Below are 57,671 nucleotides of genomic sequence, written 5' to 3' on the forward strand. Positions count from 1 at the left end.
GCCCGCGCATGATGATAGCCGAACTCGATATGGTCGTGCGTGAACTGCACGATCGCCTGCACGCGCGCCCAGCCTGAGGGCACATGCCCGAACAGCGACCAGGCAGTTTCGGACAGCCGGTCCGTCTCGCAATAGCGGCTGCCCAGCAGGAAGACGAGGATCTCGTCCGGCAGATCCTCGACGGCATGCTGAACGGCATCGGGATCGACTGGGTCGGGCTGCCCGTCATCCTCGATCGTGAAGTCGCACGACAGCGTCAGGCCGCCGGCGGGGACGGTCATGCGCGTGCAGACATTCCCGAACGCGTCGAGATAATCGTAGATCGGGACGTCGGGGCTCGCGACGATCCGGTGCGGGGTGACCAGATCGCGGTTGCGCGACGGATGAAGGCTCAGCATCGCCATCAGCGGCGTCGGAACATCGGCTTCGAAGCGAATATCATAGCCGGCGCGGATCAGCATGCGGTCGTCTTTCTCATGCCCGGACCGGCTGTGGCGCGAGCGGGGTTGTGGCTGTAGGGGCGGCGCTCGGCTCGTCGACCGCGATGTCGACCGAGACAGTCATGTCGAGGAAGCTGCCGGGGAACCCCGCCCAGCTTCCCGAGATCGGGACTGCCTGGTAGATGTCGCGGGCGATCGCGACGCGGATCAGGCCGCGACTGCCGATGATGCCGTTGGTCGGATCGAACTCGACCCAACCCGATCCCGGCAGATAGATGCGGACCCAGGCATGTGTATTGCCGCCTCCCGTCCGCTGCTCGCGGCTCGACGGATTATAGACATAGCCCGACACGAACCGCGCCGCGAAGCCGAGCGCGCGCGCCGCTTCGATCATCAGCATCGCATAATCGCGGCAGGTACCCTTGCGGCGGGCAAGCGTCTCGATCGGCGACTGCGTCCCCTTTTCGGGGCGCGGCACATAGGTGAAGTCGCGCCGGATCGCCGCGGTCATGTCGGACAGCATCGCCAGCGTATCGGTCCGCCCCGAGGGATCGAGGAACCGCCGCGCCCATCGATCGATCTCGCGGTGCGGATCGTGATGCTGGCGCTCGATCGACCGCAACAGGTCGGGCATGTCCTCGGACGAATAGGTGAACGGATAGGAGCGTGCGTATTGCTCGATATCGACCGTCGCGAGTTCGGCGGGGCTGTGATCAAGCCGAACCCGGCTGTCGAACACGAGTTCGCGCGCACGGCGATCGAAGGTCGCGATCGCCACCGAGTTGCCGAACACGTCGTGCAGCCAGCGCACCTCCGACGGTTCGGGGGTTATGGTCAGCTCGGCCGAAATCAGCTGCTGATCGTGGCTTTCGCGCGGACGGACCATGATACGGTGCTCGCCAAATGCTACCGGTTGTCGGTAAGTGTATCTCGTCACGTGAGAAAGTGTGAGAAATGGCATTCAGGATCCGTATCGCATGACCAATCGGACCGAGGGACCGCTGATCGCGGCAGGAGACAGGCCTCCAACCGTCATCGTCAACCCGAAAGGCGCATCATCGTTCCTCCTGATCGGCGATCATGCTGGAAATTCAGTGCCCGTGTCGCTCGGGTCGCTCGGTCTCGACGATGCCGAGCTGGGGCGGCACATCGGCTGGGACATCGGCGTCGGCGAGGTCGGGCGCCTGCTCGCAAACCGGCTCGACGCAGTCTTCATCCATCAGACCTATTCTCGGCTGGTCGTCGACTGCAACCGGAGTGAGACGCAGCCCGATGCGATCGCCGAGACCAGCGACGGCACGCCGATCCCCGGCAATCGCGACCTGAGCGAGGCGGATCGCGCCGCGCGATATGCGGTGATCCATGCGCCCTATCATGCGGCTATCGCGGCGGAGATCGCACGCCGGGATGCCGCCGGACAACCAACGATCCTGGTTGCGCTGCACAGCTTCACTCCGGCGATGCGCGGCGCGGACGGGGCGGGATTGCGGCCCTGGCATATCGGCATCCTGCACGATGGCGGCGACACGCGCTTCGCCCTCGCGATGCTCGAGGTACTGGCGGATGAGCCCGACCTCGTGGTGGGCGACAACGAGCCCTATCGGATGGATCTGATCGATTATACGATCCCGCGGCACGCCTATCCGGCACGGCGTCTCTATGCGGAGATCGAGATCCGGCAGGACCTGATCGGCGCACCCGACGGCTGTGCCGCCTGGGCCGAACGGGTCGCGTCCGCCCTGACATCCGCCAGCGCGCGCGTCCGTTCCGCATGACACCAAACTTCCCGGGGATCGACCACAGCCTGTCTCGCGTTTGACGATCCGGGTCCGGTGACCCCGGCCGCATGGCCGGTCGTGTGCCGGACCCGAGTTGGTGTTCCTGCGAGTAGAAAATTCGATGCCCTCGAGTCCGAACAATGTCCCCGGGAACGACCGTCAGCGCGTATCGGGACATCCCGGCGAAGGCGACTATCGCGAAGTGTTTACCGCGATCGATATCGGCTTCGGGCTGGTCGATCTGATCTTCGACGGTGATCGCGTGGTCGATTGTCGGTTCCTCGAGGCGAACGCGCAATTTCTCCGGCAGACGGGCTTGCGCGACCCGGTCGGGCAGACCTGGCACGCGCTGCAACCCGCACTGGATGGCGACTGGATCGGGACGTTCGGCGAGATCGCCCGGACCGGGCACGCAACCCGGTTCGAGACGCGCGTGGCGCAGGGCGATCGGCGCTATGATGCACAGGTCGCGCGGATCGGCGAGCCGGGCTCGGTCAGGATTGCCGTGCTGCTCAGCGACGTGACCGAGCGGCGCAGGACCGAGACGCTCGCCCGCGAAGCCGAGGAACGGTTGCAGCTGGCGCTTTCGGCCGGGGGCGGGATCGGTACCTGGGACTGGGACATCGCCCGGGATCGCGTCACCGCCGATGCACGTTTCGCCTTGCTGTACGGGGTGGATCCGGCAGCCGCGGCGGCGGGCGCACCGATCACGACGTTCTTTCAAGGTATTCATCCGGACGACCGCGCGCGCACCGAGCAGGCCATCGAGGCGGCCGTCCGATCGGGCGGACCCTTCGAAGCCGAATATCGCCTGCTCGAGCGTGACGGGACGATCCGCTGGGTGATCGCGCAGGGCCGCTGCGAGCGCGCGGCCGACGGGACTGCGCTACGTTTTCCCGGGGTCAGCTTTGAAATCACCGCCCGCAAGCTCGCCGACGTGCGGCAGACCGCGTTGCTGGCACTCGGCGACGCGATACGCGATCTGACAGACCCGGCGGCGATCGCCTATGCAGCGGCCGAAATTCTCGGCCACGCCCTGCAGGTCAGTCGGGTCGGCTACGGCGTGATCGATACCCTTGCGGAGACGATCACCGTCGAGCGGGACTGGAATGCGCCGGGGACTCGCACCCTGGCGGGCATGCTGCAGTTCCGCGACTATGGGTCCTATATCGAGGATCTGCAGGCAGGGCGCACGGTCGTGATTGCCGATGTCGAGCGCGACCCGCGAACCGCTGCGGGTGCTGCCGGCCTGAAAGCGATCAGCGCGTGGTCGTTCGTCAACATGCCGTTGCTCGAACAGGATGCCTTCGTCGCGCTGCTCTATGCCAATCACGATCAGCCGCGAGTCTGGGCGGACGAGGAACTCCAGCTTATGCGCGAGGTCGCGGACCGGGTTCGTGCGGCGACCGAGCGGCTGCGTGCGGAAGCAGCACTCCGCGAGAGTGAAGAGCAGTTCCGCGTCTTCGCGCAAGCGGTGCCCAGCCTGATCTGGGCGGCGCGTCCCGATGGCGAGATCTACTGGGTCAACCAGCAGGTCTATGATTATGCCGGTATTTCGCCCGGCGCTCTAACTGGATCCGGCACCTGGCTGTCACTGGTTCACGCCGACGACCGCGAGGCCACGGCGACGACGTGGCAGGCCGCACGCGATACGGGCACTACCTATGCCGCCGAGTTCCGGTTGCGTAGTGCTGATGGTGGCTACCGATGGTTTCTTGTTCGCGCCGAACCGGTACGGACCAGCGGCGGCCAGATCACGCGCTGGGTCGGCACCAATACGGACATCGACGATGGCCGCCGGCATGCCGCCGAACTGCTCGCCTGGACCGAAACGCTCGAGGATCAGGTCGCCGCGCGCACCCGCGAGTTGATGGATGTCGAGGCCGCGCTGCGCCAGAGCCAGAAGATGGAAGCCGTGGGCCAGCTGACCGGCGGGCTGGCACACGACTTCAACAATCTTCTGACGGGGATCATGGGCAGCCTCGAACTGCTCGGCATCCGCATCGCGCAGGGACGGCTGGGCGATGTCGAGCGCTATTCGCTCGCTGCCCAGGGTGCCGCCAAACGTGCCGCCGCGCTGACGCACCGCCTGCTGGCCTTTTCGCGGCGGCAGACGCTCGACCCCCGGCCGACCGACGTCAACCGGTTGATCGGCGGACTGGAGGAGCTCGTGCGCCGGACAGTCGGGCCCGACGTCGCCGTCGAGGTGGTCGCCTCCGCCGGGCTGTGGTCGACGCTCGTCGATCCCAACCAGCTCGAAAACGCGATCCTCAACCTGTGCATCAACGCGCGCGATGCGATGCCCACGGGCGGACGGCTGACGATCGAGACGGCCAATCGCTGGATCGACGCGCGGATGGGTCGCGACCGCGATCTCGATCCCGGTCAATATGTCTCGCTCTGCGTGTCCGACAACGGCACCGGCATGCCGCCCGAGGTCGTCGCTAAGGCCTTTGATCCGTTCTTCACGACCAAGCCCCTGGGTCTGGGCACCGGACTTGGCCTGTCGATGATCTACGGCTTTGCGCGCCAGTCGGGCGGACAGGTCCGGATCTATTCGGAGGTCGGCGAAGGCAGCAATATCTGCATCTATCTGCCGCGGCATTTTGGTCCGTCGGACGAGGACGAACCGCAGCCCGACTTTGCCGAGGCCCCGCGCGCGGTCCGTGGCGAGACGGTGCTGATCGTCGACGACGAGCCCACCGTTCGCATGCTGGTCGTCGAGGTGCTCGAGGAACTGGGCTATGCCGCGATCGAGGCTGCGGACGGGCCTGCCGGCCTGAAGATCCTCCAGTCCGACACGCGCATCGACCTGCTGGTCACGGATGTCGGATTGCCGGGCGGGATGAACGGGCGGCAGATGGCGGATGCCGCGCGCGTGGGCCGTCCGGACGTCAAGATCCTCTTCATCACCGGCTATGCCGAGAATGCCGTGGTCGGCAATGGCCATCTCGATCCGGGCATGCACGTGATGACGAAACCCTTCGCGATCGACGCGCTGGCCGGTCGTATCCGCGATCTCATCCGCCAGCCCTAGTCCACATGCCAGCCACCCCTGCCCGGGTTGTGCCAGTCCATGACGGAAAGTTCATTTAAGGGGTTTAACGCCGTTTCGGCCACAGCTAGAGGATCTGCTCAAAGGGGAAGCTAAGGCGATGATGCGGAAGGCAAGTTTACTTTCCGTCTGGGCGTGCCTGCCGGCGCTTGGCGCCTGCAACCGGCACCAGTCGACGCTGGCTCCGTTCGGCGAACAGGCCGATCAGGTGCTGTCGATCACCATCGTGCTGGTCGTCGGCGCGGTCGTCCTGGCGCTTGGCCTTGCGCTGCTGATGCGGCACGCGATCCGCGCGCCCGAGGGGCGGTTGACCCACAAGGGCGGGATGAAGATGGTCCTGTGGCTCGGCGGGATCGGCCCGTCGATCCTGTTGCTCGCGCTGCTGCTCTACGCGTTGCCCGCAATGCGCCCCCGACCGGTCGCCGATGCCGACCTGCGGATCGGCGTCGATGGCGAGCAGTTCTGGTGGCGCGTACGTTACGCCCCGCCCGGCGGCGCGGTCGTCGAGGCAGCGAACGAACTCCGCCTCCCCGTCGGCCGCACCGTCGAGCTGTCGCTGCGCAGCCCCGACGTGATCCACAGCTTCTGGGTGCCAGGGCTTGCGGGCAAGATGGACATGATCCCCGGCCGCACCAATCGCCTCGTCGTCCGCGCGACCAAGGCCGGAACATATCGCGGCGTCTGCGCCGAATTCTGCGGGCTGGGACATGCGCTGATGGCATTCGACGTCGTCGCGATGGAGCCTGCCGCGTTCGAGCGCTGGCTCACCGCGCAGGCGCGTCCCGCGACGGTCACCGCATCGCCCGGCGCGAGGTTGTTCGCCAGCTATGGCTGCAGCGGCTGCCACAGCGTGCGCGGGGTGGGCCCGGCGGCAAAGATCGGCCCCGACCTGACGCATTTCGGATCACGTCCGACGCTTGCTGCGGGGATTTTGCCGATGACCCACGCCAATATCGCGCGGTTCGTGCGTGAGCCCGGCAAGACCAAGCCCGGCGTCCGAATGCCCGCCTTCCCGCAGATGTCGGCCGCCGAAGCCGACCAGATCGCCAGCTATCTTCAGGGGCTGAAATGACGACCGACAGTCCGGCCTATGTCGCCCCCGACCAGAACGATCCCGCCGTCCGCAAGGGCCAGGAGGATCGCCTGCGCGAGGTCTGGAAACCGCCGAGCGGCTGGTTCTTCCGCTGGACCGACGTCAACAACAACCGGATCGGCGTCTGGTACACGCTGACCGCGTTCGGCTTCATGCTGTTCGCGGGCGTGCTCGCGCTGATCATGCGAACGCAGCTGGCGGTGCCGAACAACGATCTCGTCACTGCGAACACGTTCAACCAGCTGTTCACGCTGCACGGCTCGATGATGATGTTCCTGTTCGCGGTGCCGATGTTCGAGGCGGTCTCGATCATTCTGCTGCCACAGCTGCTCGGCGCGCGTGATCTTCCGTTTCCGCGACTGTCGGGCTTTGGCTATTGGAGCTTCCTGATCGGCGGCGTGTTCGTCTCCGGATCAATCTTCTTCGACGCCGCCCCCGATGGCGGCTGGTTCATGTATCCGCCGCTGACGACGCGGACCGATCTGAGTGGGCTCGGCGCGGACATCTGGATGCTCGGCCTCAGCTTCATCGAGGTGTCGTCGGTCGCGGCAGCCGTCGAACTGATCGTCGGCGTGCTCAAATGCCGCCCGCCCGGCATGCGGCTCAATCTCATGCCGCTCTACGCCTGGTACATCCTGGTCGTCGCGGTGATGATCCTGTTCGCCTTCCCGCCGCTGATCGCAGGCGACGTGCTGTTCGAGATGGAGCGCCTACTCAACTGGCCGTTCTTCAACGCGGAAAAGGGTGGCGATCCGCTGCTGTGGCAGCACCTGTTCTGGATCTTCGGCCACCCCGAAGTCTATATCGTCTTCCTGCCCTCGATCGCGCTGTTCGCGATGCTCATCCCGACCTTTGCGCAGCGACACCTGCTCGGCTATCCTTGGATCGTACTGGCCGCGGTCGGCACCGCGTTCCTCAGCTTCGGGCTGTGGGTCCACCACATGTTCACGACCGGGCTGCCCAAGATCAGCCTCGCCTTCTTCGCGGCAGCGTCCGAGGCGGTTGCGATCCCGACCGGTGTCCAGATCTTCGTGTTCATCGCGACCCTCTGGGCGGGCAACGTCAAGAAGTCGACGCCCTTGCTCTATGCATCGGGCAGCCTCGCGGTGTTCGTGATCGGCGGTCTGACCGGCGTGATGGTCGCGGTCGCGCCGTTCGACTGGCAGGCGCACGACACCTATTTCATCGTCGCGCATCTCCATTACGTGCTGATCGGCGGGACGCTGCTGCCGCTGTTCGCCGGGCTCTATTATTACTGGCCGCTGGTTACCGGCAAGAAGCTGTCGGATCGGCTGGGGCGGATCGCGTTCTGGATCATGTTCGTCGGCATGAACCTGACCTTCTTCCCGATGCATCTGTCCGGCCTGCTCGGCATGCCGCGCCGCGTCTTTACCTACCCCGAGGAACTCGGCATCGGCGGGCTCAACCTTGCCTCGACCGCCGGCTCCTACATGTTCGCGCTCGGCGTGCTGATCGTGTGCATCGACCTCGCGCTGTCGCCGCGCCGCCCGAAGGCGCCGCGCAATCCGTGGAACGCAGGGACGCTCGAATGGCTGGCGCTGCCCGATGACGAGGACTGGGGCATCCGCTCGGTCCCGCTGATCGAGAGCCGCTATCCGATCTGGGACCAGAAGAACTTCGTCCAGAAGGTCGACGAGGGCCGCTTCTTCCTGCCCGACGCGGAGGAGATGCGGCGCGAGTCGATCATCACCACCGTGCTCGATGCGCGCCCGTTGCAGGTCATCCGCCTTGGCACGCCCAGCGTGAAGCCGATGATGACCGCGGTCGCACTGGCAGGCGTCTTCATCCTGACGACCTACCACCTCTATCTCCTGTCCGCGCTCAGTGGCGTGGCGACGCTCGCCTGCGTGCTGTGGTGGCTGTGGACCGGCACCGCCGAGATCCCCGAAAAGCCGACCAAGCATATCGGCCACGGGATCGAGGTACCGCTCTATACCTCGGGGCCATCGGCGCCGGGCTGGTGGGCGATGTTCATCACGATGATGGCGGATGCGACCGCGTTTTCGGGGCTCGTCTTCGGCTATTTCTTCTTCTGGACGATCCATAGCAATTTCCCGCCCACCGGCGCGGGGCTGGACGGACCGGGCGTATTCTGGCCGATGGTCGCGCTCGCGCTGACTTTGACCGGCTGGGCGGCGACCGTCGGCGCCCGCGAGGTGCACCGTCGCGGCAACGTCGCCGCGGGCCGTCTGCTGCTGGTCCTCGGCATCGTCGCAACGCTGTCGAGCCTGTTCGCCGGGCTCGCCGGGCCATGGTATTCGGGGATGGACCCCGAACTGCACGTCTATCCGGCGATCGTGTGGACGCTCGCGATCTGGACGGCGGTGCATGCCGCGATCGGCGTGATCATGCAGGCCTATACGCTCGCGCGCAGCCTCGCGGGCAAGATGACGCCGGTCTATGACGCCGACCTGCGCAACATCACCGTCTACCACCATTTCCTCGCACTGACGGGCATCGTGACGTTCTGCACGATCGGCCTGTTCCCGGGGGTCGCATGACAACGCCGAAAGCCAACCGGAAGCACTGGGCGCGCGACCTGAAGGTCACGTTGTGGACGCTGATCGTCCCGCCGACGATCTGGGCCGTGCATTTCCTGTTCTGCTATCTGTGGGTCGCGGTGACGTGCGCCAAGTCGCCCACTCCGGCTACGGCGCTGACGGGCTTTCCGCTGGCGACCCTGATCGCGACGATCGTTGCACTGCTCGGTATTCTCGCCGCGGGCTATATCGCGCGCGTCCAGTCACAGACGCCGGGCGATGCCCCGCCGCATGACGAGGGGACCGCGATCGACCGGCTGCGCTTCCTCGCGCTGTCGACCCGGCTGCTCGCAGGGCTGAGCTTCGTCGCGGTGATCTTCACCGCGCTGCCCGTGATCGTCTTCGGCGATTGCCGATGAGGCGCGCGAGCCTCGCGCTCGGCGTCGCGCTGGTGCCGATCGGCTGGGCGTTCGCCGCCGCGCCGCTCGGCATGGTCGGCCACATGACCGGCCACATGATCGCCGTCGCGGTTGCTGCGCCGTTCCTCGCCTATGGTATCGCGGGCAGCCGGTTCGATCCCGCCGAGCGCTGGCCGACGATCGTTGCCCCGCTCGCCATGTCGCTGGTCGAGCTGGTCGTCGTGTGGCTCTGGCACCTCCCCGCGCTCCGGCTGCGCGTCGACATGCAGCCGGTTGCGCTGCTGCTCGAACAGGCGAGCTTCCTCGCCGCCGGTCTGCTGTTGTGGAGTGCGGTGCTCGGCACGCGCACCGGCGGCGCGACCGACCGGCGCGTATCGGGCGTCGCCGCGATGCTACTGACCTCGATGCACATGACCCTTCTTGGCGCACTCGTCGGCCTCGCCCCGCGGCCGCTCTATACGATGATGGCGATGCACCCGGCCGCGCACGGCCTCGACGCGCTCGAGGATCAGCAGCTCGGCGGCGTCGTCATGCTGATGGTCGGCGCGGCAAGCTATTTCCTCGGCGGGCTCGCGATGCTCGGCGGGGTATTGAAGACACGGAGCGCGACGGCATGACGATCCGCATTACCTGGGCGCGCGCGATCGCCGCGATCGTCGTGCTGGCGCTTGCCGGGCTGTTGTTCGCCTGGTCGGGCGTGTTCAACATCGCCGCCTCGTCGGGTCATTGGAAGATAACCGACTGGTTCCTTCACTGGACGATGCGCAATTCGGTGCGCACGCACGCCGCCTTTACCGCGCCCGACGATCCCAAGGCGAATGAAGGCCTCGTCAGCGCCGCGGGCCTGTTCCGGGCAAGCTGCGCCTCGTGCCATGGCGCGCCCGGCGTGCGTCCGCTGCCGGTGATGCAGGCGGCGACGCCCCCTGCCCCCGACCTCGCCGTCAACGCGCGCGAATGGACCGACAAGCAGATCTTCTGGATCCTCAAGCACGGCGTCAAATACACCGGCATGCCCGGCTGGGCGGCCAAGGATCGCGACGATGAGGTCCGCCGCATGGTCGCCTTCGTCCGCCTGTTGCCGGAGATGTCGCCCGCGACCTACCGCGCACTGACCGAAGTCCCCGGCAGCGGCACCGCCGGTCCTGACGCAGCACGCATCGCCGTCTGCGCCGGCTGTCATGGTACGGACGGCCGCGGCCGTGGCCAGCCCGACATGCCCGTGCTCGGCGGTCAGAGCCCCGCCTATCTGCGTGCCGCGCTCCAGGCCTATGCGACGGGCAAGCGCCAGAGCGCGGTCATGGCCAACGCCGCCGCGACACTGACGCCCGGAGAGATGACGCGGCTTGCGCGGCATTTCGCCGCCATGCCGGGTCTTGGCACGACCACAGCCTCGGGCAGCGTGAATGCCGCGCGGATCGTCCGCGAGGGCCTGCCTGCCAAGCAGCTTCCCGCCTGCGCGAGCTGCCACGCGCCGGGCAAGCCCTATCCGGTGCTTGCCGGGCAGAAAGCCAGCTACATCGCACAGCGCCTGCGCAACTGGCGGGGCGACGAGACGGTGGTCGACGCGCGCAAGTCGCAGGCGACGATGCCGGTCATCGCGCGTCGCATCCCCGAGGACATGATCGACCCGATAGCCGCGTATCTCGCCGGCAAATAAGCTGCGTCCCGCCGTACGCGGGACGCAGCCCGGGTCAATCGCTCACCGCGACGAAGACCGGTCCGTCCACGAAAAGATCGGCTGCGCGCTCGCCGGTCGCGAGCCGCGTTTCACCCCACCATGCCGCAGGAACCGCCGCCCCCGACTGATCGAGCAATTCCGTCGCGCAGCGTAGCGCGACCGCAACCCGCAACGTCTGCCCATTCGCGCGGCGCTCGAAGGCGAGGACATGCGCGGCGCGCGATCCGGTCACGTCGAGAGGGGCGTAGTCACCCTGGGCGAAGATCTGGGGTGCGTCCGCACGGGTCGCGAGCAGTCGGGCAAGCAGCGCGAGCTTTGCAGGCGCATCGTGCTCGAGGAGACGCGCGCGGCGGGCATAATCCACCGGCCGGCGGTTATCCGGATCGACCAGGCTGAGATCCGCCAACTCGGTGCCCTGATACAGATCGGGAACCCCCGGCACGGTGTACCGCAGCGCCGTCTGAACGAGCGCATTCGCCTGCGCCGCCGCCGCGGTCGCTTCGATCAGCTCGTGCAGCTCGCGCAGAAACTGCGCGGAACGGTCCGGGTCGAGCAAGGCGCGTGCAAGTGAGTGACAGCGGTCCTCATAGGCCTCGTCCGGCGCCTCCCAGGACGACCGCAGCTTGGCCTCGCGCAACGACTTTTCCTGCCACCCGACGATGCGCTCGGCAAAAGCGGCAAGCCCTGCGCGGTCATCGATCTGGAGCCCCTCGGGCCACGCGCCGAACAGCGTCTGCAGCAGCATATAGGCATCGCCTGCATCCACCGCGTCTTCGATAGCGGCCGCCGCGGCGACCAAGCTCGTCACGGTCTCACGCCAGCGCACCGGGATCTCGCTTAATACGGCAAGCCGGGCACGCACGTCCTCGCCACGCTTGTGATCATGCGTCGCCGAGGCCAGCATCGCACGCGGCCAACAGGCGGCACGCTCCGCCATCGCGGCATGAAATGCCTCGATGGGCAGCGCGAAGGCCGCGGGGTCGAACCCGACGTCGTTGCGCGACAGCAACCGGCCATAGCGGTAGAAGGCGGTGTCCTCGACGGCCTTCGCCACGATCGGTGCCGAGAGTTGCTGGAACCGCCGCACCGCCGCCGCGGCGAGGTCCGGGTCGCCCGGACCTTCGCCAGCGAGCCAGTCGAGGATCAGGTCGACGACCGGTCCTTCCCCGGGTGCCAGATGCTTCGCGACCCGCTTGCGCACGGTCGCCCGGATCGCGGCATCGGCGGCGGGTGCCGCGATGCCGGTGCCATAGGTGCGATAGACCGGGAAGACCCAGAGCATGCGCTCGACCGCCCGCCGGATCATCCCCGCCGTTACCCCGTCGCCCGTTGGCGTTGACCGCGCCAGCGCGACGAACGCCGCGACGCATCGGCCAAGCTGCCCCTCGAATTGCCAGGACAGCATGTCCTGACGCGCGCGTAGATCCTCGGGCGCGAACGCGGCCGACCGCCCGCTGATATCCGCCCAGAGCTCGGCGAGCGGTGCGGCGCCGTCCTCGTCATGCAACAGCGCGGTAACCTGCGCCATGAAGTCATAGCCACTGGTACCGTCGATCCCCCAGTCGGTGGCGAGCGGTTCGCCCTCCGCGAGGATCTTCTCGACGACGATATAGGCCGGATCCGCGCCAGCCGGCGTGATCGCGTCGAAGTGCGCGCGCAGCGTTCGGCAATAGCCGGCGGGGTCGGTCAGTCCGTCGACATGATCGACCCGGACACCGTCGATCAGCCCCTCGGCATAGAGGTCGAGATACAGGCGATGGCTCGCCTCGAAAACCACGGGGTCCTCCGCGCGCAGTCCGGCGAGATCGTTGATCGTGAAAAACCGCCGCCAGTTGAGATCGTCGTTCGCGGTGCGCCACGATGCCAGCCGGTAATGCTGCCGATCGAGCAACGCGGTCAGGTCGCCGCTCGTGGCGGTCGCGTGATCCTCGGGACGAAGCGGCAGACGGTGCTCGCCATAGGCGACGAGCATCGGCACATCATCGACCGGTTCAACGCTGAGCGCGCCCTGTGCGATCGCCACCGACACCGGATCGCCCAGGATCGGGAGCAGGACGGGTTCGCGCCAGTCGATATCGAAGAACTGCGAATAATGGCTGGACGCACCGTTAGCCAGGACGTCGTTCCACCAGCCATTCTCGCCGCCCGCCACACCCATGTGATTGGGAACGATGTCGACGATCATGCCCATCCCGTGCGCCTTCAACCGGTCGACGAGCCGGCGAAACCCCGCCTCGCCTCCCAATTCGGGATTGATCCGGGTCGGATCGACACCGTCATAGCCGTGCGTCGAGCCTGACCGTGCCGTCGCGATCGGCGAGGCGTAGAGATGGCTGATCCCGAGCGCGGCGAGATAAGGCACCTGCGCCTCGGCGTCGGCGAAGGTGAAGCCCTTGTGGAACTGCATCCGATAAGTTGCGCGCGGCGTCATGACGCGCGCGCCGTTTCGATCAGGGCGATTCGTGCGGCAATCTCGGGGCGCGCGAGCAGCGCGTCGGTGGTGTCTGGCATGCGTCTCCGCCAATTGGGGTGTTCATCGGTCGTGCCGGGAAGATTGGGCTGCTCGACGAGCCCAACGAGATCCTCGAGCGGGAAGATCGCCAGCCCGCATGGCGTCCGTGCGACATGCGCCAGCGCGGCGTCGACGACCGGCGCGGTGTCGCTCGGGTCGGGCTGTGGCCCCGGCGCACCGAGCGCGGTCCACAAACGGGACCGATCCGCGGCGCGCGCATCGTGGTCGGCCGCCTCGTCGGCGGCCTCGCTGGTCCGGCCAAGGGCCCAATTCCAGGCAATATCGCGCCCCTGCCACCAGCCCGCAATCGTCGCGAGATCATGCGTCCCACTCATCGCGACCGCATCGACCGACCAAGACTCGGGGGGAATGAAATCACTGTCGCCGTCGCGCTCGAACCAGAGCACGCGCATCCCCAGCATCGCCCGTGCGTCCATCGCCTCGCGAAACCCGTCGGGCACGGTCCCCAGATCCTCGCCGATGACGATCGCGCGCGCGCGGTGCGATTCGATCGCGATGATCCGCATCATGTCGGCAAACGGCATGTCGAGATACGCCCCATCCGCCGCCGACGCGCCGTCCGGCACCACCCATAGCCGCCGCAAGCCAAAGGCGTGATCGATGCGAAGCCCGCCGGCATGCGCCAAGCCCGCGCGGATCGTCGCGATGAACGGGGCGAAGCCATTTGCCACAAGCGCCCGTGGGTCGAAGCCGGTGATGCCCCAGGCCTGCCCGTCGGGCCCCAGCGGGTCGGGTGGCGCACCGATCGACAGCCCGTTCAGCAAATCACCCCGCCGCCGCCACGCATGACTGCCGCCCGGATCCATGCCGACCGCGAGATCCGCGACCAGACCGACCGCCATGCCGCCATCGCGCGCCGTGCGCTGCGCCCGTTCGAGCCCGGCATCCGCCAGCCACTGAAGGAACACGTAGAAGTCGCACGTATCGCGCTGTTCGGTCATGAACGCGGCGACCGCGGCGCCATCGGGATGCTGATAGGCGGCAGGCCAGTCCTGCCATCCCCGGGCGCCCGACTGCGCAAGAAAATGTGCGTGAAGCGCATCGAACGCGGCGTGGAAACGCAGGTCACTGCCGCCCCTTGCGCCGAACGCCTCGACCTTGGCCCGTACGGTGTCCGGCAACGTGTCGAACTGTCGACGCAGCGCGGCGAGGCGATCTGGGATCGCGCCCGCCCAGTCGATCAGCGCGGGCGGCGACCCTGCGTCCGCTGGCGCATCGCCGGCTATCATGGACGGATCGGCGAGCATGACGTTGAGGAACTGGCGGCTCGACGGGGCATAGGGGCTGAAGCGGGTCGCATCCGCCGGGAACAGCGCATGTGTCGGGCTGATCGCCACCGCATCGGCACCGCGCGTCGCGAAAGCGCGCACCGTGTCCGCAAGCGTGCCGAAGTCGCCGGACTCGGTGCTCCGGCCGCCGCGTAGGGCGGGGATCTGCACCGCCGGGCCCCAGAGCCGCCCACCTGCCTCGACTTCCGCGATCGTGACGCAGCGCGGTGGCGCAATCGCGAGCCGGATGTCCCGGCCGCCAACCTTGAGCGTGTGGTATCCTGGCTCCGTGATGCCCGGCAGTTGCCCGTCGACGATCGTCACGGCACGCGACGACCCGTCCTCCAAAGCCAAGACCGCAGGTCCGTCGCCCGACCCGATCGACACCGGCGCACCGATATCCGCCGAAACGAATGACGGAGGTTCGGCACGCTCCGTGCGCGCAGTGGTCAGGCTCGTGCGTATCGCCGCGTCGCTGTCGGCGGGAAGTCCGAGCGCGTTCAGGATCGCTTGCAACGCCTCGTCGGTCACGGTCTGTGCACGCCCGCCAGCGTCCTGCCACCGGGGCTGCAGGCCAGCAGCGGCGGCGAGGTCGTGGAGCGGGCTCATGCCGCCAGCCACACGGCGACGCTAGCCCGCTGCCCCGCATCGCCCTGCGCGAACAGCATCTCGCCGGAGGCCTCCGGAAACGCAACCGGATCCTCGCCGATATTGAGCGCGATCGTGAGCACCGCGCCGTCGCCCAGCGTCCAGCGCGCGACGACCGCCGCCGGCCCGATCGCCTCGGCGCCCATCGCGCGCGTGCCGGACAGGCGCGGTATGATCGCGCGCTGCCGGACTGCGATCAGCGTGCGATAGAGATCGCGCCACGCATGGGCCTCGGGACCGGGTGCAGCAACCGACGCCTCGAAGGTCGCGCGGGCATTCGGATCGGGGATCGCCGCGCGGGCGGATTCGTCGGCGAACGCGGCAAACTTCGCGAATTCCCGGCGCCGCCCATCGCGCACCGCATCGGCCAGCTCGTCATGGAAGTCGGTGAAGAACAGGAACGGCGTCTCGCTCCCCGTCTCGTCGCCCATGAACAGCAGCGGGATCTGCGGGCAGAGCAGCAGCAATGCGGTCGCAGCACGCAGCCGCGCGTGATCAGTGAGCAACGTCAGCCGCTCGCCAAGCGCCCGGTTGCCGATCTGGTCGTGGTTCTGCAGAAACGACACGAATGCGGTCGGTGAGAGGTGCGCGCTCGACGTGCCGCGTGGCTTGCCGTCATGATTGGCCGACCCCTCCCCCTGATAAATGAACCCTTCGCCCAGGCACCGCGCGAGACGCTCTGCCGGCCGGTCGGCGAAGTCGGCGTAATAGGCGCTGGTCTCGCCCGTCAGCAGCACGTGAAGGACATTGTGGAAGTCGTCGTTCCACTGCGCGTCATAGCCGCCCGGCCGCAGCCGATCGGCGTCGTTGCGCTCGTTTTCGAGGACGAGGTGGACCGGCCGGTCGGTCACCGTCGCGCGGATCTCCGCCGCCATCGCATCGAGAAACCGGTCATTGTCGATCGCGTGGACGGCATCGAACCGAAGACCGTCGATCCGGTAGTCGGTCAGCCACATCAGGGCGTTGTCGATGAAGTAGCGCGCAACAGGCTCGACGTCGACCGCCACCGCCCCGCCCCAAGGCGTATCGACGTCCTTGTGAAAGAACGATTCGGCATAGGCGCCGAGATAATTCCCGTCGGGTCCGAAGTGATTATAGACGACATCGAGCAACACGGCGACGCCCAGCGCGTGTGCGGCGTCGACCATCGCCCGCAGATCGTCGGGCGTGCCGTAGCTCTCGGCGACGGCATAGGGCAGGACGCCGTCATAGCCCCAGTTGCGCGTGCCGCCGAACGCCGCGACCGGCATCAGCTCGATCGCGGTCACGCCGAGCGCGGCGATCTCGGGCAGGCGTGCGGTGATCCCGGCGAAACCACCCATGGTGCCGGCATGGACCTCCATGATCACCAGCTCCTCCCAGCGCCGCCCGCGCCAGTCGGTCGATTGCCAGCGATACGCATCGGGATCGACGGTGACGCTCCAGCCATGCACACCCCCCGACTGCTGGCGCGACGCGGGGTCGGGAACGACCAGGTCTTCGCCGATCCGGAAGCGATAGCGTACCCCTGCCCCGACATCGGCGGTCGCGGTGAACCATCCGTCGGTCTGTCCGCCCATCGACGTCGGCGCAGCCCCGTCGATCTCCAGCGTCACCCGGTCGGCATCGGGCGCCCAGAGCCGAAACGTCGTGCCGTCGTTCGCCGGCGTCGGGCCCCACGCGCTCATGCCGGATCCATCGTCCAGGACAGCAGCGCCGCACCCTGTGGTGCGAGGTCATAGCTGTCGGTGATCGGCATCGGCGGCTGCTCGGGCTTTGCGCTGTCGATCAGGACCATACGCTCTACCTCTGAGGGCGGTGGCATGGTGAAGGTCAGCGGCCCCTCCGACGCGTTCAGCAGCAACGACACGACCTGGATCCTGCCATCCTCGCACAGCGCCGCACGACGCATCGTCAGCGCACGGCCATTGGTGTTTTCCCAGTCCTCGGGCGACAGCTGGACGCCGCGCTCGTCCCACCATTCGATGTCCTTCAGACCCTCCGCCGGAGTGTCGTCACCGTAGAGGAAATTGCCCGCGCGCAGCATCGGATAGTCGCGTCGCAGCGCGGCCAGCCGCGCGGTGAAGTCGATCAATGCTTCGCCCTCGGGGGTCTTCGCCTGCGTCCAGTCGAGCCAGCTGATCTCGTTATCCTGGCAATAGGCGTTGTTGTTGCCGCCCTGCGTCCGCCCGAACTCGTCGCCCGCCACGAGCATCGGCGTGCCGAGCGAGGCGAACAGCGTCGTCAGCATCGACCGCGCGACCCGCTTGCGAGTCTCTGTGATCGCGGGATCGTCGGTCGGCCCCTCGACACCCCAGTTGCGTGAGCAGTTGTTCGAATGGCCGTCGCGATTGTCCTCGCCATTCGCCTCGTTGTGCCGTTCTTCATAGGCCGTCGTGTCGGCCAGCGTGTAGCCGTCATGCGCGCCGAGCAGATTGACGCTGGCCCAGGGGCGCCGGGCACGGCGATCGAACAGATCCGCCGACCCGGTCAGCCGCGCCGCCAGATCCGCGCGCTGCGCATGGTCACCGCGCCAGAACTTGCGGACGGTATCGCGGTACTTGTCGTTCCATTCGGCAAAGCCCGGGGGGAAATTGCCGAGCTGATACCCGCCCGGGCCGATATCCCAGGGCTCGGTGATCAGCTTCAGCCGGCCGAGCACCGGATCCTGCCGCAGCACGTCGAAGAAGCCGGCGCCCGGATCGAAGCCGGTATCCGTCCGCCCCAGCGTCAGCCCGAGGTCGAAACGGAACCCGTCGATCCCGAAGCTCGTCGCCCAGTAGCGCAGCGAATCCGCCACCATCTGGATCACCCGCGCCTTGGTCAGGTTCAGCGTGTTCCCGGTCCCCGTGTCGTTGATCGAGAAGCGTGGCTGATCCTTGACCAGCCGGTAATAGCTCGCATTGTCGAGCCCGCGCCACGACAGCGTCGGCCCCTGCTCGGACCCCTCGCACGTGTGATTGTAGACGACGTCGAGGATCACCTCGATCCCCGCCGCATGGAGACGGCGGATCGACCGGCGCAGTTCGTTGTGACTGTCGGTCGCGAAGAAGGAGCGTTCGGGCGTAAAGAAGTTGAGGGTGTTGTACCCCCAGTAATTCCGGAGCCCCTTCTCCTGCAGGAACCGATCCTGCGTATAGCTCTGGATCGGCAGCAGCTCGAGCGCGGTCACGCCGAGCCGCTTCAGATGATCGATGACCTTGGGATTGCCGAGCGCGGCGAAGGTCCCGCGTTCGGAGGGCTGCACCTCGTCGAACAACTTGGTCAGGCCCTTGACGTGCGCCTCGTAGATCACCGTCTCGGACCAGGGCGTGTTCGGGCGGACGTCGCGCGACCAGTCGAAATGGCTGTCGGTCACGACACCCTTGGGCATGGTCAACGCATTGTCGCGCCGATCGAAGCTCAGATCCTCGCGCGCCGACTTGACCTGATAGCCATACATCGCGTCGGTCCAGCGCAACTCGCCCGTCATCGCCTTGGCATAGGGATCGAGCAGCAGCTTGTTAGGATTGAACCGGTGGCCCTCTTCGGGTGCATACCGGCCATAGGCGCGATAGCCATAGGACAGCCCCGGCTGCGCATCGGGGAGATAGCCGTGCCACACCTCGTCGGTCCATTCGGGCAGGACGTAGCGCTTCAGTTCACGGCGGCCGCTGTCGTCATAGACGCAAAGCTCGATCTTCTCGGCATTGGCCGAATAGACCGCGAAATTGACCCCGAGCCCGTCGAACGTGGCGCCGAGCGGATAGGCCGAACCGGCCTCGAGCGTATCAGGCAGAAGATGCAAAGCGAGCCCCCAGATTGACGCCAACCTCCACCATTCTAGCAGCGCGGCGGCGTGTCAGGGCGAAAACCCGCCTGCTCTCGGCAATGTTCCCGGTTCGGTTTCTTTTCCCTGTCGACGAGAAATTTCCGGCGGTCTGGTGCAAAGCGGGTGACGCCGATCGGCGTCACCCGGTGCGTCGCCGCCGCTATCCGAGCTGCTCGAGTTTCGCTTCCGGGGCTGCGGCCGAGGCGCGGAACCGCGCGACGCTCGCCTCCTCGAACGACTTGGCAACAACGGTCGATACCGTCTTGAAGTCTGCGGTGGCATGGTCCGGCGTCAGCGTCAGGACGATGAACCCCTTGCGATCCTGGTCGCAGAAGCGGACCTCGTCATTGGCGTCGGCGATCAGCGTCCCGATCCCCGGGATCAGCGAGCCATAGGACGGGCTGGTAATTGCGGTCGCACCGAATTCGACTGCGACGAGCTTCCCCGATGCATCGTGCAGATCGTTCGCCCAGCCGGCATGGCTATCGCCCGACAGCACGACCGGTCGCGACCCCGACCGCTTGAACGCGGCATAAAGCCGTTCGCGTGCTGCGGGATAGCCGTCCCAGCTGTCGAAGTTGAACGGCAGGCCCGCGCGATAGGATGCCATGCTCGCCATCAGCGCGGTGCGCCATTTGTCCGGGAGCCGCGCCATCATCGCGGCGAAGCGATCGGGGCCAAGCTGCTTCTCGAGATCCGGGCCGGCGACGCGCGCCATCACCACCTGGTTGCCGAGCACCTGCCACGGCTTGCCCGCCGTGACCGACGCCGCCATCGTCCGCTCGATCCAGGCGAGCTGCGGTGCGCCCAGCATTTCGCGACCCGGCTGCGCGCGCTCCGCCATCATCGGGGCATATTCTGCAGGCGCAATCGCCTCGCCCTTCGCCGCGACCTGCCTGCTCCGCGCGAGCAGCCGCGTCTCGACCATCACCAGCGTCGCGAGATCGCCGAACTCGAAGCTGCGGTTGATCGCTTCCCACGGCTCGCCGGGCTTCGGGTCGCGGATCGGCATCCATTCGAAATAGGCCTGCATCGACGCGGCCTTGCGCGCCTTCCAGTCGCCCTCGGTCGCCGGGTCATGGTTCTCGGCGCCACCGATCCAGTCGTCATTGGCGACCTCGTGATCGTCCCACACGCAGATGAACGCCGCCCGGGCATGCGCCGCCTGCATGTCGGCGTCGCGCTTCACCTGCGCGTGACGCATCCGATAGTCGGCGAGCGTCACGATCTCATGCGTGGGCTCGACCAGACGGCCGATCTTTTTGCCGATGTCGCCGCCATAACCGTCGATGGCATATTCATAGATGTAGTCGCCGAGATGCAGCACCGCGTCGAGCCGGTCGAGTTTCGCGATCGAAGCATAGGCGTTGAAGAACCCGCCGGGGTAGAGCTGGCACGACACCACGCCCATGACGACATCCGCCACCGCGCCGCGGGGCAGCGTGCGGACCCGTCCGATGGGCGAGCGCGTGCCCGCCGCGGTTTCGAACCAGTAGCGATACTCGGTTCCGGGCTTCAGCCCCGTCACCGCAACCTTGGCGGTGAAGTCGCGCGCGGCACGCGCCGCGATACGGCCCGAACGGAGGGGCGTATCGCCCTCGCGCAGTGCGACATGCCAGGTCAGCGCGATATCGCCCGCCTGTTGCGCATCCTGTGGCGTCGCGCGCGTCCACAGGATCGCGCCGTCCGCCGAGGGATCGCCGCTCGCCACGCCGTGGTCGAAGCGCGCTGCCCCCGCGCTGCCGTTCGTGCGCGCCGCGGTGGCAAGGCCAGGAAGCGCGAGCGCGGAGCCTGAGCCGAAGAGCGTGAGGGCGTCGCGGCGGTTGATCGTCATAACAGTGCCTTTTGCGGTGATGCCGCCTGCTAGGGGCCCTCGGCGTCAGTCACGTTGCGGCAGCGTTACGCCGCGATGACAGGCCGTCACGCGCGGGTCATGTATCCGACGCGGAACCGTAACGACCCCGCCCTAGGTGCTCGCTCACTGACAATCGGGGGACTTCATGACGACCATCTTTACGCGCCTGGCTCTGGCCGCGCTTGCCGCATCCTGTTCGACGGGTGCGCTTGCCCAGGCGATCGTCGCACCCGATCCGGCGACCGGCCCGGCCGCCCGCGCCGACGTGACGGGCGGCGACGACATCGTCGTGACCGCGCAGAAGCGCGAACAGCGGATCGAGGACGTGCCGTTGACCGTCACCGCGCTGACCGGCGCGAAGATGGCGGATATCGGCGTCAACTCGCTGTCTGAAGTCGCCGCCTATATTCCCGGCCTGCAGATCCAGGAGCAGAGCGCGAACAACCCCGGCTTCGTGATTCGCGGCATCACCTCGGACAATGGCTCATCGCAGCAGGGTGCGCGCGTGACGCTCTATTATAACGGCGTCGACATCAGCCGCTCGCGCGGCGCCTATCAGGACCTCTATGATCTCGAGCGGATCGAGGTCGTGAAGGGCCCGCAGGCGACGCTGTTCGGCACCGCCGCCGCGGTTGGCGCCATCAACCTCATCTCCGCCAAGCCGCAGCCCGGCACCTCGGGTGCGATCACCGGCTCCTATGGTAATTACAACAGGACGCAGGTGTCGGGCTTTATCAACGCCGGCAACGACGTGCTGTCGGGGCGCCTCGCCTTCGCCTATAAATATCGCGACGGCTATGTCCGCAACATCGTCGGTGATGCGAACATCCCCAACCAGAACCAGGGCAAGGTCGATCAGGACGATCTGAACGGTCAGGACCAGCGCGGCATCCGCGGCTCGCTGCGCTTCCGGCCGAACGATGCGGTCACCGCCGACCTCGTCCTGACCTATGACGGTCAGCGCAATCCCGGCACCGCGTTCAAGAGCCGCGCGCATGCCCCGACCGGCGGCCAGACCGGCGATTACGGCAATGCCGAGCTCTCGGGTTCGCCGTTCAGCGCGACGGCGCTCGGTGCGCGCAAGCTCGGGCTCGACCGCAACGTCTACGACGCCAACCTGACGGTGTCGGTCGATCTTTCGCCCGGCATCACCTTCACCACCGTCAACGGCTATCGCCGCTTCGACGCGCTCGAAATCTTCGACGCGGATGGCGGCCCGGCCTGGTATCTCGAATTCGCCGAGGATGCGAAGGGCGACCAGTGGAGCCATGAGAGCCGCTTCGCGTTCGACGGCCCGAAATATCGCGCTTCGTTCGGCTGGAACGCCTTCTTCGAGAACGGGTCGCAGCGCGTCCCCTTCTCGACCGAGGAGGGCACCTATATCGCTTGCTCGATCGCCACGGCCTATCAGCCGTTCCGTACCGCGCTGAACGGTGCCGGCATCCCGACCGGCCCGGGCTGTGTCGCCGCCAACGGCACGATCCCGGCAGCGACCCGCGCCACCGCGATCCTCACCGGCGGCCGCTCGACGCAGATCCCGTACTCATCCGAGTTCACCAATTACGGCAATAACGACACCTATTCGGTATTCGCCGACGCGACCTATATCCCCATCCCGGCGCTCGAGCTGACCGCCGGCGCACGCATCCTGATCGAGGATCGGCAGTCGGGCTATTCCTCGATCCAGCCCAATTCGCAGATTCTCGCCGCGCTGGGCGTCCGCACCAGCCTGCTTGGCACCGCGAACACCAACGGCGTGAAGTTCGAGGCGGACCAGAGCTTCGCCGCGATCCTCCCGCGGTTCAACGCGCTGTTGAAGCTCGACGACGATGTCAGCCTCTACGGCACGATCAGCAAGGGCCGGCGCTCGCCGGTCGTCCAGCTGGCGGCGCTCAACGCGGTCAATGGCGTACGCCCCAATCTTCAGATCGTGCCTGAGGAGAATGTCTGGAACTACGAAGGCGGTATCAAGGGGCGCGTCGGTCCGTTCACCGGCGCGGCATCGGTCTTCTATCAGACCTATGACGGGTTCCAGGTCTCGGTGAACGAGGTCAATCCCGCCAATGGTGCGGTCGTCGCGGTCACGCGCAGCGCGGGCTCGGCGAAGAATGTCGGCGTCGAGCTCGAGGGCAATCTTGCGCTTGGCCAGTATCTGTCGGTGTTCGGGACCTTCGCCTATCTCGACGGCGGGATCGCGGACCAGCCTGCGGGCACCTTTGCCGGCAACCGCTTCCGCCTCCAGCCGAGCACCACGGCCTCGGGCGGCGCGACGCTCCGGCTGCCCGTCGGCGGCGCGGTCTTCTATGCGACGCCGAGCGCCAACTACCGGTCAAAGGTGTTCTTCGAACTGCCCAACAGCGCCGCGATCAGCCAGCGCGGCTATACGCTGGTCAACCTGCGTGCGGGTATCGAGCTCGCGGACGGGCGCTACCGCGTCGGCGGCTTTGCGCGCAACCTGACGAACAAGCGGTACCTGATCGACGCCGGCAACACGGGCGGCGGGTTCGGCATCCCGACCTATATCGCCGGCGAACCGCGCTTCTACGGCGTCGAGCTCGGCGCCAAGTTCTAAACAGCCCTGTCCCACCCTGTCGTTCCGGCACGCGCCGGGACGGCGGGGACCATCCGCAAAGACCAGTCGGGCGGCTGCAAGTTGGCGCGCCCGGCACTCGTCCGCCGGCTCCTATCCCGGCCCGGTGCGTTGACGCGCGTTCCCCATCGCACGAGGTTCTCACGATGCGCGCCATCCCCATCGCTACGGCCGTTTCCGCATGAGCGGTCCGCAGCTCTTCACGCCGTTCAAGGTCGGCAAGCTCGATCTCGCCAACCGGATCGTCATCGCGCCGATGTGCCAATATTCGGCGGTCGACGGCTGCATGACCGACTGGCACCTGATCCATCTCGGGCATCTCGCGCTGTCGGGGGCGGCCCTGATGATGCTCGAAGCCGCCGCGGTGACGCCCGAGGGGCGGATCACCTACGGCGATGTCGGGCTGTATGACGATGCGAGCGAAGCGGCGATCGCGCGGACACTCGAGAGCGTGCGGCGCTGGTCGGACATGCCGATCGGCATCCAGCTGTCGCATGCCGGACGCAAGGCGTCGTGCGAGGTGCCCTGGAAGGGCGGCGGGCAGATCGCGCCGGGCGCCGACAAGGGATGGCAGACCGAAGCCCCCTCCCCGGCCGCTTTCCTGCCCGACGATACGCTGCCGACGGCGCTCGATCGCGAGGGGCTGGCTCGACTGCGCGACGCGTTTGCCGCCGCGGCGACGCGCGCGGGACGGCTCGGGATCGATGCGATCCAGCTGCACGCCGCGCACGGCTATCTGCTCCACCAGTTCCTCTCGCCCTTGGCCAACCATCGCGACGACGATTATGGCGGCAGCCTCGAGAACCGGATGCGCTTCCCGCTCGAAGTGTACGACGCGGTCCGCGCCGCCTTCCCGGCGGATCGCCCGGTGACGATGCGCGTATCTGGCACCGACTGGGTCGAGGGTGGCTGGGACGGTGAACAGACCGTCGCCTTCGCAAAGGCGCTCGAGGCTCGCGGGTGCGATGCGATCCACGTCTCGAGCGGTGGCCTCAGCCCGGACCAGCAGATCCCCGTCGGGCCGAGCTATCAGGTCCCGCTGGCGCGTCAGGTCAAGCAGGCGGTCGGCATCCCCGTCGTCGCGGTCGGGCTGATCACCGACTATGAACAGGCCGAGGCGATCATCGGTACCGGTGACGCCGATCTCGTCGCGCTAGCCCGGACCCTTCTCTACGATCCACGCTGGCCGTGGCATGCCGCCGCACATCTCGGCGGCCATGTGAAGGCGCCCAACCAGTATCTCCGCTCACAGCCACGCCAATACAAAGACCTGTTCCAGGCCTGATACGAGCCGCGACCCTCGAGGGTCGCGGCAGGGCTCCGTCCGCGGTCAGCCGTTGTCGCGAAAACCCGGATACAGGCTCATCCCGCCGTCGACGGTCAGCGTCGATCCGATGATATAGTCCGCAGCATCGGACACCAGGAACAGCGCCGCACGCGCGACATCGTCGGGCTCGCCGATCCGTCCATAGGGGATCAGTTCGAGCAGTGCGTCGGCGGCATCGCCCTTGGTCGCATCGGCGTTGATGTCGGTCGCGATCGCGCCGGGCGCCAGCGCATTGACCCGGATCCGCTCCTGCGCCACCTCCTGTGCCAGCGTGCGCATCAGCATCCCGCTGCCGCCCTTCGACGCGGCATAGTTTGCATGCCCCGCCCAGGGGATCGTCTCGTGCACCGAACTCATGAACAGGATCTTGCCGATCGCCCGGCCAAAGCCGCGATCACCCTGCGCGCGGAAGCGGCGTACCGCTTCGCGCGACACGAGGAACTGGCCCGTCAGGTTGACGTCGATGACGCGGCTCCAGTCCGCTAGCGTCATGTCCGCATAGCCCGCATCCTTCTGCATGCCGGCATTGGCGAACACGACGTCGACGCCGCCGAACCGCGACACGGTCTCGTCGAACAGCCGGAGGACGGCATCCTCGTCCGCGGTATCGGCCTGACAGGCAAACGCCTTGCCCCCGCCCGCCACGATCCGCGCGACCACGTCGTCCGCCGCCTCGCGATTGCTGTTGTAATTGACCGCGACGCGCGCGCCGGCCTGCGCGAAGAGCAGCGCGGCGGCGCGTCCGAGGCCGGAGCTTGCACCGGTGACGATAGCGGTCTGTCCGGAGAGATCGATGTGCATGGGGCTCGCTTTCGCTAGACTGTCGGGAGTTGCGTCCCCAACGCCCGCCTTGCCAAAGCTATCCGTCTGCCCCCACGGGGGGCTAGTCGTCCAGCGTGTCCGCCGTCCGCAGCGCGCGCACATAGGCCTGCGCAGCCTGTTGCTCGGTCGCGGTCTTGAACGCGTCACGAGGGTCGGGCGCATCGCCGAGCGTCGCCAGCACGGCCCACAGCGCAAACCGCCGGCCGGTCTCGCGCTCGGTCCCGAACGCGATCCGGACGCGCTCGAGACCGTCATCGATCGCGATCGTATCCAGCGTATCGAGATCGGTCGTGCCGAAATAATGGGTGAGCATCGCGTCGAGATCCATGACGCAGCGCTGCCCGAGCCGTGCGATCGTGGCAAGCCATGTCGAACGGTCGGCCCCCTCCGTGCGAAAGAGTTGCGCAACGCTCCACCCCGACCTAGATGCCGGTCGCACGCGCCCCTCCGCCATCGCGGCGGCGCGGATACGGTGCGGAAGAGTGTCCGAGTGGTTTAAGGAACTGGTCTTGAAAACCAGCGTAGGGGTAACTCTACCGTGGGTTCGAATCCCACCTCTTCCGCCAAAGCGTCGTCTCAGCTTGCCTCGCTTAGGCTAATGACAGCGCCCAAGGCCACGTCTCCGGCGCGTTCGCATCCCCGGAGAACCGAACCGGTTCATAAACAGCGCTAGTAAATCGGAGTGACTGTCAGGGCACCGGGTGAGCCCGGACGTCCAGAATGGGAGCAAGCATTCTTACAGACGGTGCTTGAAGATCGTCTGTACCGGTACCTTGGGCTCGGAATGACTTGATTTCGGGTTCGGTCAGGAGTTTCATGTACATCCGAATGCTTTGAGGTAATGCGGAGCTTCAGACAAATGAAGCGGTGGTTGCTCTTCATCCTGGGTGTGGCCGTCAGCGTCCCGGCGCAGGCGCAGCTTGCGGCACCGGTGAAGAATGGCGACTCGACCATCGTCGTCACGGGCAACCGAAACCGCGAATCGAAGGTCGAGATGAGCGAGTGGCGAATGGCGGAAACGCCGCACGTCGTCGTTTTCAGTCAGGGCGACGAAACGGCATTGCGACGCACCGCGCACAATCTCGAAAAGCTGCACTTCCTGCTCTCGGTCCTGCATGGCCGGGTGGATCAGCCTGACGAGACGATCAAGATTGCCGTGACGATGATCGGCGATGTCGCGGCGTTCGAACAGCTTCGACTGACCGAGCTGCGCTGGCAATATGGTCCCTTCCCGCAGGCGTTCGAAAAGACGATCTACTATGATCCGCGCGAGGAAGGATCGGTGCTCGCGACGACCGAGGAGGGCGTGAACCTGGTTCTTCAGCCCTCCGTCGGCCGCAAGACGAGCCGAAATTGTACGCGCGAGCAGGACCGAAACCCTCCAATCGTTGATTACTACATAAGCCCCAGGGTGACGGCGACCGGAGAGCCGACGTACGACGTAAACCAGATTCTTGGACAGCTCCCAGTGAACGAGATTGCCTTTTGCCAATGGGCGGAATCCAGGGTCTATGCCGCCTTCGCCCAGAACTACCTGATGACCTATTTTCCGGCAGCGTATCCGCGCTGGTATCTTCAGGGGTTCGGAGAATTGTTCGCGACGATGGAAGCCGGCGACGACTTCGTGGAATATGGCCACCTTCCGCCTGGCTACGCGAAGGTCATGCATCATTACGGTCTGTATCCGGTCACGCACATCCTCGATGGGCGCTATCTATCGGGCAAGGGTCGGGCCTGGACGCCCTATCACGCATGGCGGCTGGTCCACCTTCTGTATTTCTCCGAGGAGTGGAAGCCGCGGCTTCACGGCTATCTGAACGCCCTGGCACGTGGTGACGACTTGCAGACCGCCGAGCGCGCCCTTGGCGATGCGAGCCAGTTCCAGAGGGCCGTGACCGCGTACCGAGGCCGCAAATTGCCGGCCGAGCGGATGACCTTTCCGGCCGATCGCGCGCCGGGACCCAGCATCCGCCGTCTGACCCGGGCGGAGGCCGGGCTGATCCGTGGCCGGCTTGAACTCGGCGCGCGGATCGAGGTGCCCGACGCCGGCCCCAACCGCGAGAAGGCGCTCGCGCGGCGCTCCGCGTGGCTCGACCGGCTTCGCGACAACGCGACCCGCTTCCCCGCCCTGACCGAAAACCACTTGCTCCTGGCGGAGGCCGAATGCCGCACCGGCAATCCCGAAGCCTGTCTCGACGCCGCCGAACGGGCGATCGCCCAGTCGCCGACGGAAACACGCGCGCTCGTGTGGAAAGGCACGGCGCTGACGCAACTGGCTATGCGCGCGCCCGCCGCCGAACGTCGGCAGCGGCTTGCGGACGCCAGACGTTTCATCGTCAAGGCCAACCGCCTGGACCCAGAGAGCAGCCTTGCGCTGATCGCGTATCACGACAGCTTTGCAACGGTGGGCGAGCAAGCTCCGGATGTCGCGGTGGAGGGGCTGTACAAAATCGTTCAGTCTGCGCCCGCCGCGCCCGGTCCGCGACTGAAGCTCGGTGAGGAGCTGATCGCCCGCGACCTTCGGGGTGAAGCGCGCAAAATGCTGCTGCCGGTCGCCAAAGGGGCGTTCTCAACGCCGGAACAGCCCGTCGCCGCCGCTTTGCTGTCGCCGGCGGGGGCGACGGAGCCGGGGCGTTAGAGGCTGCTAAAATTCGGCGTTCGCAGACCGTAGCGCATTTTGAAAAATCGCCGGGGTCCTGATCCGGACCCCGGCGATCACGTCAGTCGGTAGCGTTACAGCCGCAGCGAGACCCCCGCAACGAGCTGCCGGCCGAGCAGGTCATACCCCATCACGGTATTGCCGCGCAGCAGACCAATCCGCGAACGGCTGTCCGGGATGAGCGGCGGATCGCGGTCGAAGATGTTGTTGGCAGCCAGCCGGAACGTCATCTGCTTGTTGATGTCGAAGCTGAGCGCCACGTCGATCCAGTTGTACGAACCGACACCCGGGTATTGATCGCGCCGGGCGCTCGCGTCCTGGGCGGGGATACCGGTGTCCTCGGGCGCGTAGATATCGAGCGGCATCGCGCCGCGGTGGCGCCAGTTGACCGACAGGCTGGTCGTGCTGTCGGGCGCGGTCCAGGTGGTGCGGAGCTGGTGCTTCCAGCGCGGCATGCTCTCGCCGCAGAGATTGCCGAAATATCCCACGCAGTTGCGCGGTTCGATCGTGGGCGACGATTGCGAGCCGACGCGGGTCATCAGCGTCCCGTTGAAGCTCATGTCGAGCCGGCCGACGCCGCCCAGACCGACATTATACTGCCCCTGGAAATCCCAGCCATGCGACTGCGACTTGTAGCCATTGGCCGAGCCGCGCGCCACCCAACCCGTCGACGGACTGGTCGCAGGCGAGCTCGAGAGCGTGCCGGTGCCGGGATTGCGGACGATGCCGCGGCAGAAATATTCGTTCCCGGTCGCAAGGCACTCGCCGATGATGTTCTGCGGCTGGAGGAAGTCGAGCTGGTCCTTCAGATCGATCAGCCAGCGGTCGATCGACACCGTCAGGCCGGGTAGGAAGCGTGGGCGCAGCACGACGCCGAACGTCTTGGTGAAGGCACTTTCGGGCGTCAGGTTGAACCCGCCCTCGCGCACGGTGCAACGATCGTCAGGACAGATCAGCGAGGCACTGCCATAGAGATTGTCGGCAAGGCCGGTGTTACGGCATTGCTGCAACGTCGCGGACGGCGCCAGTCGCGCGCCATTGGGGTTCGACGGATCGATCCGCGGCGCACAGGGATCAGCATAGAAGCCCTGGTTCCAGAAGATGTTGGCGGCACCCTGCGCGGTGCTGACACCCGGTGCGGCCTGGGACTTGTTGTACGAGGCGCGCAGCGTGATGTCCTCGACCGGCGACCAGAGCCCCTCGACCTTCCAGGTGTCGAACTTGCCGGCGAGCCGGTTGTACTGCGACACGCGGTAGCCGGCGTTGACCTGCAGCAGCTCGGCGAACCGGCGGTGTTCGATCAGCGGTGCCTGGACCTCGGCATTGGCTTCGAGGATGCTTTGCGTGAAGCGCTGGTTCTCGCCGCCGTTATTCTGCTGGAAGATCTCGTTGACGATCGTGCGTTCCATCTCCTCGCGATATTCCGCGCCCAGCGCGATCGCGATGCCCTGGTCCGCAAGCGGCGAGGTAATGCCGTATCGGCCCAGATCGCCGCTGACGGTGCCGACGAACTGCAACAGGCGCGGAATGCGCGTGCTGATCCCGCCGGTCGCGCCACCGTAGAGATACTGGTTGAGCGCCGTATCCTGGTTGAACGGCGCGAACGCGTTGAACGGCACACAGGACGGATCGGTCCCGTTGACGACCGCACGACAGGTCGGCGTACCGTTGACCCGGACGACGTCGAGCGAACGATTGATGTTCTCGAAGCGCGCGAACGGCACGTCGATGGTGTCGAGGCGCGCGCGCGAGATCATGCCCGCGACATCGTACGACCACACGTCGTCAAAGCCGCGCCCGCGCAGCCCTGCGACGATACGATAGCCCTCATTGGTGAAGCGCTGCCGCACCAGTGGCAGCCCGTCGAAGCGATAGCGGACGTCGATCGGCGCATATTGTCCGGCAACACCGGCGTTGGCGCCGCACAGATCCTGTGCCTGCGAGGACGACAGGAACGCGTTGTCGCAATTCACGCGGAACGGGTCCGAGCCGTACGCACCGAAGTTGAAGGTGCGATTGAGCTGGGTGTTGTAGGACTTATCGCGGTAGAACAGCCCGTTGCCGTACAGCTCGATGTCATCGGTGATCTTGGCGGTGAGGAAACCGCCAAGGTTGACGCGGTTGAACGCGCGCTGGACCGCCCAATTGTCATAGGGGTTGGCAGACGAGCCCTGCGGCCCGCTGTTGATCGGAATGAAGGTCCCGTTCCCGTTGGGATTGTTGACCAGGATCTGCCCGGCGCGCGGGCCCGACTGCGGAATGATCGTACCGGCGGGCGTGAAGCTCGCACGCGAACAACCGAGCGGCGAGGTGTTGGTCGGCTGGACCGCCTCGCAGACCGAATAGGAGCGATCGACCAGCTCGATCGGATTGGACTGGCGGTAGTTGATGAACCCGGTGAGGTTCACCCGGTCGTTAAACAAATTGGTACCCGCCGCCAGGCTGACATCCGAACGACCACCGTCATTGGTCAGTCCGCGTTTGGCGGCGAAACCCGCGCGACCTGCCGCCTCGGTGACCGCGTTGCTGCCATTGTCGTGATTGAAGAAGCTGTAGTTCGCGTCGAGTCGGATGCCTTCGAAGTTCTTCTTCAGCACGAAGTTGACGACGCCCGACACCGCGTCGGATCCGTAAACGGACGAGGCACCGCCGGTGAGCACGTCGATCCGCTCGACCAGTGCGTTGGGGATGATGCCGACGTCGACCGTGTTGGCGAGGCCCATGCGGAGCCCGTCGATCAGCGTCAGCGTGCGCTCATAGCCCAGGCTGCGCAGCTTGATGCGCTGACGACCTTCGGAATCGCTGAAATTCTGTTCCGAGTTCACCTGCACCTGCGGCAGGCGGTTCAGCACCTCCTCGATCGTCGTCGCGCCCTGTGCCGCGATTTCCGCGGCGGTCGTCGTTACGATCGGTGCGGCGGACCGGTTGTTCGGCCGCGCGATGCGCGTGCCGGTGACGACGATGTCCGACGCTTCCCGCCGATCGCCGGTGCGTTCGGCATCTGCAGCGAGCTTGGCGGAGGCGACGGGATCGCCGATCGCGGTCTGGCTTTCCTGTGCACCATCGCCCGCGCCTGTATCCGACGCCTGGGCCTGCGCCTGAGCCGGCAGCGCAAACAACGCCACGACGCAACATGTCGTAGTTAGAAACCCTTTGAACAGCACCATTCTATCACCCCCCATGTTGCCGATCGAGTCACATGGATAGTGATGCATCGTATCGATTGCCGCCGACCCTGTTCGGAAGCGTTCGATGAACAACAGGACGCGCATTCATCGGGATCTGTCGCCCCGTGACCTTGCTGACCTTGTTCGGCATTACCATCCGGACCCTCGGACAGGCACATGCTGTCACGTCCCAAATATCAAAACAATACCAATAATTTCAGAAATGACACGCGGTATGGATTTTGTGTCGTAACGGTCTCAATCGGTATCAATGACAGGACTTTGCGTTCGTCAGGCCGCACCATTCCGCTTTGGTAGCGGATCCGTCCGCCATGGAACTGTATCCGCTGGGGTCATTGCTATCGGTCGTCGGTCAACGCGTCCAAAGCGCAAGCAAGGTGGAGAAACTTGCTTGTGACGCGACGCTCTAGACTCGGCGTGACGTGCTCTCGCCTTCCATCCACTTGCGACCGGCGAAGATCACGTCCGAGGCCGGTACAAAGCGGAGCGGCGACGACAGGACGAGAAGCGACCCGCTAAAAGAAATTTGCGAGTGACGATCGCGATCAATCGGTTAGACCCTGCCGCACAAGGGGGGATCTCTACACCATGAAGCACCGCGCACTGACCGCCATCGCACTTTGCCTCGTCGCCACCGAACTGTCCGCACAGACCACGCCGCCACCGGCCGCCAAGCCCGTCGAACGGACCCAGGCACCCGAGAATCAGGCGACCGCGCCCACCCCTGCGACGACCCGCGCCGACGCCAACCCGTCGCCCCAGCCCGTCGCCGCAGCCCCGGTCCCTATCGCCGTGCCCGCCAATGCCTCGGCTGCCACATCGAAATCGTCCGCCAAGCCGCCGGTCTGGGACGTCATGCAGCCGCGCGGACTGAAGACGCGCGAAATCGGCCTGCATGTCGACGAGGGCAGCTGGATGAACGTCGACGTCTCGCCCGACGGCCGGCTGATCGCCTTCGACCTGCTCGGTGACCTCTACACCATGCCGATCACTGGCGGCACGCCGCGACGTATCGCCGAGGGGCTGGCGTTCGAGCATCAGCCGCGTTTCTCGCCCGACGGCCGCCGCATCGCCTTCACGTCGGACCGCGGCGGCGGCGACAATATCTGGGTGATGAACGTCGACGGCAGCGACAAGCGACAGGTGACGAACGAGGATTTCCGCCTGCTCAACCAGCCGAGCTGGAGCCCGGACGGCCGGTTCATCGCCGCCAAGAAGCATTTCACGACCGGCCGCTCGCTCGGCACGGGCGAGATCTGGCTCTATCACGTCTCGGGCGGCGGCGGCGTCCAGCTCGTCAAGCGCGCGAGCGAGGTGCTGCAGAAGGAACTGGGCGAGCCGATCTACGCACCCGATGGCAAGAGCATCTTCTACACACGCAACATCTCGCCCGGCCCGATCTTCGAATATGCGCAGAATTCGCGCACCGACCTGTTCGACATCGAACGCTATGACGTCGACAGCGGCGAGGTCAGCACCGCGGTCTCCGGGGTCGGCGGCTCGGTCCGGCCGACCCCGTCGCGTGACGGCAAGCGGATCGCCTTTGTCCGGCGCGAGAACAACGTCACCAAATTATGGGTGAAGGACTTCGCGACCGGGGTCGAACGGATGATCTATGGTCCGCTCGACCGCGACGTGCAGGAGACATGGGCGGTGACGGGCGTCTATCCCGACATGGCCTGGACGCCGGGCGACACGGCGATCGTCTTCTGGGCGGGGGGCAAGCTGCGCCGGGTGGCCCCCGACGGCTCGGGCGCGGCGGTCATCCCGTTCCGCATCGACGATACGCGCGTCATCGTCGATGCGGTCCATCCGCAGGTCGCGGTCGCACCCGACCGGTTCGCGACGAAGATGCCGCGCTGGGCCAGTGTGTCGCCCGATGGCCGCACCGTCGTGTTCGAGACGCTCGGCAAGCTCTGGACCAAGCCCGTTGCGGGCGGCACCGCGACCCGGCTGACGCGCGGCGCGGACGAATTCGAACTGTTCCCAAGCTGGTCGCGCGACGGTCGTCAGATCGTGTTCGTCGGCTGGACGGATGCCGGACTCGGCCAGATCCGGACGATCGCGGCAGGCGGCGGCTCGCCCCGCACCGTCACGACCGTCGCCGGCCATTATCGCCGCCCGCGCTTTTCACCCGACGCGCGCTCGATCGTGTTCGAACAGGGCCCCGGCGGCGGGCTGACCGCGGCGCGGGGCAATCCCGACGCCGGGGCCTACCGCGTCGCCGCCAGCGGCGGTGCGCCGGTGCGGATCGCCAAGGAGGCGAGCGGCCCGCAATTCGGGGCGGCGAACGACCGCGTCTTCCTGATGGCGACCGAGAAGGACAAGCGCCAGCTGATCAGCACCGACCTCAACGGACAGGACCGCCGCGTCCATGCCTCGGGCGAGCTGGTCAATGACTATCAGATCTCACCACAGGGCGATTACGTCGCCTTCCGTCAGAATTACGAGGCGTTCGTGATGCCGCTGATGCCGGGACGCCAGGCGGTCGAGACCGATGCCAAGGGCGGCCCCCTGCCCGTCACCCGCGTCAGTGGCGACGGTGCGGACTTCATCAACTGGTCGAACGACGGCCGGCAGATCCACTGGAGCGCGGGCCCGACGCTCTACACGGCCGAGACCGCGGCGCTGTTCCGCGCGGTGCCGACGCCGAAGGGTGAGGACGCGCCGAAGTTCGTCGCGCCGCGCACCGGCACCTCGCTGTCGATGGACATCGCCGCCGCCAAGCCTGACGCGACGGTGGCGCTGACTGGCGCACGCGTCGTGACGATGGCGAAGGCGGATGGCGGGATCATCGACGACGCCACCATCCTGATCCGCGGCGACCGCATCGTCGCGGTCGGGCCACGCGGCACGATCGCCATCCCCGCAGGCGCGAAGACCGTCGATCTGGCGGGCAAGACGGTCATCCCCGGGCTGGTCGACGCGCATGCGCATGGTCCGCAGGGCGAGGACGAGATCGTGCCGCAGCAGAACTGGTCGGCGATGGCGAATCTCGCGCTTGGCACCACGACGATCCACGATCCGTCGTCGCGTTCCGCCGAAATCTTCCCGGCGGCCGAGATGCAGCAGGCCGGCATGCTGCTTGCCCCGCGCACCTTCTCGACCGGCGAGATCGTCTATGGCGCCAAGGCGCCCGACGTCTATGCGCAGATCGACACCTATGAGGACGCGCTCGCCGTCGTCCGTCGCCTCAAGGCGCAGGGCGCTCGCAGCGTGAAGAACTACAACCAGCCACGCCGCGAGCAGCGCCAGATGGTCGTCGCGGCAGCGCAGGCCGAAGGCATGGAGGTCGTGCCCGAGGGCGGCTCGCTCTACACGCTCGACATGAGCCTGGTGCAGGATGGCAATTCCACGGTCGAGCACAACGTCCCGCTTGAGCATTTCTACGCCGATGTGGTCGATCTCTGGTCACAGACGACGGTCGGCTACACGCCGACGCTCGTGGTCGCCTATGGTGGGCCGGCGGGCGATCCCTATTGGCGCGCGCACAGCGACGTTTGGCGGCATCCGCTGCTCGCCCGCCATGCACCGCCGGCACTGCTCGCGGCGCAGAATGCGCGACGCGAGATCGCGCCCGAGGAGGATTATGTCGATGGCGCAACCGCACGGGAGGCGCGCAAGCTCGCCGTCAAGGGCGTGCCCGTGGCGATCGGCGCGCACGGCCAGCAGCCGGGGCTTGGCGCGCATTGGGAGCTGTGGAGCTTCGTCCGGGGCGGGTTCAGCCCAATCGAGGCGCTGCGTGCGGGCACGATCGAGTCGGCACGATCGCTGGGGTATGCCAAGGACGTCGGCTCGCTCGAACCCGGCAAGCTCGCCGATCTGGTCGTGCTGTCCGCCGACCCGACAAGCGACATCCGCAACAGCGACAAGGTCGCGCAGGTCATGCTCGGCGGCCGCCTTTATGATGCGGCAACGCTGAACGAGACGATCACCGGCACGCGCAAGCGCCAGGCCTATTGGTGGGAGAGCGGGAGCGCGGGCGCCGATACGGGCGCACGCATCACCGTCGGCCACGGACACGGGGATGTCGACTGACATCGCCGGTCGCGACCGGCGCTGGGGGTCGACTGACATCCCCGGTCGGAACCGGCGCTGGGGGTCGACTGACATCCCCGATCGGAACCGGCGCTGAGGGCGACGGCGATCAGTAGATGTCGCGGCGGTACAGCCCGGCCTCGCTCATCGCCTCGACCCGGTCGTCGCCGAGGATGATCCGGAGTTCGGCATCGACCGCGCCCGCCATCCCGACCAGACTGCCGCAGACATAGATCGCCGCCCCCCGGTCCGCCCAGTCGAGCATCCGGTCGGCCTGTTCCGCGACCAGCGCCTGGACATAGCGTCCGCAGCCCGCGTCGCGCGAGAAGGCGCGGTCAATCCGCTCGAGCGTACCCCTGGCATGCAGCGCATCGAGTTCGGCAGCGAGCGGACGGTCGTATGCGCTGCTGCGCTCGCCATAGAGCAGCCAGGCGGGCGCGCCGCCGATCCGCGCCCGCTCGCGAAGATGCGCCATCAGCCCGGCGAGGCCGGTGCCGTTGCCGATCAGCACGAGCGGGGTCGCCGGATCCATCGGTGTCGCAAACCCCGGATTGGCGCGAAGCCGTATGGCGATAGTATCACCGATCGACGCCACTTCCGTCAGCCACCCCGAGCCGATGCCGAGCCCGCCATCGGCTGCGGGATATTGCCGCACGAGCAGCTCGACGCGGCCCGACTCCGGCAGCGACGCGACCGAATATTCGCGGTGCGCAAGCGGCGGCAGCACCAGCGGATCCCGCCCCCCTGCCTCGAAGGTCGCCGGATCGGGCAGCGTCGCCTTGGTGAGGGCGACCGCGACCCGGCCGTCATCGACGATCCCGCAATCGGCCAGGAACCGCGCGACGCGGGCCGGATCGTGACGCGGCTCGATCTCGGCGATCGCGCCCGGTGCCCAGCGCGTGCCCGCGGGAATGCCGAGTTCGACCCGGTACATCGGCGCACCCGGGCTGTCGGGATTGAGCCATGTCCGTGCGACCAGCGGCCAGGCGGCATAGGCCGCCGGCTGCCAGTCGGGCTGCGCCGGATCCGCGCCGATCGCGTGAAGCTGTTGCTGCCACTGGCGTTCGCCGTCCGCATCGGCCGCATCGAGCTCGATCCGGTCGAACAGGCGCTGCGCCCCGCTGGCATGCAGCCACGCGTCGACGCGCTGACCAAAGGCGCAATAGTCGGGATATTCGCGGTCCCCCAGCGCCAGCACCGCGTAGCGGACCCCGTCGAGATCGGCCGGCGCGGCCATGGCGCGGCGCTCGAACGCCCGGGCGGTGTCCGGCGCATCGCCCTCGCCATAGGTGGCCACGACGAACAGGACGGTGCCGGCATCGCGCAGATCGGCCGGCGACACCGTCGCCAGCGGCCGGATCGCAGCACCCGGGAACGCCGCAGCGCTGAGGCGTGCGAGACGTTCGGCAGTGCCGGTCTGCGAAGCGTGGACGACCAGCACGCCGGGTCGGTCCGCCCCCCCGTTGTCGGCCGAGGCAGGAACCGGGACCGCCGCCAGCGCCCGCTTGGTCCGCCGGCGGCCCAGATACAGCAGCAGGCCGGTGACCGTGAACAGCGGCATTGTCAGGCTCGTCAGGAACAGCGCGATCCGTCCGGGCAGACCGAAGAATGCCCCCGTGTGGAGCGGGTAGATGCTGGTCGCGATCGTCTCGCCAACGCCGCGCTCGGCATAGCGCTCCGCCTTGGTCAGCGCGCCGCTCCGCGCATCGAAGCGGAGTTCGTCGGTCATCCGGTCGGACCGCGCGCCGATCGGCACCATCCGCATTGTCACGGGCGCCGGACCCTGCGGGACCGTGATCGTCACCCGGTCGAAACGCGCGCCCTCGCTCCGCTGGAACCCCGCCCAGGCCGGGGCGATCGGTCGCGACTCTTCCGCCACCGCACCCCGGTCGCCGCGACGGCCACCCGGCGCGCGCCCTTCACGCCCGCCGCGTTCCGGACGCTCGGTCGTACCGGTCAGCATGTACCGCGCACCCCGCTGATACCAGTCATAGGACCACCAGAGACCGGTCGCCGCACTCAGCAGGTAGAAGATGAGCACCCAGCCGCCGATCACCGCATGAAGCGCCCGGTACAGGTTGCGCCCGGTCTTGCGCAGATCGAGTACGAACCAGGCCCGCCAGTCGAGCGGGTGGCGCGGCCAGCGCAGATACAGCCCCGACACCGCGAAGAAGACGAGCGCCAGCGCGGACAGGCCGGTCAGCTGGCTGCCGATGCCGTTGCGTCCGCCCGGCAGCGCGAGCCAGCGGTGGAGGTTCTCGATCGTGCGAAACACCCCCGCGCCGGTGGCGGTGCCGAGCAACCGGCCGGTTCGCGGATCGATATAGCTGCGCTCGCCACCGCGCTGGCCCTTCTTCGCGGCGAAGCGAACCTGCGCTGCGAGCGTGGGATCGCGCGCGATCGTCAGGTCCTGCACCCGCTTGCCCCCGCGCTGCGCGGATGCGGCCCGGACCAGAGCATCGGGCGACAGCCTTGCCGCATCGCCCGCCCCATTCGGCAGCGGTGCGAGGGTCACCACGCCCGGGCTGAGCGCCGCCATGATCTCGTCCTCGAACGCCATCGCGGCGCCGGTCACGCCCATCAGTGCGAGCACGAACCCCGCGGTAATCCCCAGAAACCAGTGCATCTGGAACAGCACGCGGCGCAGCGTCATTGCGCGCAGTCTCGAACGAACATCATCTGCCTTCAGCCCCCCAGATCACGGATGCCGCACTATCATGTATTGCTATTGGTTCTCAAGTGCAGCTTTTGAGCGGGTGTTTGCCGACGGTCGTCGTCACGCATCGACGCTTGCCCGGAGGTCGCGGATCGGCAAGCATGCATTAAAGGGGAGAGACACATGAAGACCGCGATACTGGTCGCGCTGGCCGCAGCGACCGCGATGCCGGCCGACGCGCAAACGGCGCCACCGGTTGTGACCTATATCCAGGCCGGCACGCTGCTCGATCGCCCGGGCCAGGCGCCGCGCGGCGCGACCACGATCATCGTCCGTGACGGCAAGATCGTCGCGCTGCGTGACGGGTTCGTGGCGCCTGAGGCCGGCGCGACGCTCGTCGACCTGCGCACCGCGTTCGTGATGCCGGGCATGGTCGACATGCACGTCCATCTCTGGGGCATCGGCGGCGACCCGATGCGTGCGAGGCTCGAGGCGATGACCCGCGACCGGTTCGATGACGAGATGACTGCGGTCGCCAATGCGCGGCAGACGCTCGCGGCGGGCTTCACCTCGGTCCGAGACCTTGGCGGCGATCCGCGCGGCATCCGTGCTTTGCGCGATGCGATCGACGCGGGCGCGATCGAAGGGCCGAGCATCACCAATGCCGGCGAGATGATTTCCGTCACCGGCGGTCATGGCGATGGCGGCAACGGCCTAGCCGAGGAATTCGCCGATATGGTGCATGGTCGCGAGGTCAATGTCTGCAACGGGCCCGACGACTGCCGCCGCGCGGTCCGGGCGCAGGTTGCGCTCGGTGCGCGTGTCATCAAGTTCGCGGCGACCGGCGGCGTGCTGTCGAACGTCAGCGGCGGCCTTGGCCGGGCGATGACCCCGGACGAGATGCGCGCGATCATCGACACCGCGCACATGCTCGGCCGCAAGGTCGCGGCGCACAGCCACGCGACCGAGGGAACCCGCGCCGCGCTCGAGGCGGGGGTCGATTCGATCGAACACGGCACGTTTCTCGACGACGAGACGATCCGCCTCTTCAAGACCAGGGGCGCCTATCTGGTGCCGACCGAGATTGCGCCCGTCGCGGCACTCGCCCAGGCACGCGGCGGCGCCCTGCCCCCGGCCACCATTGCCAAGGCCGAGTCCGCCGCAGCAGCAATGGCCGCCAGCCATCGCCGTGCCTATGCGGCCGGCGTCAAGGTCGCCTTCGGTACGGATACCGGCGTGTCGAAGCACGGCGACAATGCGACCGAATTCGCGCTGCTCGTGCAGAACGGCCTTACCCCCGCACAAGCTATCGCCGCGGCGACGAGCGGCGCGGCGGATCTGCTGGGGCGGGAGGATATCGGCACCCTCGCGCCCGGCAAGACGGCAGACATCATCGCGGTGCGGGGGTCCCCGCTCGACGATGTGAACCGGCTCACGCAGGTCGATTTCGTCATGCACCGCGGAGTCGTGGCGAAGGCGGTCGCGGCGAAGTGATCGTCACGCGGCGGCGGCCCCTGCGCGGCGAGCGCGCCGCCGCCGTAGCGGCTCAGGCGGTCAGTTGACGCCGCCGGATCTCGCCGAGCAGCGCTTCGGCGGCGGGATCGCCGACCTCGCCCTCCGTCGCGCGATAGGCCCCGATCACATCCGCATCCGACGCAGCGGCCAGCAGCCCACGGACCTCGGCGTCGAACGCATCGACCTCACCCGCCGCAGCATCGGCGGCGTCGTCGCTGCTGATCGCCGGTGCGTCGGCGGGCGACGGTTCATGCGCCATGATCGCGTCCTGCTTGAACACGTCAAAGGCGTCTGCGGCCTCGTCACGCTCGACAAAGGCGATCTTGAGCGAGGTGAGCAGATCGAGCGGCGATGCGATATTTTCCATATGCTCACGGTAGGCACGGGCCCGCGAATGGCAAGCGCGATCGCTTCTCAGTGGCGTAGGTCCGTCGCACCCCGGGGCGCGGCGCGACGCGCGTCCCGAAGCGGGGCAGCCTATTGTACGATCAATCTCGTCCGCGTCTCTTGACGATCGGGCAATGGCCTATACGATAGCGGTAACATGAGTGGAGAGGGAAATTGATGTCGCATATCGCCGCGCCGGTCCTGTCGGCGTTGCCTGCGGACTGGCGCAACGCGCTGCTGCTTGGCCGGGTTGATCTCGGCGACGGCCCCACGCCGATATTGGTAAGCCGCGGTGAAGTCTTCGACATGTCCCGCGTCGCGCCGACCGTGTCCGCGCTCGTCGCAGGCGGCACGTTTGACGCTGCCGCCGGCCAGTCGCTGGGCACGCTCGAGTCGCTCGACCTCTCGGCAGCGGTCGATGCGCGTGCGCGCCTGCTGAGCCCGATCGACCTGCAATGCGTCAAGGCCGCCGGCGTGACGTTCGCGGTGTCCGCGATCGAGCGCGTCATCGAGGAGCGTGCCAGGGGCGACGCTTCGAAGGCCGTCGAAGTGCGTGGCCGGCTCGAGGCCCGGATCGGCGGCAGCGTCCGTTCGGTCGTGCCGGGCTCCGCTGAGGCGGCGGCGCTCAAGGCGGCGCTGATCGAGGACGGGATGTGGTCGCAATATCTCGAGGTCGCGATCGGCCCCGATGCGGAGATCTTCACCAAGAGCCCGACGCTCTCGACCGTCGGCTGGGGTGGCCCGATCGGGATCCGGTCCGATTCGACGTGGAACAACCCCGAACCCGAAGTCGTGCTGCTGGTCGATGCAGATGGCGCGATTGTCGGCGCGACGCTCGGCAACGACGTCAACCTGCGCGATTTCGAGGGCCGTTCCGCGCTGCTTCTGAGCAAGGCCAAGGACAATAACGCGTCCTGCTCGATCGGGCCGTTCATCCGGCTGTTCGACGACGGCTTCTCGCTCGACGACGTCCGTGCGAGCGACGTGACGCTCAAGATCGAAGGCGAGGACGGCTATGTGCTCGACGGGCATAGCTCGATGCGCGAGATCAGCCGCGACCCGACCGATCTCGTCACGCAGGCGATGAGCGAGCATCATTACCCGGACGGTTTCGTCCTGTTCCTCGGCACGCTGTTCGCCCCCACCAAGGACCGCGACGAACCCGGCCGCGGCTTCACGCACAAGATGGGCGACGTCGTCACCATCTCGAACCCGAAGCTCGGCGCTTTGGTGAACCGTGTCACCACCTCGCGCGATGCGCCCGCATGGACGCTGGGCATCGGCGGACTGATGGCCAATCTCGCGCGCCGCAACCTTCTCGACGCATGACCTACGATCAGACGGAGACTCCTGTGTTGCAGCAGACCAGCGCCGGTGAAGGCCGCGCCATCTATCCCAGTCTCGCCGGCAAGCGGGTCCTCGTGACCGGCGGGGGCTCGGGCATCGGCGCGGGTCTGGTCGAGGCGTTCGTTGCCCAGGGTGCGCGCGTCGCGTTCGTCGACGTCGCCGACGAACCCAGCCAGGCACTGCTCGAGCGCCTCGCGGTCGATGCGGCCCATGCGCCGATCTATCATCGCTGCGACCTGACCGACATCGATCAGCTGAAGACGGTGTTCGGCGCGCTCGAGCAGGCGCTCGGCGGGATCGACATCCTGATCAACAATGCGGGCAATGACGACCGGCACGGCGTCGACGAGGTCACGCCCGCTTATTGGGACGAGCGGCTGAACGTCAATCTGCGACACCAGTTCTTCGCAGCCCAGGCCGTCGTCCCTGCGATGAAGCGAGCCGGCGGCGGCACGATTCTCAACTTCGGGTCGATCAGCTGGCATCTCGCGCTGCCCGATCTGGTCCTGTACCAGACGTGCAAGGCAGCGATCGAGGGCCTGACGCGCGGCCTCGCACGCGACCTCGGCCGCGACGGCATCCGCGTCAACACGATCGTCCCGGGCAATGTCCAGACGCCGCGCCAGGAAAAATGGTACACGCCCGAGGGGGAGGCCGAGATTGTCGCCGCCCAGTGCCTCGATGGCCGGATCCAGCCGATCGACGTCGCAGCACTCGTGCTGTTCCTCGCGTCGGACGATGCGCGGATGTGCACCGGGCACGATTATTTCATCGATGCGGGCTGGCGCTGAGCCATGGATAGCGAAGCCCGTCTGCTCGCCTCGGTCGGCGCCGAGCTCGGTGAAGGCCCGGTCTGGTCGGCGCGCGACAAGGCGCTGTGGTTCGTCGATATAAAGGCGCCCTGCGTCTATCGATATGATCCCGCGTCGCATGCGCTCGATCGCTTCGACGCGCCATCGCATGTCGGCTGGATCCTCCCCGCGCAGGACGGCCTGTGGGTCGCCGGGCTTGCCAAGGGCCTCCACCGCTTCAATCCGCGCGACGGCAGCTTCACGCTGATGAACGGCATCGAGGCTGACCTGCCCGACAATCGCCTCAACGACGCCGCGGTCGATCCCGCCGGCAGGATCTGGTTCGGGTCGATGGACAACAGGGAAGTCCATCCGACCGGCCACATCTATCAGTGGCACCGCGGCGCCGTCAGCAGGACCGCCGTGTCGCCCGTCGTGATCACCAACGGCCCCGCCATCTCGCCCGACGGGCGTACCGCCTATCTGGTCGATACGCTGGGCCTGTCGATCGCCGCGCATCCGATCGGTCTCGACGGCACGATCGGCGCGGGTCGCCCCTTCCTCAAGTTCGACGCGAGCAAGGGCTATCCCGACGGCGCGATCTGCGATGCCGGCGGTGGCGTGTGGGTCGGTTTCTACGGCGGCTGGGCGGCACGACGGTTCGCGCCCGATGGCACGATGACCGACGAAGTGCGCTTTCCCGTCTCGAACGTCACCAAGATCGCGCTGGGCGGCGACGATGGCCGCACCGCCTTTGCCACGACCGCGCGGCAGGGACTGTCGGCCGAGCGCCTCGCCTCGCAACCGCTCGCGGGCGACATCTTCACGTTCCGGACCGACATTGGCGGCATTCCCGTCATGCCGGTCAGCTTGGACCTTTAATCTCTAGACCTTGAACACGCCAACAGAGCGTGCACCATCAGGAAGGACGTCACTAATGAACGGCACGGCTACAGCCAGGGCCACGGGCTCACCCACCGATACGGGGGGCGTCAACAGCGCGCTGATCGCCCTCATCGTCGCGGTGGCGACGATCGGGGGCTTCATGTTCGGATATGATTCGGGCGTGATCAACGGCACGCAAAAGGGGATCGAGGCGGCGTTCGACCTCGGCAGACTGGGCATCGGCATCAATGTCGGCGCGATCCTGGTCGGATCGTCGGTCGGCGCATTCGCGGCGGGCCGCCTATCCGACGTGATCGGCCGTCGCAACACGATGATGCTGGCCGCAATCCTGTTCATCGTCAGTGCGCTCGCAGCGGGGGCGGCGAACTCGTCGCTGCTGTTCATCATCGCGCGGATCATCGGCGGATTCGGCGTCGGCGCCGCCAGCGTCACCTCGCCGGTCTATATTTCGGAAGTCGCACCGGCCAATATCCGCGGACGGCTTACCAGCATCCAGCAGGTGATGATCATCTCGGGCCTGACCGGCGCGTTCGTCGCGAATTTCGCGCTCGCCCGCTTCGCCGGCGGCTCGACCGCCGAGTTCTGGCTTGGGTATCAGGCCTGGCGCTGGATGTTCTGGCTTCAGGTGATCCCCGCCACGATCTATTTCGTCGCGCTGTTCTTCATCCCGGAAAGCCCGCGCTACCTCGTTGTGAAGGGTCATGACGCAAAGGCCGAAGTGGTGCTGGCCCGCCTGTTCGGCGCGGCCGAGGCCCGCCGCAAGGTGGCCGAGATCCGCGCTTCGCTCGCGGTCGATCATCACAAGCCGCGGCTGTCCGATCTGGTCGACAAGACCACCGGCAAGATCCGTCCAATCCTCTGGGCGGGTATCGGTCTGGCGGTGTTCCAGCAGCTCGTCGGCATCAACGTCGTGTTCTATTACGGCGCGACGCTTTGGGAAGCGGTCGGCTTCACCGAGGACAATGCGCTCCAGATCAACATCCTGTCGGGCGTCCTGTCGATCGGTGCCTGCCTCCTGACGATCGCGTTGATCGACCGGATCGGGCGCAAGCCGCTGCTGCTGGTCGGGTCGGCCGGCATGACGGTCACGCTCGGTATCGTTGCCTGGGCCTTCTCGAACGCCGTGCCCGCCGCCTCGGGCGTCGGCGTCACGCTGCCCGGCAATACGGGGCTGATCGCCCTCGTCGCCGCCAATCTCTACGTGATCTTCTTCAACGTCAGTTGGGGGCCGGTGATGTGGGTGATGCTGGGCGAGATGTTCCCGACGCAGATCCGCGGCTCGGCCCTCGCCGTCGCGGGGTTCGCGCAGTGGATCGCCAATGCGCTGATCTCGGTCAGCTTTCCGTCGCTCGTCCTCTCGCCGGGGCTGGCCTTCACCTATCTCGGCTATGCGATCGCCGCGCTCGTCTCGTTCTTCTTCGTCCGCGCCGCGGTCACCGAGACCCGGGGTCGCGAACTCGAAGACATGACCGGCTGAGCCGGACCATGAAAAAGGGCGGGCGGGAGGTGTTCCTCCCGCCCGCCCCATTACGGCCTGTCGGTGGCGCGCACGGCGCCTAGTGATTGTGCCGCGGCGTTCTCGCGGCAATCCCGCGATACTTCACCGCAAAGTCCAGCACCCCGCCCTGCGCCAGCTGCCCCGTCTTTTCGCGGTACAGTTCCTCCCAGGGCGAGTTGCTCGGCGGGATCGGCGGCGCAGGCTCGGTCTTGCGACGGGCGATCTCGTCTGCGTTGACCAGCGCGTCGCAGGTCCCCGCGACCAGATCGATCCGGATCATATCCCCGTCACGCAGCCAGGCGAGCCCGCCGCCGACCGCGCTTTCGGGCGACACGTTGAGGATCGACGGGCTGTCCGACGTGCCCGACTGGCGTCCGTCGCCCAGCGTCGGCAACGTCAGGATCCCCTGCTGGATCAGGGCGTCTGGCGGCTGCATGTTGACCACCTCGGCCGATCCGGGCCAGCCGATCGGACCGGATCCGCGGATCACGAGGATGCACCGCTCGTCGATCCCCAGCGCGGGGTCGTTGATGCGGTGGTGATAATCGTCCGATCCGTCAAAGACGACCGCGCGGGCCTCGAACCGGTTCTCGGCTCCCGGCGTCGACAGATAACGCGCGCGGAAGGAGTCGGAGATCACCGACGTCTTCATGATCGCATGATCGAACAGATTGCCCTTGAGCACCAGGAACCCGGCATGCTCCATCAGCGGGGCGTCGAGCGTGCGGATCATCTCGCGGTCCCGCGTCACCCGGCCCGTCAGATTGTCGCCCAGGCTTTGCCCGGTGATCGTCAGGCAGCTCGTGTCGAGCAGTCCCGACTCGGCCAGCTCGTGCATCACCGCAGGCACGCCGCCCGCGCGGTGGAAGCGCTCGCCGAGATACTTGCCCGCCGGCTGCATGTTGACGATCAGCGGCACGTCATAGCCGTGCGTCGACCAGTCGCTCATGTCGAGCGCGACCCCGGCATGCTGCGCCATCGCCATGATGTGCGGCTGCGCGTTGCTCGATCCACCGATTGCGCTGACGACGCGGATCGCGTTCAGAAAGGCTTCGCGCGTCAGGATCTTCGACGGGCGCAGATCCTCATAGGCCATGTCGACGATCCGGCGTCCGGTCTCGAACGCCATCTGGCCGCGTTCGCGGTACGGCGCGGGGATCGCGGCGCACCCGGTCAGCGACATGCCGAGCGCCTCGGCGACGGCATTCATCGTCGAGGCCGTCCCCATGGTGTTGCAATGTCCGGCCGATGGCGCGCTGTCGGTGGCGCGGGCCAGGAACTCCTCCTCGTCGATCTCGCCTGCGGCCAGCTTGCGCCGGCTGCGCCAGATCACCGTGCCCGAGCCGACCAGCTCGCCGTCATGCCATCCGTCGAGCATCGGCCCGCCCGACAGGACGATCGCGGGGATGTCGACGGTCGAGACCGCCATGATCCCCGCGGGGGTCGTCTTGTCGCATCCGGTGGTCAGCACGACCGCGTCGATCGGATAGCCGTAGAGCGTCTCGACCAGCGTCATATAGGCGAGGTTGCGGTCGAGCGCCGCAGTCGGGCGGCGGCAATTCTCGAAGATCGGGATCGTCGGGAATTCCATCGGGATCCCGCCCGCCGCGATGATCCCGTCGCGCGTCCGCTTGGCGAGCTCGACATGAATGCGGTTGCAGGGCGACAGGTCGCTGCCGGTCTGCGCAATCCCGATAATCGGCTTGCCACAGCGCAGCTCGGCGGGCGTGAGCCCGTAATTCATGAAGCGTTCGAGATAGAGCGCCGTCATGTCCGAGCGGGCGGGGTCGGCGAACCAGTCGCGCGAACGAAACGGCCGAGCCGGTACGCGATCCAAAGCTTCTCTCCTCCAAGTCAATCCGATAGCGCTACCTTTACCTGCCGAACAGTCAAGCTCGGCGCGCCCCCTTGTGGCGAAACTCCCGCCGCAACGGGATCGCCGTACGACGATTTGAGGTTCGCGCCTATTGTAACACGCGTGCAACATGGCGGATTGACGCTTGATCGTGAAGCTGTTGAAACCGGTACATAATCGTGCGGGTCGGGAGAGCCGGAATGCGACAGGTCACAGGCATGTATGCCATATCGCCACGATCGCCGTCGGGCGAGCCGAGTACCGGACGCTCCATCCCCGGGCCACCCCGGTCGGCCGGCATCCTGGTGAACCTCGTCCGGTGACGCCGCGGCAGATCGATCTGGTCCGCGACAGCTTCGTCCATATCCTGTTCGCGGCGGACGAGGCCTCGACGATCTTCTACGACCGAGTGTTCGCGCTCGCCCCGGAATCCCGCGCGCTGTTCACGAACGACCGCATTGTCCAGGGCCGGCTCTTCATGCAGACGCTCGCCAAGATCGTCACCGGGCTGACCGCGTTCGAGGCGATGCGTCCTGAACTGAGGGCGCTGGGCCGACGCCATGTCGCGTATGGCGCCAAGGATCATCACTACGCCATCATCGGCGACGCGTTGCGCCATGTCGTCGCGCAGTTCGCCGGTGCGGACTTCGATCCTGATACCGACCGAGCCTGGCAAGACGCCTATGGTCTGGTCGCGCAGGTGATGATCGAGGCTAGCCACGAGCCGCACGAATAGCCGGCCGGGACGTGCCGCGAAGCACGCGCCGCCGGCATCACCCCAAGCGGTCCGGGGCCACCGGCGCATAGCGCGGCACGACGAGGTGGATGACGGCGAGCGCGACGAGATAGGCGCAGGCCGCGACGATGAAGATCGGCTGATAGCTGCCGACGGTCTCGAGGATGCGACCCGCGAACTTCGTCATCAGCATGCCTCCAACTGCACCCGAAAGCCCCCCCAGCCCTACCACCGACCCGGTCGCCCAGCGCGGTAGCAGATCGCCCGGCAGCGCATAGAGATTGGCCGAGAACCCCTGATGCCCGGCACAGGCCACGCCGATCATCAGCACCGCCCACCACATGCTCGGCACCTGGGTCGCGAACGCGATCGGCACCGCGCACAAAGCGCAGGCGAACATCGCGGTCTTGCGTGCGCGATTGACGCTGTAGCCGCGCCCGATCAACCGCGACGAGAACCAGCCACCCGCCACCGACCCGACATCGGCGAGCAGATAGACCGCGATCAGCGGCGGACCGAAGGCGAGCATCGTCACGCCATATTGCCGGTTGAAGAAGTCCGGCAGCCAGAACAGGAACGTCCACCACACCGGGTCGATGAGGAACCGCCCGAGGATATAGGCCCAGGTCTGGCGTTGCCGCAGCAGCGTCCGCCACGCGACGGGCCGACCGGGTTCGACCGGCTCGCTCTCGATATAGGCGAGCTCCTCGGCCGTGACCCGGGGATGCTCGCGGGGGCGGCGGTAGAAGCCGAGCCAGACGATCAGCCAGACGATCGTGAGCAGCCCGGTCAGGATGAATGCCCAGCGCCAGCCCATCGTCACCGCGATGATCGGGACCAGCAACGGCGTGAGGATCGCGCCGACATTCGACCCTGCGTTGAAGATGCCGATCGCGAGAGCCCGCTCGCGCCGCGGAAACCATTCGTTGGTCGCGGCGATCGCGGCGGGGAAGGTCCCGGCCTCGCCGAGCGCGAGCGGAATCCGCGCAAGGATCATCCCGCTGGTCGAGGTGAAGAAGACGTGGCCAACATGGCCGAGCGTCCACAGCGCCACCGCGAGCGCGTACCCGATCCGCGCGCCGAGCCGGTCGATCAGCCGGCCGAAGACGAGATAGCTCAGCCCGTACGCCGCCTGGAACCAGATGGCGAGATCGGCATAACCCGTCTCGCTCCAGCCATAGCGTTGCTGCAGATCAGGCTTGAGCGTCGGCAGGACGAGCCGGTCGACATAGCTCAGCACCACCGCCGCGAACAGCAGCGCGCAGACGACCCACCGGACCCGGCCCCGCGGTTTCTCGACGTCGGCGGGGCTCGATCCGTCGGCGCTCACCAGTTGCACAGCGTGCCGTCTTCCAGCCGCGCGACCGGAAGATAGGCGCGCCGATAGTCATGGGTTTCGGCCAGCGCCTCGTCGATCTCGACGCCGAGCCCCGGCGCCTCCCCCGGATGCATCATGCCCGCGTCGAAGCGATAGGCATGCGGAAAGACCGCGTCGGTCTCGTCCGTGTGCGGCATATGCTCCTGGATTCCGAAATTGGGGACGGAGAGCCCGAAATGCAGCGCCGCCGCCATCGCGACCGGCGACAGGTCGGTCGCGCCGTGGCACCCGGTCCGGATATGATAGAGGTCGGCGAGCGCGGCGATCCGGCGCAGGTGCGTGATGCCGCCGGCATGCACGACGGTGGCGCGGATATAGTCGATCAGCTGATTTTCGATCAGGTCCTTCGCGTCCCAGATCGAATTGAACACCTCCCCCACCGCGATCGGCGTCGTCGTGTGGTGCCGGATCAGCTTGAACGCCTCCTGATTCTCCGCGGGCGTCGGATCCTCCATCCAGAACAGGTTATAGGGTTCGAGCGCCTTGCCGAGGCGCGCCGCCTCGATCGGGGTGAGCCGGTGATGGATATCGTGGAGCAGGTGGACGTCCCAGCCCATCGCCTCGCGCGCCGCCTTGAACAATTCGGGGACGACGCGGAGGTATTTCTCGGTCGACCACACGCTCTCGCTCGGCAGGTCCGCATCAGCGGGTTCGTAGCGCGCGCCATGCTTGGCGACACCATAGGTCGAGGCGAGCCCGGGCACGCCGCATTGCAGCCGGATCGCCTTATAGCCCTTGGCCTGCTCGGCTTTCGCGACCGCGATCGTGTCGTCGATCGTCGTGCCATTGGCGTGGGCATAGACCATGCACGCGTCGCGCGCGGCGCCGCCGAGCAGCTGATAGACGGGCATCCCCGCCAGCTTGCCCTTGATGTCCCACAGGGCCGTGTCGACCGCGGCGATCGCCGCCATCGTCACCGGGCCACGCCGCCAATAGGCACCCTTGTACAGAAACTGCCAGACGTCCTCGATCCGGTGCGCGTCGCGACCGATCAGGCATGGCACGACATGATCGCTCAGATAGCTCGCGACGCTGAGTTCGCGACCGTTGAGCGTCGCGTCGCCGAGCCCGGTGGTGCCGTCGTCGCACTCGATCTTGAGGGTCACGAAGTTGCGCCCGGGGCATGTCACGATGACGCGGGCATTGACGATCCTGGGCATGACGATCCTTCAGGCGATTTCGAGAATAACGGTCTTGAGGCGCGTCGAGTCGGCACCAACGGAAATGTCGAACAGACCCGGCTCGACCACCTCGCGCATCGTGATGTCGAAGAACCGGAACGCGTCCGGGCCGAGCGTGAACTGGACCGTCCGGCGCTCGCCGGGGGCCAGCGTCACGCGTTCGAAGCCCTTGAGCTCGAGGATCGGCCGCGCGACGGACGACACCTGATCGCGCACATAGAGCTGGACCACCTCGTCGCCCGCGCGCGCACCGACATTGGCGATGTCGACCGAGACGGTGACCGTGCCCGCGATCCCGATCTTCGCCGACGACAGGCGCGGCGCACCGATCTCGAACTTGGTGTAGCTGAGCCCGAACCCGAACGGGAACAGCGGCGCGGTCGTGTCGAACAGATAGCCGCGACGCGCCGAAGGCTTCGCGTCATAGAAGACCGGCAGCTGCCCCGTCGACCGCGCGACCGTCACCGGAAGCTTCGCACCCGGATTGATGTCCCCGAACAGCGCCTCCGCGATCGCAGTGCCCCCCTCCTGCCCGACATACCAGCATTCGAGCACAGCGTTTGCCTGCGCCGTCACGCTCGGCCAGGATGGCGGACGGCCGTTGATCGCGACCACGATCACAGGCTTCCCCGTCGCCTTCATCGCCGCGAACAGCGCATTCTGCTCGCCAAGCAGGTCGAGACTGGTGCGATCGCCGAGATGCGTCTTGGCATAGCCCTCCCGGCTCGTCTGTTCGGTGTCGCCGACCGCGAGCAGGATGACGTCCGCGGTGTTGGCGACCGTTACCGCCTCGGCGATCAGGTCCCGGTTGCGCGCGGGATCGGCCAGCAGCACTTCGTTGGCGGAGCGGTCCTCGCTCTGCGTGATGAAGACACCCTGCGCGTGCACGACGTCGGCCTTGCCCTTCAACCGCGCACGAACCCCCTCGAGCAGCGAAACGGTCGCCTTGGGGATCGACGAATAGCCACCGAGCCGCGCGACGGCCGCGTTCGGACCGATGACCGCGACGCGCTTGTGCGCGCCCGGGCTGAGCGGCAGGACACCGTCGTTGACGAGCAGCGCGATCGATCGCCGCGCGGCCTCGAGCGCCAATGCGCGCGCCTCGGCATTGCCGGTCATCCGCGCCGCCGCTTGCGGATCGACGATCGCCTGTTCGAACATCCCCGACCGCATCTTCAGCGTCAGCATCCGCCGGCACGCGGCATCGACCGCCTCGATCGCCACCCGACCGGCCCGCACCTGATCGGCGAGCGAGCGATAGGCCTCGCCGTCCGGCAGGTCCGAATCGACCCCTGCCGCCAGTGCGAGGCGCGCCGCTTCAGCCTTGTCCGCGGCGATGTGATGCAGCGACGCAAGTTCGCCGATCGCCGCATAATCGCTGACGATCGCGCCGTCGAAGCCCCATTCGCCGCGCAGCACGTCGTTCAGCAGCCAACGATTGGCATGGCTCGGGACACCGTCGATCTCGTTGTACGACGGCATCACCGCGCCGATCCCGGTCCGCGCGACGACCGCGCGAAACGGCGGGAAGAAATTCTCGCGTAGTTCGCGTTCGGCAATCGGCGCGGGGGCGACATTCTCGCCGCTTTCGGGCTGGCCGTGCCCGGTCATGTGCTTGAGCGTCGCGAACACCTTGTCGGGTGCCAGCGTCTTGCCCTCGCCCTGCAGACCGATCACCGCTGCGACGCCCATCTCCCCGCACAGATAGGGATCCTCGCCGAACGTCTCCTCGATCCGGCCCCAGCGGGGGTCGCGGGCGATGTCCACGACCGGCGACAGCGCGAGGACGGTGCCATGCGCCCGCACCTCGCGCGCGATCACCGCGTTGACCCGGCGGACGAGGTCGCGATCGAACGATCCCGCCAGCGCGATCGCCTGTGGGAAGCTGGTCGCCTCCGGCGCCATGAAGCCGTGCAGCGCCTCCTCGTGGAACAGGATCGGAATGCCCAGCCGGGTGCGGGTCGTCGCCCAGCGCTGCGCCGCGTTGACGAACGCGATCGTATCCGCCGGCGCACGCCAGCGGCCGGTAACGGCGGCGGCCGTGTTGGCCGCGGTCGCCGCACCGCCCCGGTCGGACGGCCGCGCGATCTGGCCGATACCGTTGGGATAGGCCGTATCGGCGCGCGCCGGGTCGAAACGCAGCGCGTCGTCCATCACCTGTCGCTTCGTCGTCGACAGCGTGATCAGCTGCGCGACTTTTTCGTCGAGCGTCATCCGCGCCATGAGATCGCGGACCCGCAGGTCGACGGGCGCGCGCGGGTCGCGGTAGACGGGCATCTCCTTCGCGGCGCTGGCCATTCCGGGGGCCAGCCCGGACGTCAAAGTCGCGAGCGACGCCGAACCCATCCAGCGGAGCATGCCGCGGCGACTGGTCGCGATTGTCCTGAAACTCGTGCCGGTCACCCATCGTCTCCTGTCTTCAAACGCGGCATTGCTGTCGATGCCGTCATCGTGATAGCGATAACATGTTCGACAAGCAGACCCGTTGTCAATGCGGGAGGCTGTGCCGGGAGAGGAAAGAATGATGCGAGTGCGTTGGCTTTGCGTGGCGGTCGCGGTTGCGATGGCGAGTACGACCGGGGCGCAGGCGGAGGACGGCTACGACCTCTGGATGCGCTACCGCCCCCTGGCGAAGGAGGCGGCGACGGCGCTCGACCGGGATGCCGAATCGGTCGAAGTGCGCGGCCAGTCGGCGACGTTGCGCGTCGCCGCGGACGAGCTTCGCCGCGGTCTGGCGGGGCTAACCGGGCACGCTTTTGCCATGGGTCCAAGCCCGCATCCGATCCTGCTGGCGACCTCGGCGGACGGTGACGTCGGCCGGCTCGGCCTGCCGCTGAAAGACCTTGGCGACGAAGGCTATATCGTGCGGCAGGTGCGTCTTGGCGGCCGCGACGTCACGCTGGTGACCGCGCGCACCGATCGCGGCGTGCTCTACGGCAGCTTCGCGCTGCTGCGCCACATCCAGACCGGCGGGCAGATCGACCGGATCGCGCTCGCTTCGACGCCGCGGGTAAAGCTGCGCGTGCTGAACCACTGGGACAATCTCGATGGCGTGGTCGAGCGCGGCTATGCCGGCCAGTCGCTCTGGGACTGGTGGACGCTGCCCGACTTCAAGGATCCCCGCTACACCGACTATGCGCGCGCCAATGCGTCGATCGGCATCAACGGCACCGTCCTCAACAACGTCAACGCCAAGCCCGACAGCCTGTCCGCCAGCTATATCGCCAAGGCGGCCGCACTCGCCGATGTCTTCCGCCCCTATGGCATCAAGGTCTATCTGTCAGCCCGGTTCTCCGCGCCGATCGAGCTTGGCAAGCTGAAGACGGCGGACCCGCTCGACCCGCAGGTTGCGGCCTGGTGGAAGGCGAAGAGCGACGAGATCTACCGCGCGATTCCCGATTTCGGGGGCTTCCTCGTCAAGGCCAATAGCGAGGGGCAGCCGGGACCACGCGATTATCACCGCAGCCACGCGGACGGCGCGAACATGCTCGCAGCGGCAGTCGCACCGCATGGCGGCATCGTGATGTGGCGGGCGTTCGTCTATGCCGACACCGACCCGGACGACCGCGCGAAACAGGCCTATACCGAGTTCAAGCCGCTCGACGGCAAGTTTGCCGCCAACGTCATCGTCCAGGTCAAGAACGGCGCGATCGACTTCCAGCCGCGCGAGCCGTTCCATCCGCTGTTCGGGGCAATGCCCAGGACACCGTTGATGCTCGAGTTCCAGATCACCAAGGAATATCTCGGCTTCGCGACGCACCTCGCCTATCTCGGGCCGCTCTTTGCCGAGACACTCGGTAGCGAGACCTTCGCCGGGGGCAAGCGCGCGACGGTCGCCCAGATCGTCGAGGGCGGCGTCAATCGCCACGCGCTGACCGGCATGGCGGGGGTCGCCAATATCGGCCGCGACCGCGACTGGGCCGGATCGACGTTCAATCAGGCGAACTGGTTCGCGTTCGGGCGGATGGCCTGGGATCCGACGATCGGCGCACAGCCGGTTGCGCGCGAATGGGCGGCGATGACCTTCGGGCCGAACCCCGCGATCGTCGCACCGGTGACGGACATGATGATGGGCTCGCGCGAGGCGGTGGTCGACTATATGACGCCGCTCGGGCTCGCGCACGTCATGGCGACGGGCCATCATTACGGGCCCGGTCCCTGGGTCGCCGACCTGAAGCGTCCGGAATGGAATCCGGTCTATTATCACCGCGCGGACAAGGCCGGAATCGGCTTCGACCGGACGCGCACCGGCAGCAACGCCGTCGCGCAATATGCGCCAGAGCTTGCCCGCCGTCTCGCCGATCCCACGACGACACCGGAGCGTGACCTGCTGTGGTTCCATCACGTGTCATGGGACCGGCCGATGGCGTCGGGGCGCAGCCTCTGGGCCGAGATGGTCCATGATTATGACCGCGGCGTCGGCTATGTCGCGGACATGCGCCAGCGCTGGGACGGACTGCGCGGCCAGGTCGATGCCGAACGCTGGGCCAAGACCGCGACCTATCTGGACATCCACGAGCGCGAGGCGCGGTGGTGGCGCGACGCCAGCCTCGCCTATTGGATGTCGGTGAACGGCCGGTCGCTGCCGGCCGGCGCCGCTGCCCCCGCGCACGACCTCGACTGGTACAAGGCGCAGCACCCCGCCTTTGCCCCGGGCAACCCGCAGTGAGCGGCCTTATGGAGAAAGCGATGACGGTAGGATCTTCGGTCGCCAGGCCGACGGCGTGGCTGTTGGCAGCATTGCTCGCGACCGGCGCGGATGCCCAGCGCGCCGCGCCGACTGACCGGTGGACCGGGAGCTGGGGCTCTGCACAGATGATCGCGACCGGCGACAATGCGCTGCCGGCCGACCGCGCCGGCGCGCTCACGCTCCGACAGGTCGTCCATCTGTCGGCTGGCGGCACACAGGTCCGCGTGCGGCTGTCCAACGCGTTCGGCACGCAGCCGCTCAGGATCGGCGCGGCGCATATTGCCCGGCCGACCGCTCTCGGCACCGCGCGTATCGCGGGCGGCACGACGCTTCGCTTTGCCGGACAGATGACGGCGGTCATCCCGGCGGGTGGGGAGATCTATTCGGATCCGGTCGCGCTCGCGCTCGCACCCGGGGCCGACCTCGCCGTCAGCCTCTATCTGCCCGATCCCGCCACGCCCCAGACCGGGCACCCCGGTGCGCGGGCCACCAGCTTCACGGTCGCGGGCAATCACGTCGCCGACCCGCTTCTCGCAGGCGCGACCGCGACGCCGCACTGGTATGCGCTCGCCGATGTCGAGGTGGCGGGGCCCCGCGTCGCCCAGGTCACCGGCGCGGCACGCCCGTCGACGATCGTCACGATCGGCGATTCGATCACCGATGGCTATGGCGTTGCCCCGGAACGCAACACCCGCTGGCCCGACATTCTCGCCGAGCGGCTGCGCGCGACGCCGGCGACACGCACGCTCGGCGTCGTCAATGCCGGCATCGGCGGCAACCGGATATTGCTCGACGGGCTCGGCCCCAACCTTGTCGCCCGGTTCGATCGCGACGTGATCGCGCGCAGCGGCGTTGGCTGGGCGATCCTTCTCGAAGGGGTGAACGATCTCGGCGTCTTGACGCGCGACGCCCCGGCATCGCCCGAAGACCATGCGGCGCTCGTCGCGCAGCTGACCGCCGGCTTCCGCCAGCTGGCCGACCGCGCGCATGCGCACGGTATCAGGATCATCGGCGGCACGGTGATGCCGTTCGGCGGCAATGACTATTATCACCCGGACGCCGCGCTCGAGGCCGATCGCCAGGCGGTCAACAGCTTCATCCGCAACTCGGGCGTGTTCGATGCGGTGATCGACTTCGACCGGGTGATGCGCGATCCGCGCCGTCCCGACCGCCTCGCGCCGGCATTCGACTCCGGCGATCATCTTCACCCGTCCGAAGCGGGCTATCGGGCGATGGGTGCCGCGGTACCGCTGGCGCTGTTCACCACGCCGCAGCGCTGAGCACGTGCCCGGCATGAAGCTCGCGCCGGTCCCCCGCCTGTGCCGCCGGACCTGGCGACCAGTTCGCCCGTTCCTTTGGCTGGTCCGAACCTGCCGGAACAGGCCCCGCCCCGCTTTCCTATGACGGGGCGGGACTCTCTCCGTCTCAAGTATTAAATAATCATATTTAAGTTATTTTATCGGCTATGGCTTTACTGCCACTGTGTCTAAAATACGCGACACAGAATACAGATTACCGTTGACAGTATTCGTGCCCATGGTAGCCCTATCACACACCGCCAATAAGAGCGGTTTCGAAAGGGCTGCGGTCATGCCGCAAAGGGGGAGAGAATGATGAGGGGTTCGTCCATACTCAATGCACTCGTGCGTTCGAGTTCGATTGCCACAGTTGCCGTTTGCCTGCTGAATCCGGCACAGGCCTTCTCGCAAATGGCGCCAGGCACCGAGACAGGGTCGCCTGCGACTGCCGCGCAGCCAGCGCTTCCTGCGACATCCACCGTGCAAGACGCAGGGCAGACCGCGAGCCAGGATCCGCAATCGGCCCCCGGGGACGAGATCGTCATCACCGGCATCCGCGCCAGCCTTGGTCGCGCTATCGACATCAAGCGCAACTCGGCAGGCGTCGTCGACGCCATCTCGGCCGAGGATATCGGCAAGTTCCCTGACACCAACCTCGCGGAATCACTGCAGCGCGTCACCGGCGTCTCCATCAGCCGCGCCAACGGCGAAGGTTCGCAGGTTGCCGTCCGCGGCTTCAGCGGCGGCTTCAATCTCGTCACCCTGAACGGCCGCCAGCTTCCGGCGACCAGCATCGACACGAGCACCGGCAACGCGTTTGCGACCGGTACGGGTCGTTCGTTCGATTTCCAGAACCTCGCATCCGAGGGTGTCGCCACGCTCGAGGTCTACAAGACCGGCCGCGCCAACATCCCGTCGGGCGGCATCGGCGCGGCGATCAACGTCGTCACCCGCCGACCGCTGTCGGCTGAGGAGAGCGGCCTTTCGGGGTCGATCGGTGCGAAGGGACTTTATGATACCTCGGTCGAGAAGGCCGAGAGCGATCCCAGCAAGGTCACGCCGGAACTGTCCGGGCTGATCAACTACAAGAACCCGAACGAAACCTTCGGCGTCAACGTGTTCGGCAGCTATCAGCTGCGCAATTCCGCTTCGGTTCAGTCCAACCCCAATTACTGGAACATCGTGCCGCTGGCCGATTTCCTCAACACGGCGGGCGCCTATATCCGGCCGACGACGGTGATCACCAATCGCCCGACGACCGAATATGTCCAGATTCCGAACGACAGCCGGTACCAGTTCTCCGAGAACCGCCGCGAGCGTCTGAACGGCCAGGCCAACATCCAGTTCAAGCCGTCCGACCGGTTCGAAATCTCGATCGACGGCATGTATGCCCGGAACAAGCTGAGCGAAGAGCGCAGCGAGCAGACCAACTGGTTCCAGCGTCCGTTCACCGAAGTCACCTTCGACGACAACAAGCAGATGCAGAGCGCGGTGATCCTCGCCGAGTCGATCCAGGCGGACAAGGGTTACGAGCAGCAGCGGTTCGCGACCAAGACCGAGCTCTATTCGGTCGGTGGCAATGTGAAGTGGGACTTCACCGACAATCTGCGGCTGACGCTCGACGCCAACCACGCCAAGTCGAAGACCAATCCGGACAACGCGAACGGAACCTCGGCGACGACGATCTCGATCGGTGCGCCGGTACGCTCCTCGCACAAGGTTGATTTCACCACCGGCTTCCCGCAGCAGTC

36 protein-coding genes and 1 tRNA gene (2 of these 37 running past the window's edge) are annotated in these 57,671 nt (G+C 67.0%); 21 read left to right on the forward strand and 16 right to left on the reverse strand.

Annotation, left to right across the window (positions count from 1 at the left end):
• Positions 1-461: the 5' portion of a transglutaminase-like domain-containing protein gene (locus GV027_RS02585; RefSeq protein ID WP_031441127.1), read on the reverse strand. Its footprint begins 355 nt before the window's first position; only the first 461 of its 816 coding nucleotides appear in the window; its start codon is at positions 459-461; the stop codon falls past the left edge of the window.
• A gap of 13 nt (positions 462-474) precedes the next feature.
• Positions 475-1,401 carry a transglutaminase family protein gene (locus GV027_RS02590; protein WP_056675681.1) on the reverse strand — a complete coding sequence of 309 codons (927 nt, stop codon included), beginning with the start codon at positions 1,399-1,401 and terminating at the stop codon, positions 475-477.
• 16 nt (positions 1,402-1,417) lie between these two features.
• Between GV027_RS02590 and GV027_RS02595 the strand changes: the two genes are divergently transcribed.
• The 7 genes from GV027_RS02595 (at position 1,418) to GV027_RS02625 (ending at position 10,943) form a co-directional block, all read left to right on the forward strand.
• Positions 1,418-2,215: an N-formylglutamate amidohydrolase gene (locus GV027_RS02595; protein WP_159510885.1), complete on the forward strand. Its 798-nt coding sequence runs from the start codon at positions 1,418-1,420 to the stop codon at positions 2,213-2,215.
• A 124-nt stretch (positions 2,216-2,339) separates the two neighbouring features.
• The gene (locus GV027_RS02600) at positions 2,340-5,255 is read left to right on the forward strand and encodes a PAS domain-containing protein (RefSeq protein WP_159510886.1); all 2,916 of its coding nucleotides are present in this window, start codon (positions 2,340-2,342) and stop codon (positions 5,253-5,255) included.
• Positions 5,256-5,376: 121 nt separating this feature from the next.
• Entirely contained in the window at positions 5,377-6,345 is a 969-nt protein-coding gene (locus tag GV027_RS02605) for a cytochrome c oxidase subunit II (protein ID WP_159512690.1), read from the forward strand.
• Positions 6,342-8,888 (forward strand): cytochrome c oxidase subunit I, encoded by a 2,547-nt coding sequence (gene ctaD, locus GV027_RS02610; RefSeq protein ID WP_159510887.1) that lies wholly within the window; start codon positions 6,342-6,344, stop codon positions 8,886-8,888. The genes GV027_RS02605 and ctaD overlap by 4 nt, the downstream gene beginning before the upstream one ends.
• Positions 8,885-9,286: a hypothetical protein gene (locus GV027_RS02615; RefSeq protein WP_159510888.1), complete on the forward strand. Its 402-nt coding sequence runs from the start codon at positions 8,885-8,887 to the stop codon at positions 9,284-9,286. The genes ctaD and GV027_RS02615 overlap by 4 nt, the downstream gene beginning before the upstream one ends.
• Positions 9,283-9,903, forward strand: coding sequence for a cytochrome c oxidase assembly protein (locus tag GV027_RS02620; protein ID WP_159510889.1), 621 nt, complete (start codon positions 9,283-9,285; stop codon positions 9,901-9,903). The genes GV027_RS02615 and GV027_RS02620 overlap by 4 nt, the downstream gene beginning before the upstream one ends.
• Positions 9,900-10,943: a c-type cytochrome gene (locus GV027_RS02625; protein WP_159510890.1), complete on the forward strand. Its 1,044-nt coding sequence runs from the start codon at positions 9,900-9,902 to the stop codon at positions 10,941-10,943. The genes GV027_RS02620 and GV027_RS02625 overlap by 4 nt, the downstream gene beginning before the upstream one ends.
• Before the next feature lie 34 nt (positions 10,944-10,977).
• Here GV027_RS02625 and treY read toward each other — a convergent pair whose 3' ends face one another.
• The 5 genes from treY to GV027_RS02650 all read right to left on the reverse strand — a co-directional run bounded on the left by treY (position 10,978) and on the right by GV027_RS02650 (position 21,037).
• A complete protein-coding gene (gene treY / locus GV027_RS02630; protein ID WP_159510891.1) occupies positions 10,978-13,395 on the reverse strand; it encodes a malto-oligosyltrehalose synthase in 2,418 nt (805 codons plus the stop codon).
• Entirely contained in the window at positions 13,392-15,374 is a 1,983-nt protein-coding gene (gene malQ / locus GV027_RS02635; RefSeq protein WP_159510892.1) for a 4-alpha-glucanotransferase, read from the reverse strand. Before malQ ends, treY begins: the two co-directional genes overlap by 4 nt.
• A complete protein-coding gene (gene treZ / locus GV027_RS02640) occupies positions 15,371-17,080 on the reverse strand; it encodes a malto-oligosyltrehalose trehalohydrolase (protein ID WP_159510893.1) in 1,710 nt (569 codons plus the stop codon). Before treZ ends, malQ begins: the two co-directional genes overlap by 4 nt.
• A complete protein-coding gene (gene glgX / locus GV027_RS02645; RefSeq protein ID WP_159510894.1) occupies positions 17,077-19,179 on the reverse strand; it encodes a glycogen debranching protein GlgX in 2,103 nt (700 codons plus the stop codon). Before glgX ends, treZ begins: the two co-directional genes overlap by 4 nt.
• Positions 19,180-19,363: 184 nt before the next feature.
• Positions 19,364-21,037: an alkaline phosphatase D family protein gene (locus tag GV027_RS02650; RefSeq protein WP_159510895.1), complete on the reverse strand. Its 1,674-nt coding sequence runs from the start codon at positions 21,035-21,037 to the stop codon at positions 19,364-19,366.
• A 166-nt stretch (positions 21,038-21,203) separates the two neighbouring features.
• Between GV027_RS02650 and GV027_RS02655 the strand changes: the two genes are divergently transcribed.
• Both GV027_RS02655 and GV027_RS02660 read left to right on the forward strand, forming a co-directional pair.
• A complete protein-coding gene (locus GV027_RS02655) occupies positions 21,204-23,630 on the forward strand; it encodes a TonB-dependent receptor (RefSeq protein ID WP_159510896.1) in 2,427 nt (808 codons plus the stop codon).
• 199 nt (positions 23,631-23,829) lie between these two features.
• A complete protein-coding gene (locus GV027_RS02660; protein WP_159510897.1) occupies positions 23,830-24,933 on the forward strand; it encodes an NADH:flavin oxidoreductase/NADH oxidase in 1,104 nt (367 codons plus the stop codon).
• 45 nt (positions 24,934-24,978) lie between these two features.
• Here the strand turns inward: GV027_RS02660 and GV027_RS02665 are convergent, their stop codons facing one another.
• Together GV027_RS02665 and GV027_RS02670 are read right to left on the reverse strand one after the other, a co-directional pair.
• Positions 24,979-25,776 (reverse strand): glucose 1-dehydrogenase, encoded by a 798-nt coding sequence (locus tag GV027_RS02665; protein ID WP_031441113.1) that lies wholly within the window; start codon positions 25,774-25,776, stop codon positions 24,979-24,981.
• Positions 25,777-25,858: 82 nt separating this feature from the next.
• On the reverse strand, positions 25,859-26,236 hold the full coding sequence (locus tag GV027_RS02670) for a hypothetical protein (RefSeq protein ID WP_236559017.1): 378 nt from the start codon (positions 26,234-26,236) through the stop codon (positions 25,859-25,861).
• Between the two features lie 37 nt (positions 26,237-26,273).
• Here GV027_RS02670 and GV027_RS02675 point away from each other — a divergent pair.
• A tRNA-Ser gene (locus tag GV027_RS02675) sits at positions 26,274-26,363 on the forward strand.
• Between the two features lie 443 nt (positions 26,364-26,806).
• Complete coding sequence (locus tag GV027_RS02680) at positions 26,807-28,435, forward strand: hypothetical protein (RefSeq protein ID WP_159510898.1); 1,629 nt, start codon at positions 26,807-26,809, stop codon at positions 28,433-28,435.
• A gap of 95 nt (positions 28,436-28,530) precedes the next feature.
• Here GV027_RS02680 and GV027_RS02685 read toward each other — a convergent pair whose 3' ends face one another.
• Positions 28,531-31,623 (reverse strand): TonB-dependent receptor domain-containing protein, encoded by a 3,093-nt coding sequence (locus GV027_RS02685; RefSeq protein WP_159510899.1) that lies wholly within the window; start codon positions 31,621-31,623, stop codon positions 28,531-28,533.
• Between the two features lie 609 nt (positions 31,624-32,232).
• Here GV027_RS02685 and GV027_RS02690 point away from each other — a divergent pair.
• Positions 32,233-35,682 carry an amidohydrolase family protein gene (locus GV027_RS02690; RefSeq protein ID WP_159510900.1) on the forward strand — a complete coding sequence of 1,150 codons (3,450 nt, stop codon included), beginning with the start codon at positions 32,233-32,235 and terminating at the stop codon, positions 35,680-35,682.
• 109 nt (positions 35,683-35,791) lie between these two features.
• Here the strand turns inward: GV027_RS02690 and GV027_RS02695 are convergent, their stop codons facing one another.
• On the reverse strand, positions 35,792-38,335 hold the full coding sequence (locus GV027_RS02695; protein WP_159510901.1) for a PepSY domain-containing protein: 2,544 nt from the start codon (positions 38,333-38,335) through the stop codon (positions 35,792-35,794).
• A gap of 186 nt (positions 38,336-38,521) precedes the next feature.
• On the opposite strand from GV027_RS02695, the gene GV027_RS02700 reads away from it, so the two are divergent.
• Entirely contained in the window at positions 38,522-39,832 is a 1,311-nt protein-coding gene (locus tag GV027_RS02700; RefSeq protein WP_159510902.1) for a metal-dependent hydrolase family protein, read from the forward strand.
• A 52-nt stretch (positions 39,833-39,884) separates the two neighbouring features.
• Here GV027_RS02700 and GV027_RS02705 read toward each other — a convergent pair whose 3' ends face one another.
• Entirely contained in the window at positions 39,885-40,220 is a 336-nt protein-coding gene (locus tag GV027_RS02705; RefSeq protein ID WP_056675725.1) for a hypothetical protein, read from the reverse strand.
• A 197-nt stretch (positions 40,221-40,417) separates the two neighbouring features.
• Here GV027_RS02705 and GV027_RS02710 point away from each other — a divergent pair, with 197 nt between their 5' ends.
• From GV027_RS02710 to GV027_RS02725, 4 genes are read left to right on the forward strand one after another with little or no spacing between them, the layout of a single operon-like run.
• On the forward strand, positions 40,418-41,569 hold the full coding sequence (locus tag GV027_RS02710; protein ID WP_159510903.1) for a fumarylacetoacetate hydrolase family protein: 1,152 nt from the start codon (positions 40,418-40,420) through the stop codon (positions 41,567-41,569).
• Positions 41,566-42,378: an SDR family NAD(P)-dependent oxidoreductase gene (locus GV027_RS02715; RefSeq protein WP_052149092.1), complete on the forward strand. Its 813-nt coding sequence runs from the start codon at positions 41,566-41,568 to the stop codon at positions 42,376-42,378. The genes GV027_RS02710 and GV027_RS02715 overlap by 4 nt, the downstream gene beginning before the upstream one ends.
• A 3-nt stretch (positions 42,379-42,381) precedes the next feature.
• Positions 42,382-43,260 (forward strand): SMP-30/gluconolactonase/LRE family protein, encoded by an 879-nt coding sequence (locus tag GV027_RS02720; RefSeq protein WP_159510904.1) that lies wholly within the window; start codon positions 42,382-42,384, stop codon positions 43,258-43,260.
• A gap of 55 nt (positions 43,261-43,315) precedes the next feature.
• Positions 43,316-44,761 (forward strand): sugar porter family MFS transporter, encoded by a 1,446-nt coding sequence (locus GV027_RS02725; protein ID WP_056675736.1) that lies wholly within the window; start codon positions 43,316-43,318, stop codon positions 44,759-44,761.
• Between the two features lie 79 nt (positions 44,762-44,840).
• On the opposite strand, the gene GV027_RS02730 is transcribed toward GV027_RS02725, so the two are convergent.
• Positions 44,841-46,619: an IlvD/Edd family dehydratase gene (locus tag GV027_RS02730; protein ID WP_159510905.1), complete on the reverse strand. Its 1,779-nt coding sequence runs from the start codon at positions 46,617-46,619 to the stop codon at positions 44,841-44,843.
• A 337-nt stretch (positions 46,620-46,956) separates the two neighbouring features.
• On the opposite strand from GV027_RS02730, the gene GV027_RS02735 reads away from it, so the two are divergent.
• The gene (locus GV027_RS02735; protein ID WP_159510906.1) at positions 46,957-47,373 is read left to right on the forward strand and encodes a globin domain-containing protein; all 417 of its coding nucleotides are present in this window, start codon (positions 46,957-46,959) and stop codon (positions 47,371-47,373) included.
• A 37-nt stretch (positions 47,374-47,410) separates the two neighbouring features.
• On the opposite strand, the gene GV027_RS02740 is transcribed toward GV027_RS02735, so the two are convergent.
• Genes GV027_RS02740 through GV027_RS02750 form a run of 3 tightly spaced genes read right to left on the reverse strand, consistent with a single transcriptional unit; the run spans position 47,411 to position 52,290 of the window.
• Complete coding sequence (locus GV027_RS02740; RefSeq protein ID WP_236559018.1) at positions 47,411-48,712, reverse strand: MFS transporter; 1,302 nt, start codon at positions 48,710-48,712, stop codon at positions 47,411-47,413.
• Positions 48,700-49,911: a D-mannonate dehydratase ManD gene (gene manD / locus GV027_RS02745; protein ID WP_159510908.1), complete on the reverse strand. Its 1,212-nt coding sequence runs from the start codon at positions 49,909-49,911 to the stop codon at positions 48,700-48,702. The genes GV027_RS02740 and manD overlap by 13 nt, the downstream gene beginning before the upstream one ends.
• A gap of 9 nt (positions 49,912-49,920) precedes the next feature.
• Positions 49,921-52,290, reverse strand: a complete 2,370-nt coding sequence (locus GV027_RS02750; RefSeq protein ID WP_159512691.1) for a glycoside hydrolase family 3 N-terminal domain-containing protein — start codon at positions 52,288-52,290, stop codon at positions 49,921-49,923.
• A gap of 166 nt (positions 52,291-52,456) precedes the next feature.
• Between GV027_RS02750 and GV027_RS02755 the strand changes: the two genes are divergently transcribed.
• The 3 genes from GV027_RS02755 to GV027_RS02765 all read left to right on the forward strand — a co-directional run.
• Entirely contained in the window at positions 52,457-54,601 is a 2,145-nt protein-coding gene (locus GV027_RS02755) for an alpha-glucuronidase family glycosyl hydrolase (protein ID WP_443029549.1), read from the forward strand.
• Between the two features lie 20 nt (positions 54,602-54,621).
• Positions 54,622-55,902, forward strand: coding sequence for an SGNH/GDSL hydrolase family protein (locus GV027_RS02760; protein WP_159510910.1), 1,281 nt, complete (start codon positions 54,622-54,624; stop codon positions 55,900-55,902).
• A gap of 498 nt (positions 55,903-56,400) precedes the next feature.
• Positions 56,401-57,671, forward strand: partial view of a TonB-dependent receptor gene (locus tag GV027_RS02765; protein ID WP_236559019.1) — the 5' end (the start) only. Its footprint extends 1,771 nt past the window's final position; only the first 1,271 of its 3,042 coding nucleotides appear in the window; the start codon lies at positions 56,401-56,403; its stop codon lies beyond the right edge, outside the window.

The organism is Sphingomonas sp. T1 (assembly GCF_902506585.1).
Lineage (GTDB): Bacteria > Pseudomonadota > Alphaproteobacteria > Sphingomonadales > Sphingomonadaceae > Sphingomonas > Sphingomonas aerolata.

Bases quoted from the DNA above. Each gene is read 5' to 3' on its own strand.
- GV027_RS02590 (WP_056675681.1), bottom strand. From the start codon at position 1,401: ATGCCATTTCTCACACTTTCTCACGTGACGAGATACACTTACCGACAA.
- GV027_RS02595 (WP_159510885.1), top strand. From the start codon at position 1,418: ATGACCAATCGGACCGAGGGACCGCTGATCGCGGCAGGAGACAGGCCT.
- GV027_RS02600 (WP_159510886.1), top strand. From the start codon at position 2,340: ATGCCCTCGAGTCCGAACAATGTCCCCGGGAACGACCGTCAGCGCGTA.
- GV027_RS02605 (WP_159512690.1), top strand. From the start codon at position 5,377: ATGCGGAAGGCAAGTTTACTTTCCGTCTGGGCGTGCCTGCCGGCGCTT.
- ctaD (WP_159510887.1), top strand. From the start codon at position 6,342: ATGACGACCGACAGTCCGGCCTATGTCGCCCCCGACCAGAACGATCCC.
- GV027_RS02615 (WP_159510888.1), top strand. From the start codon at position 8,885: ATGACAACGCCGAAAGCCAACCGGAAGCACTGGGCGCGCGACCTGAAG.
- GV027_RS02620 (WP_159510889.1), top strand. From the start codon at position 9,283: ATGAGGCGCGCGAGCCTCGCGCTCGGCGTCGCGCTGGTGCCGATCGGC.
- GV027_RS02625 (WP_159510890.1), top strand. From the start codon at position 9,900: ATGACGATCCGCATTACCTGGGCGCGCGCGATCGCCGCGATCGTCGTG.
- treY (WP_159510891.1), bottom strand. From the start codon at position 13,395: ATGACGCCGCGCGCAACTTATCGGATGCAGTTCCACAAGGGCTTCACC.
- malQ (WP_159510892.1), bottom strand. From the start codon at position 15,374: ATGAGCCCGCTCCACGACCTCGCCGCCGCTGCTGGCCTGCAGCCCCGG.
- treZ (WP_159510893.1), bottom strand. From the start codon at position 17,080: ATGAGCGCGTGGGGCCCGACGCCGGCGAACGACGGCACGACGTTTCGG.
- GV027_RS02650 (WP_159510895.1), bottom strand. From the start codon at position 21,037: ATGACGATCAACCGCCGCGACGCCCTCACGCTCTTCGGCTCAGGCTCC.
- GV027_RS02655 (WP_159510896.1), top strand. From the start codon at position 21,204: ATGACGACCATCTTTACGCGCCTGGCTCTGGCCGCGCTTGCCGCATCC.
- GV027_RS02660 (WP_159510897.1), top strand. From the start codon at position 23,830: ATGAGCGGTCCGCAGCTCTTCACGCCGTTCAAGGTCGGCAAGCTCGAT.
- GV027_RS02665 (WP_031441113.1), bottom strand. From the start codon at position 25,776: ATGCACATCGATCTCTCCGGACAGACCGCTATCGTCACCGGTGCAAGC.
- GV027_RS02680 (WP_159510898.1), top strand. From the start codon at position 26,807: ATGGCGGAAACGCCGCACGTCGTCGTTTTCAGTCAGGGCGACGAAACG.
- GV027_RS02685 (WP_159510899.1), bottom strand. From the start codon at position 31,623: ATGGTGCTGTTCAAAGGGTTTCTAACTACGACATGTTGCGTCGTGGCG.
- GV027_RS02690 (WP_159510900.1), top strand. From the start codon at position 32,233: ATGAAGCACCGCGCACTGACCGCCATCGCACTTTGCCTCGTCGCCACC.
- GV027_RS02695 (WP_159510901.1), bottom strand. From the start codon at position 38,335: ATGACGCTGCGCCGCGTGCTGTTCCAGATGCACTGGTTTCTGGGGATT.
- GV027_RS02700 (WP_159510902.1), top strand. From the start codon at position 38,522: ATGAAGACCGCGATACTGGTCGCGCTGGCCGCAGCGACCGCGATGCCG.
- GV027_RS02705 (WP_056675725.1), bottom strand. From the start codon at position 40,220: ATGGAAAATATCGCATCGCCGCTCGATCTGCTCACCTCGCTCAAGATC.
- GV027_RS02710 (WP_159510903.1), top strand. From the start codon at position 40,418: ATGTCGCATATCGCCGCGCCGGTCCTGTCGGCGTTGCCTGCGGACTGG.
- GV027_RS02715 (WP_052149092.1), top strand. From the start codon at position 41,566: ATGACCTACGATCAGACGGAGACTCCTGTGTTGCAGCAGACCAGCGCC.
- GV027_RS02720 (WP_159510904.1), top strand. From the start codon at position 42,382: ATGGATAGCGAAGCCCGTCTGCTCGCCTCGGTCGGCGCCGAGCTCGGT.
- GV027_RS02725 (WP_056675736.1), top strand. From the start codon at position 43,316: ATGAACGGCACGGCTACAGCCAGGGCCACGGGCTCACCCACCGATACG.
- manD (WP_159510908.1), bottom strand. From the start codon at position 49,911: ATGCCCAGGATCGTCAATGCCCGCGTCATCGTGACATGCCCCGGGCGC.
- GV027_RS02750 (WP_159512691.1), bottom strand. From the start codon at position 52,290: ATGCTCCGCTGGATGGGTTCGGCGTCGCTCGCGACTTTGACGTCCGGG.
- GV027_RS02755 (WP_443029549.1), top strand. From the start codon at position 52,457: ATGCGAGTGCGTTGGCTTTGCGTGGCGGTCGCGGTTGCGATGGCGAGT.
- GV027_RS02760 (WP_159510910.1), top strand. From the start codon at position 54,622: ATGACGGTAGGATCTTCGGTCGCCAGGCCGACGGCGTGGCTGTTGGCA.